Genomic DNA, 56,936 nt, shown 5'->3' with positions numbered 1-56,936 from the left:
TTGAAGGCGATCCGCGAGACGCATGCACTGAAGGCACTCGCCCACATCACCGGCGGCGGTTTTCCGGAAAACATTCCGCGTGTCCTGCCGAAGACGCTGTCGGCAGAAATCGAGCTCGGCAATATTCCCGTCCCGGCCGTCTTCTCCTGGCTGGCCAAGACCGGAGGCGTTGAGCCGAAGGAAATGCTGCGCACATTCAACTGCGGCGTGGGCATGATCGTCGTCGTTTCGGCTGAGAACGCCCAGGCGGTGACCGACGTTCTGGCGGCCGAAGGCGAAACCGTCGTGCAACTCGGCCGCATGGTCGAACGCCCCGAAGGCGGTGCAGGCGTGATCTACAAGGGTAACCTCGGCCTCTGAATTTTGGCCTCGTGAGGATTAAGACCATGAATTCGGTCAAGAGACGCGTCGCGGTCTTCATCTCCGGCGGCGGTTCCAACATGCTGTCTCTGGCCGATGCCTGCGAGGCTGCGGACTTTCCGGCCGAGATCGTCGCCGTCATCTCCGACAAGCCGACTGCCGGTGGCATCGCCAAGGCTGAAGCGCGCGGCATCAAGACCTTCGTCTTCGAGCGCAAGGCCTATGCCGACAAGGCCGAGCACGAGGCCGCGATCCTCGCCGCCCTCGACGAGATCAAGCCGGACATCATCTGCCTAGCCGGTTACATGCGCCTGATCTCCGGCGAATTCATCAGCCGTTATGAGGGCCGGATGCTCAATATCCACCCTTCGCTATTGCCGCTCTTCCCCGGCCTGCACACGCACCAGCGCGCCATCGACGCCGGCATGAAGATTGCCGGCTGCAGCGCGCATTTCGTCACCGAAGGCATGGACGAAGGACCGATCGTCGCCCAGGCCGCCGTGCCCGTCATCGCAGGCGACACCGCCGATACGCTGGCCACGCGGGTGCTGACTGTCGAACACAAGCTCTACCCACTGGCGCTGAAGCTGCTGGCCGAGGGCAAGGTGAAAATGGATGGCGGCAAGGCGATCCTGGAGGGCGTACCTGCAAAGGACGACACCAAGCTTATCTCGCCCGCGCTCTGACCGCGAAGCCAAAGACTCGACAAAGTCACTCTCAAGGCATATTTTTGTACGCAGATAACGTACAAAAAGGCCGCCGCCATGAACAAGCATGCCATAGCACGCGACTTCAAGGAAACGCCCTCGATCGATATCGAGGCCGTATCGGTTCGGCTCGGCATGTCGAGGCGTGAGCTCGCCGAGACGGCGGGACTGTCGGCCAACAGCCTGCAGCGCAAGGAACGGGCGCAGGCGCCTGCGGTCGTCGCACGTATCGGCGAAATGGCGGAAATCATTCACCGCGTCACCGATTGGGCGGGTAGCGAAAGGCAAGCACTTGCCTGGTATCGGGCCGAACCTTTGCCGGCCTTCGGCGACCGAACGGCCGAAAGCCTGGTCAAGAGCGGGAAAGCTGCCGCCTTGCGGGATTATCTCGATCATCTGGCGCTCGGCGGCTTCGCTTGAAATTCCAGGGCGTCTGTTATCGCGCCCATGATCCGCGCTGGGCCATGAGCCCGCTCTCGGGTGACGGCGCAGCCATCCGCGGCGCCCGCTTCAATCCGAAAGGCGTTCCTACGCTCTATCTTTCTACTTCCGTTGAGGGAGCGATCAGCGAAGCCAGTCAGGGCTTCGGTCACAAGATCCACCCGCTGACAATCTGCTCCTACGAGGTCGATTGCGAAGACATAGCCGATCTCACCGACGAGACCGCACGGCAAAAACTCGGCATCCCTCTGGAGACGATGGGAGCGGCCTGGGCGAGCGACCTGTCCGAAGGCAAGCGTCCTGCCTCCTGGTCGATCCATGACATGCTCAGGAAGTCGTGGGCTGGTGTCCTTGTACCCTCATTCGCATACAGGGCCGCGCCTTCGATCCGCAATCTGGTCCTCTGGAATTGGGCGGCAGACCTGCCGCACAAGGTCGACGTCATCGACCCGATGGGCAGGCTGCCGAAAAACCAGAAGTCCTGGGAGGACTGAGAGCCCCGGCCTTAAGCCGCCATCGCCCGAAGCGGATGCAGCGTGCCGTCGCTGTAGACGAAGCGGCCGTCGCGGAAGGTGGCGCGGATGCGGTGGACATCGCCGGGCTCGATGACGACGAGGTCGGCCCGCTGGCCGATCGCGATCTCGCCGCGATCGATGATGCCAGCCGAGCGGGCTGCATTCGACGTCGCCATGGCAACCGCCGCCGGCAGGCCGCCGGATACGACATCCGCCAGCTTGAACAGTGCCGGCACGAAGGCGGCCGGGTGGTAGTCGGCAGCGATGGTCGTCAGCAGGCCGGCGCGGGCAGCGTCCAGCGCGCTCAGATTGCCCGACATAGAACCGCCGCGCAGGGCGTTCGGTGCGCCCATCAGCGTCGTCAGGCCGCGGCGGATGGCTTCGTCGGCAGCGGCCATCGTCACCGGGAACTCGCTGATCGTGACGCCAAGTTCCTGCATCTCGATGACCTTCTCGATGCTGTCGTCGTCATGGGACGCCAGCGAGAGGCCGTGCTTCTGCGACAGCGCAACAATTTCCTTCAGGCGCGTCTCGATATCCGGGTTCTTGCGCATCTCGATACGCTTGCGGATCATCTCCTGCGCCGTCTCCACCGAGATCGAGCGCCGTTCGGACATACTGAGCACATAGGCTTCGATATTGTTGTACTGCCCCTGACCCGGCGTGTGGTCGGTCAGAGACACCATGTCGATCTCGCCGGCTTCGAGAAGCCGCTCCAGTGTCTCGGACGCCCCTACGTTGGTGATTTCATAGCGGGCATGGACGCGATGGTCGATCAAGAGGCCGTTGCGCAGGCGATTGAGGCCCTCGATCACCGCCGAGGTCGTCGCCAGCGAGCGCACATGGCCATAGACGCTTTCGGTCGCGAAGGACACGGCAGCGTAGGCGGTGGTCACGCCGTGGGCGGCAAGCTTCTTGTCGAGTTCATGGATGCCGAAATCGATCGGCATGTCGGCATTGGGGCGCGGCGCGATCTCGCGCTCGATCATGTCGCCATGCAGGTCGACGAAGCCCGGCATCAGCAGCCGGCCTTCACCGTCTATGACGGCACCGGCGACCGGTTCGTCACGGATTTCGGCGATGACGCCGTCCTCGATCCTGACGGATCCGTTTTCGATCACCTGGTCCGGCAGAACGAGGTTGAAATTGCCGATCCACATGATCTTCTCCTTGGCGCTTGTCTGAATTCCGAACGGAAGCCGATAGGCGGGTTTCGTGACACTCATGTGAAAGCGGCTGTGCATGCCTTCACGGTAATTACTCGCCAGTCAGTTACCCGCCGAGGCTGGCGCGATTGATCGCTGCCCATTGCAGCAGCATGATGGTCTTGGCATCGATGATTTCGCCGCTGTCGATCATCGCGATCGCATCGTCCAACGGCACTTCCATGACCACGATATCCTCATGCTCCTCGGGCAGCCCTCCGCCTTCGTTCACGCGGTCCGAAAGGTCGATCGACGCGTGGAAGAAATGCACGATCTCGGTTACCGAGCCGGGCGACATCATGGCCTTGAACAGGAAATGCGCATCCTTGATGCGGTATCCCGTCTCCTCGACCGCCTCGCGACGGATCGCCTCTTCGGGATGGTCTCCGTCGAGAAGTCCTGCGGGGACCTCGATCATGAAGGATTGCTCGCCGATCAGGTGGGCCGGCAGGCGAAGCTGTTTGACCAGCACCACGACGTCCCGCTTCGGATCGTGCAGAAGAATGCAGGCGGCAGGCGTGCGGTGAAAGATCTCACGCTTTAAACGATGCGTAGCGCCATTCCGGTCCGTATAGTCCAACTCGATTTCCGACAGGCGCGTCCAGCCCTCCGACAGCGTCTTCTCGCTGACGATCTTCACCCGGTCATTGCTGTCGGTCATGCGGCATCCGTGGAAGCGTCAGACGAAGCTTCCTTGCGAAGCCATACCTTGTTGTCATGGACGGCAGCACCACCGAAGGGCGCAACGGGATCGGCGCCGGTCAGGACATTAATGCCCTCACCGTCCAGATGCGCGTCGTTCGGCCATAGCCCCTCGGCAATCAGCACACCCGGCTTGGCGCCCGGTACCAGTTTCGCATGCAGTCGGATCTCGCCGCGGCGGTTGCCAAGGCGGACAATATCGCCATCGACAATGCCGAGCCGTTCCGCATCCGAGGGCTCGATCATAACCTCCGGACGGCCTTCCTTCTGCACCGAGCTCTTCGTCTCCGCGAAGCTCGAATTAAGGAAGCTGCGCGATGGCGACGTCGCGAGACGGAACGGATGGTCGGCATCCGCCGTCTCGATCACCGCCACATGATCCGGAAAGCGCGGCAGTTCGGCATGGGGACCGAGGGGGCCGACGCTTGCCGGCGTGCGGTCCGGCGACGGGCCGTTCACCCAGTCGGGCGAGAAGCGGAACTTGCCGTCCGGATAACCGAAGCCCTTGATGTAATGGGCGGTGTCGAAATCCGGCTGGGCATCGATCCACTTATTGGCCTTCAAGTCATCGTAGCTGCCCCAGCCGCTATCGCTCAGGATGCGGTCGATGTGGCTGCGCTCGTCGTGCCCGAAACCGGCGAAATGATCGACGCCGAGGCGCTTGGCCAGTTCCTCGATGACGAAGAGATTGGTGCGCACGGTCGATGGCGGCTCGACGAGCTTCGGCCCGAGCAGGATGTGTTGCTGGCCGCCGGCGCGGTAGAGATCGTCATGCTCGAGGAACATGGTGGCCGGCAGCACGATATCGGCGACCTTGGCGGTATCGGTCATGAACTGCTCGTGGACGGCGACAAACAGGTCGTCGCGGAGGAAACCTTCACGGACGAGGCGCTGTTCCGGCGCGATGTTCATCGGGTTGGTGTTCTGGATCAGCACGGCGGTGACCGGCCCGCGATGGCGCAGCGCTTCGGCGTCACCGGTCAGCACGCGGCCGATCTGCGACTGGTCGAGCATGCGGATCTCCGGATCCATATAGGCCGTGCCCATCAGCTCGGCCTTGTTCAGCCGGAAAATCTCGCCGTTGTTGTGGAAGGCGCCGCCGCCCTCATATTGCCAGGAGCCGAGCACGGTCGCGACGGAGAGCGCCGCATGCATCGCCGCCGTGCCGTTGCGCTGGCGGGAAAAACCGTATCCGAGACGGAAGAAGGTCTTCTTCGTCGTGCCGATGAGTTTGGCGAAGGCCTCGATCTCCTCGACCGAAAGGCCGGTGATGGCAGACGCCCATTCCGGCGTGCGGGTGGCGAGATGCGCTTCCAGCCCGGCCGGATCGTCGGCATATTTGGCCATGTAGCCGCGATCGGCATAACCGTCGCGGAACGCGATGTGCATGACGGCGCAGGCAAGCGCTGCATCGGTGCCGGGACGCAGAACGATCTTCACGTCGGCCTGTTTCATGGTCGGGTTGTCGTAGATGTCGATGACGACGATCTTGGCGCCGCGTTCCTTGCGGGCCTTCACCGCATGGGTCATCACGTTGACCTGGGTGGCGACCGCATTGGTGCCCCAGATGACAACGCAATCGGATTTCGCCATCTCACGCGGATCGGGACCACGGAGCGCGCCCGTGCCCATCACATAACCGGTCCAGGCCATGTTGGTGCAGATCGTGCCCATGAAGCCGGAATATTTCTTCGCATGCCGCAGCCGCTCGATCGAGTCGCGCTGTACCTGCCCCATCGTGCCGGCATAAAAATAGGGCCAGACGGCTTCCGATCCATGCTTGGCTTCCGCCTTGACGAAGGCGTCGGCGATCTCGTCGAGGGCCGCTTCCCAGGAGACTTCCTGCCAGCTGCCCTCACCCTTGGCACCCTTGCGGCGCTGCGGCACCATCAAACGGCCTGGATGGTAGATGCGCTCGGAATAGCGTGCGACCTTGGCGCAGATCACGCCGGCCGTATACGTATTGTCGGACGAGCCCCGGACACGGCCGATCCTGCCGTCCTCCGTCAGATCGACATCCAGCGCGCAGGCACTCGGACAGTCGTGCGGACAGACAGTATGGCCGACGGAATTGTGGCCTGATTTTACGGGGGCGGTGATCGGGGTCGCAATGTTCATGGCTTTTGTATATGCCAAGCGCAGCCCCGCAAAAAGTACGATTTGCGGCGCATCAATTTTATTCAAGCAAGACAGAAGCAGCGATGAACTACCGGCATATCTACCACGCGGGCAATTTTGCCGATGTCCTGAAACACGCCGTTCTGGCGCGGCTCGTCCGCTATGCGCAGAACAAGGACAAGGCGTTTCGCGTGCTCGACACCCATGCCGGCATCGGGCTTTATGATCTGTCATCCGAAGAAGCGCAGAAGACCGGTGAATGGGTCGACGGCATCGGCCGCCTGATGGACGCGGAACTGCCTGCAGACGTTGCGGACATCCTCGAGCCCTATCTGACGGCGATCAGGGAATTGAACCCCAAGGGCGGCATCAAACTCTATCCCGGCTCTCCGAAGCTCGCCCGCATGCTGTTCCGCCCGCAGGATCGGCTTTCGGCGATGGAACTGCACCCGGAAGACTTCAACCGGCTGCATAACCTCTTCGAGGGCGACTTCCAGGTCCGCGTCACCGAGCTGGACGGCTGGCTGGCGCTCGGCGCGCACCTGCCTCCGAAGGAAAAGCGTGGCATCGTGTTGGTCGACCCGCCCTTTGAGGAAGACGGCGAATACGATCGCTTGGTGAAGGGCCTCGCAAATGCATGGCGCCGCTTTTCCGGCGGTACGTTCTGCCTCTGGTATCCGATCAAGAAGGGCGCGCCGATCAAGGCCTTTCACGAGCAGCTTCAGGCTCTGGAAATCCCGAAAATGCTGTGTACCGAGCTTTCGGTGAAGAGCGATCGCGATACGACGGGCCTCAGTGGCACGGGCCTGATCATCGTCAATCCGCCCTTCACGTTGAAGGACGAACTGCATGCGCTGCTGCCGGTCCTGAAGATGGTTCTGGCACAGGATCGCTTCGCCTCGCAGCGCGCCTTCTGGCTCCGCGGCGAATAAAGCGTATCAGGTACCGCCCTCGCGACCTCTCTGCATGTCCGGCGGGTTTTCCCGCCGGAACTGCGACCGTTCGAAGAGCAGGATTACCACCAGGGCCATGGCGAACGGGATGAGCAGGTAGAAGAGCCGGAAAACCAGCAGCGCGGCGATGACGTCCGCCTGGTTCATATCCGGCAGGCCCATGACGAAGACGAGTTCCAGCACGCCGAGCCCGCCGGGCGCATGCGACAGCAGCGCCGCCGAGAACGAGATCAGGAATATCCCCAGCACCACCATGAAGCCCGGGTTTCCGGCTTCCGGAAGCGCGAAATAGATGATGCCGGCCGCGCCGATCAACTCGATCGGGGCGATGATGAGCTGTGGCAGCACGACCCGAGGCGCCGGATAGACAAGATTGAACGAACCAATCTTCAACGGCCGGAGCTTCATAAAGCTCGCCACGACATAAAGCCCCACCAGAGCAAGGATAATATACCCCGTCGCCGCGGACGCCTCGACAGGTATCAGATCGCCAAACCTTTCGAGCAGTTCCGGCTCGTAAACAAGCACGAGGCCAGCGAGTAGCAGCGTGCCGAGAATGAATGTGAAGGAGCAGATCGCGATCAGCACACCGATCTCGGCCGGCGTCAGGCCCTTGGTGGAATAGGCGCGATAGCGGACCACGGCACCCGAGACGACCGACGCGCCGACATTATGCGACAGCGCGTAGGTGGTAAAGGAGCAGACGGTGATGAAGAACCATTCAACCTTGCGACCGAGATGCATGAGCGCGATCCGGTCGTAACCTGCCAGCGCAGCATAGGCGAGCAGGCTCGACGCTCCGGCCATCAACCAGTGCGCCGGCGATATGGCTTGCAGGCTGTCCCAGAGATCGTCGAGAGACAGGCCACGCAATTCCTTGTAGAGAAGCCATGCTGAAAGCGCTATCGTCAGGCCGCCTACCACGGGCCACAGGTACTTCTTGAATGTCATGCAACCGCTTTGTTCTTCGCTCCTCATCCCGATCCCTGCATGCAGTGATCAGCGAGATTCCATGCTATTCCCCAAATCATTAACTCCTCAACATTTCGAACGCTTTCGTGTTCCAATCATCGGGATTCGTGATCATGACGAAGACGCTTTCCTCCGCCCGCAAACTTTTCTTTGCCGCCGCTATGACCTCACTCGCGCTCCTTGGCGCTTTGCCCGCGGAAGCGCAGCAGCGCGACCGGGATCAGGCCGGGCAGTTTGATTTCTACGTCCTGTCGCTCTCCTGGTCACCGAGCTTCTGCTCCACCCAAAAGGGCGGCCGCAACGATCAGCAATGCGGACTGGACAAGAGCTTTCGCTTCATCGTGCATGGCCTCTGGCCCCAATACGAAAAGGGCTATCCGGATTTCTGCCCGGTCTCGGAGCCGGAACGGGTGCCGCGTGCGCTCGGCGAGCCGATGTTCGACATCATGCCGTCGATGGGCCTTATCGGCCACCAATGGAAGAAGCACGGCAGCTGCAGCGGCCTTCACCAGCGGGACTATTTCGCCAAAACGCGAGCCGCCTATGACAGCCTCAAGATACCCGTCGAATTCGCCGAGGGTCGTCGCGAGCTGACGCTTTCGCCCGACGAGGTGGAAGAGAAATTCTCGCCGCCAACCCCGGCATGAGCCGCAACGGAATTTCCACAAGCTGCCGCGGGCGGCAGTTCCAGGAGGTCCGCATCTGCTACACCAAGGATCTAAAGTTCCGCGAATGCGACGAGGTAAACCGCGACAGCTGCAGCACCAGCCGCGTGACGCTGCCTCCCGCGCGCTAACAATTACAGGAAGGACGTGACATGAAAGTTCTCTACTCCCCCGCCTCGCCCTATTCGGCGAAGGTCCGCATGGCGGCCCGCCATCTCGGCATCGAGGTCGCCGAGGTAAAGACCGATACCAATGCGGCACCGGCCGAACTCGTCGACAACAACCCGCTCGGCAAGATCCCCGTCCTGATCTGCGACGGCGAGGCGCCGATCTATGACAGCGTCGCGATCATGCATTTCCTCGACCGCAAGTCGGGCGGCAAGCTCTATCCGAAGAAAGATGAGAAGCGCACCGAGGCGGAAGTGCTGGAAGCGCTGTGCGACGGCGTGATGGATTGCCTTCTGACGATCGTCTACGAGCGCCGTTCGCGCGACGAAGCCAAGGTCCACCAGCCGTGGATCGACAAGCAGTGGGCGAAGGTCGTCAAGTCGCTGGACTATCTTGAAAAGAACCTGCCGAAGACCGGCAAAAAGTTGCATGGCGGCCACTTCGCTCTGGCCGCGATGATCAGCTATCTCGACCTGCGCTTCAACGGCCAGTGGGCCGAAGGTCGTCCGGAACTCGCCTCCTGGCCTGACACGTTCGGCAAGCGTTTTTCTCACTATGCTGAAATGAAGGCAGCGGCCTGATCCAGTCGACCCGCGGCCGTTGAACGCATCGGCCGCGGGCGCCACAACCTGCAGGATACTTAGACTTTCCTCCCACCCCGGCAAGCGGCTCAATCGCTTGCTCTCGACCATTCCTCCGCTACTATGAGACGAGCGGCGGGAGGCCGTGATGGAGGAAATCAGATGACGTTTACTGCGTTGACGCGGCGTGCCGCGCTTATACTTGCCGGCTCGGCACTATCGCTTGCCACCCTTGGCCAACCCGCTTCAGCCCAGGACTTTCCCGAGCAGACGATCACGCTGGTCGTGCCGTTTGCGGCCGGTGGTTCGACCGACGTGGTTGGCCGCGTCATTGCGCAGAAGATGGGCGACATTCTCGGTCAGCAGGTCGTGGTCGAAAACGTCGCCGGTGCCGGCGGTAATCTCGGCGCCGACCGCGTCGCCCGCGCCGAACCGGACGGTTATACGATCCTGATGGGGACGGTCGCGACCCACGCGCTCAACCCGCTGATCCTCAAGCAGAAGCCCTATGACCCGGAAAAAGATTTCGCGCCGGTCTCGCTGCTCGTCGTCGTCCCCAACGTGCTGGTCGTGAACCCTAAGCTCGGGGTAAATACCGTCCAGGAGCTGATCGACCTTCTGAAGAAGGAGCCGGACAAATATTCTTACGCGTCCTCGGGCAACGGCACGCCGCTGCATCTGTCGGGCGAGCTTTTCAACAGCATGGCCGGCGTCAAGATGCAGCATGTTCCCTACAAGGGCGCCGGCCCCGCTCTCAACGACCTGATCGGCAACCAGATCTCGATCATGTTCGACAACCTCCTCCTCGTCCAGCCATATTAAGGCCGGGACGTTGAAGGCGCTCGGCGTGACGACGAAGGAACGCGCGCCGTCCTTCCCGGACGTGCCGACGGTCGCCGAGACCGTGCCGGGCTATGAGACCTATACCTGGAACGCGCTGTTTGCGCCGGCCGGCACGCCGCCGGAAGTGGTCGCCAAGCTGAACGAAGCGGCCAACACGGCGTTGAAGGACCCGGCCGTTATCGCGCGGATGAAGGATTTCAGCGCCACGATCGTCGGATCGACGCCGGAAGACCTCGGCAAGCATGTCACCGCCGAACTCGCCAAATGGGCGCCGGTGGTGAAAAGCGCCAACATCCAGATGGATTGAACGCCATATACAAAAAAGCCCGCGACGCTGACGCCGCGGGCTTCCCCAGCCTGTTAAGGCTATAAATTAGAACTTGACGCCGATACCAACCTTGACACTGTGGTCGTCATAGCCCTTCGAGAAGGAGCCAGAGTCGAGGTTGTAGTCGTCTGCACCAAAGTCGGTGTAGCGGTATTCGATACGAGCCGTGACGTTGTTGGTGACGAAGGCTTCCGCACCGGCACCGACCGTGTAGCCGACGGCCGTGTTGCTGTCGGAGGACGTAGCATCCTTCAGCTCATTGTCCTGCAGTGCGACACCAGCCGTACCATAGATCAGGAAGGGGTTGAGGTCGTAACCGACGCGGCCGCGGACAGAGCCGTTCCAGCCGGCCTTGCCTTCGAGATCCGGACCGGTCGAGTCCTTTTCGCCGTTGTAACCGACGTCGGCTTCGATACCGTAGACCATCTTGCCGCTCTGCCAGTTGTAACCGGTGTAAGCGCCACCGCCGGCCTTGTCGCCGTCATGGTCACCGCCGCCGAAGCGACCCCAGTCATAGGCGCCATAGGCACCGAGATAATAGCCCTGCCAATTGCCGACTTCCGGAGCCGGTTCTTCGACCGCGACCGGAGCCTGCGGGATCTGCTCTACGGCGTCAGCGGCGTTCGCCGCGGAAAAGGCCGTGAAGGTGGCAGCCGAGGCCATCAGAGTTGCGACGAGGATACGCATACATTTTTCTCCTTTTACTGCTGCCGGGAGGCGTCACATCAACATCGTTGGTGACAGCTTTGTTCCCTGCTGGCTGAGGAGAATTTGGATGGCAAATGAGGAATTGAAAGAGCCGAAATGTGAATTGATTGTGGCGTGCCAATGGCTAAAATTCGATGTTGCTTTGCCGCAACATGTATTTCGTTAACACTAACAAAATAATAATTCAGTCATTAACGTTTTTACATTTCTTACTTATTTCTTACCAATCCAGAATAACCAAGTCAATATCACGATCGACCTTTCAACGACTCCTGCACATCTCCCTAATTCCATTTATTGTGCAAGTTTAGAGCAAAGCGATATAGGACCTGCACTCGCTTAGCCGCAGTCAAAACAGGTATTAAAACACCCGTTTTACGGTTCACGGGGCGGTGATCATCCGAATGCTGCCGCATTTTCCCATCGTGGCCGGGTGACCACGCGAAATAAGGCATGCTTCCAAATCGACCGGCCGAACACTATCTGTGACAACAGGCGATCGGCTTCGATCTCGTAGACGGCTAGATCGGTGCTGCCGGCGACTGCACTGCGCGCGATGTGACCCGAAAATACAGACCACGGCGCCCATGCGCTGCGGCGGAGATATGGAATGAACGACAGGAAGCTGCCCGACGGCGGCGTTCTCTATGACGAGACGGAAGACGACGAGGATGACGTCCTGGCGCCGGAGACGGCCGCCGATGTCATCACCGCGTCGATCGACTGGAACGAGGCGCTGAAGAACGAGAGCGGCCTCAAGGGCGCCGACCTGATCGCCGAATTCGTGAAGCACCTGCCGAATGCGCCGGGGGTCTATCGCATGTTCAACGAGGCCGGCGACGTCATGTATGTCGGCAAGGCGCGCAGCCTGAAGAAACGCGTCGGCAATTATGCGCAGGGGCGGCTGCATTCGAACCGCCTCACCCGCATGGTGCGCGAGACGACTCATATGGAATTCGTCACGACGCGGACGGAAACCGAGGCGCTGCTGCTCGAAGCGAACCTGATCAAGCGGCTGCGTCCGCGCTTCAACGTGCTTCTGCGCGACGACAAATCGTTTCCCTATATCATGATCACCGGCGATCACCGGGCACCGGCCATCTTCAAACATCGCGGCGCGCGTGCCCGCAAGGGCGATTATTTCGGCCCGTTCGCGTCGGCGGCGGCGGTCGGCCGCACGATCAACTCGCTGCAGCGCGCCTTCCTGCTGCGTACCTGCACCGACAGCGTGTTCGAGACGCGCACCCGCCCCTGTCTCCTTTATCAGATCAAGCGCTGTTCCGGCCCCTGCACCCATGAGATCAGCGATGCCGGCTACGCGGAGCTGGTGCAGGAGGCGAAAGACTTTCTCCGGCAAGAGCCAGAAGGTGAAGTCGGCCATCGCCGGCCAGATGCAGGAAGCGTCGGAGGACCTCGATTTCGAACGGGCCGCGATCTATCGCGATCGTCTGGCAGCCCTTTCGCATGTACAGAGCCACCAGGGCATCAACCCGGCCGGCGTCGAGGAGGCGGATGTCTTCGCCATCCATCATGAAGGTGGGCTGTCCTGCATCCAGGTTTTCTTCTTCCGCACCGGCCAGAACTGGGGCAACCGCGCCTATTTCCCCAAGGCCGACCCGCAGATGTCCGGCGCCGAAATCCTCGACGCGTTTCTCGCGCAATTCTATGACGACAAGCCGGTGCCGAAACAGATCCTGTTGTCGGAGACTGTCGAGGAGCAGGAACTTTTGTCGCTCGCTCTGTCGGAAAAAGCCGGCCACAAGGTTACCATCTCCGTGCCCCAGCGCGGCGAAAAACGCGATCTCGTCGATCATGTGCTCGCCAATGCCCGTGAGGCACATGGCCGCAAACTTGCGGAAACATCCTCCCAGGCGCGACTGCTCAAGGGCTTGGCGGAAACCTTCGCCCTCCCCTATCTGCCGCGCCGGATCGAGATCTACGATAACTCGCATATCATGGGCACGAACGCGGTCGGCGGCATGGTCGTCGCCGGGCCCGAAGGTTTCGTGAAGGGCCAGTATCGCAAGTTCAACATCAAATCGACCGACATCACCCCGGGCGACGACTTCGGCATGATGAAGGAAGTGATGACCCGGCGGTTTTCGCGGCTGATCAAGGAAGAAGGCATTCCGAACCGCAGCATCTCGGCAGCGGCGACAGACGCAGACACCGAGGCGGCAAGTGACGACATCAATGATGCCGCTTTCCCCGCATGGCCGGATGTGATCCTGATCGACGGCGGCCAGGGGCAGATGACGGCCGTTCGCGCTATTCTCGACGAACTCGGTATCCGCGATGTGGTGACAGCCATCGGCGTCGCCAAGGGCGTCGATCGCGATGCCGGCCGCGAGCGTTTCTTCGCCGACGGAAAGAGCGATTTCTCGCTTCCGCCGCGCGATCCGGTTCTCTATTTCATCCAGCGCATGCGTGACGAGGCGCACCGGTTCGCCATCGGTTCGCATCGGGCACGGCGCAAGAAGGAGATGATCAAGAACCCGCTCGACGAGATCTCAGGCATCGGTCCGGGTCGCAAGCGCAAGCTCTTGCAGCATTTCGGCACCGCCAAGGCTGTCTCCCGTGCAGGCCTCAATGATCTTATGGCCGTAGAAGGCATTTCCGAGGCCGTAGCCAAGCAGGTTTACAATCATTTCCACGAGACACGCGCGAATTGAGCCACTACCCCGCATCAACTGACGCAATCGTCTGTAAAAAAGCCGCGAAACCCTGTTGACGCTTCGGCTCGGAAACATCAACTAGGGGCAAACCGTTAGCACAGGTCCGACATGGCTTCCCGCGCATACAATATCCCGAATCTTCTGACCTATGCGCGCATCGTTGCCGTGCCGGTCATCGTGCTCTGCTTCTTCGTCGAGGGAAGCTTGAAAGCTCCGATACGGCACGCTGGACAGCGTTCTGGCTGTTCGTCGCCGCTTCGATCACCGACTATCTCGATGGCTATCTGGCACGCATCTGGAACCAGACATCCAATATCGGCCGGATGCTCGATCCGATCGCCGACAAGCTGCTGGTCGCCTCCGTACTGCTGCTGATGGCGGCCGACGGCACGATTGCCGGATGGTCGCTCTGGGCCGCGATCACCATTCTTTGCCGTGAGATCCTCGTCTCGGGCCTGCGCGAATATCTGGCAGCACTGAAGGTTTCGGTGCCGGTGACGCGCGTTGCCAAGTGGAAAACGACCATCCAGATGGTGTCGATCGCCTTTCTTCTGGCCGGCCCCGCGGGCGACAAGATTATCCCCTATATCACCGAAATGGGGATCGCGCTTCTCTGGGTCGCGGCAATCCTGACTTTCTATACCGGCTACGACTATTTCCGCGCCGGGGTGAAGCATCTGGTGGACGCGGAATGAAGACCAATCTCGTCTATTTTGCCTGGGTGCGCGAACGCATCGGCAAGTCGGAGGAAGAGATCGAGCTTCCTGAGGACGTCATCACTGCTCGTGATTTGCTGAATCACCTCAAAAGCTTGGGCGAGGAATACGAGAACGCGCTTCAATATCCCGACGTGATCCGCGTGGCGATCAACCAGGAGCATGTCGAGCATTCCGAAAAGATCGCCGGCGCCCGCGAAATCGGCATCTTCCCGCCGATGACGGGTGGGTGAGGAACGGTCCGGCGGAGCCGGAGAAATCGATCCGGTGAATCGATTTCAGTGACGAACGCCCTGAGCCAGAGCGAAGGGCCGGGATACGGTGAGGCAAGTTCAGGCCAAAGCCTCGGAGAAGACTATGACCACGCCCATCATCCGCGTCCAAGCACAGGACTTCGACCTGCAGGCCGAACTCGACGCCCTAACTGCCGGTCGCACCGATATCGGCGCGATCGTGTCCTTCATCGGCCTCTGCCGTGGCGAGCAGGGCAAGCTCTCGGCACTTGAACTGGAGCATTATCCGGGCATGGCCGAGACGGAGATGCGCCGCATTACCGATCTCGCCATCGAACGCTTCTCTCTTTGGGCGCCACCGCGATCCATCGCTACGGCAAGATCGAGCCGGGCCAAAACATCGTGCTGGTCATCGCCACCGCCCCGCACCGGCAGGCCGCCTTCGACGGCGCCAACTTCATCATGGATTTCCTGAAAACCTCGGCCCCGTTCTGGAAGAAGGAACATGCGGCTGACGGCACGGTCGGAGACTGGGTGGAAGCCAAGGGCACAGACGACACTGCCCGCGACAAGTGGACTTGAGCCGGCCTACGGTATAGCCCTCTCCCGCCGACTGAGAACCAGCACCGTGACCAATGCCGAGACGAAAGCAAAATCGCGCCAGAGTATCGGCCCATAGCCGCTCCATAGAGTTTCGGCACAACCCACCGCGGCCGCGCCAAGCGCCGAACGCAGTGGATGCGAGTGACCGCCTGCGGCTGCAATCAGCACCACTTTCAACCCGAACAGCAGCCCGGCGCCAAAATCCATCGTGCCGTAATAGGATGTCGCGAGCACTCCTGAGAGTGACGCATAGAAGGCGGCCGCCATATAGGCGAGGATGAAGACGCGGCGGGCGTCTACGCCGAGCAATTCGGCCGCAGAGGGATCGTCCGCGACCGCCCGCCAGATGCGACCGGCGCGATGCCGCGACAGGATGAGATGCCCGAACGCGACTGCGCTCAGCATGATCGCCATATTGGCGAGCTGGATCACCGTCAACGTCACCGCCACGCCTTGCCCGACGGATAACGAGACGGGTTGATTGAGAAAGGGCGACAGCCAGAGCTCGCGGCTGCCGGCCGCCAGCCTTGCACCTTCCATGAGCACCAGCAAAACACCGAGCGACGCAACGATCAGCGCATTGGGAGACACTCGGACAAGCGGCAGCAAGATGCAACGGCCGACAATGGCACCGGTAGCGAGGCCGCCACCCAGCGCAAGAATCGCTCCGAGCAAAATGGCCGCCGAAAGAACCAGCCACAGGCGCTCCCAGCCAAAATGGGCGCCGAGAAGATGCAGATGCCCGGCAAAGGCGAAGATTGCGCCATAGGCAATATCGGCCCGGCGTGTCACGGCAAAAGCAATCGCATAACCGAAGGCAAGCGCGGCATAGAGCGACGCGATCGGCATGGCGTTTGCCAGTTGCTGCAGCAGATAGGCCATGCATCCTCCAGGCATCATCAATATAACTGGCTAAACGCATTTTACCAGTTATATTGGTTTTATGAGTTTCACCTGGACACAGCATCGTTTCGCCGGTGGCGCGCTGGCGCTTGATGTCGCCAATAGCGTGATCCTGCGCTTTGATCCTGTGCGTAGCGTGGACCGCTTTGCCGACCCTGAACATCTGAGAAGCTTTCCTGCCGCAGCGGCGACTTTCTCGGCCGAACGGGCGCTGTTCGGCGAGCTGTTGCCGGTCGAGCCGCTGGACCGGCCACGTTTCTTCGCCCTGCGAGAGGCGATCGATCGTTACTTCCGGGCACGCGTTCTCGGCAAGGCCCCAGATGGAAGCCTGGCGGACCTGCTTGAGGCGATTGCCGCTCTGCTGCGGCGCTCAAGCGCCGCTTCGCTTGAGGTAGCCACAGCCCACTCGGCGCTGCGCCTGCTCGATGCCGGCGCGGTCGAGCGGCTGAAAATATGCGGCCATTGCGGCTGGCTGTTCCTCGACAGAAGCAAGAACCGCAGCCGGGCGTGGTGCGACATGGCCGTCTGCGGCAATCGCGAAAAGGCAAGACGCTTCCACGACCGGCAGAAGGAACGGGCCCGAAGATGATCCGCCCCGTCCTCGCCATCGGTCTGAGCGCGATCCTGCTACTCGGCTGCCAGCGAGAGACGGAGGGAAATCTTGTCGAGCTCAGCGGGCGGATGTTCGTCTTCAACTATCGCGTCGCCACCGCCAATTATCTCATTACCCTGCGCAAGCTCGCCCCGATCCCCGAAAACAGTGTTGCGGTGGCGGAGTTCGAAAATCCGAAGGGAGGCGAGACGCTGACAGCGCGCGAAAAGATATTCGCGGTGGATGACAAGATCTCGCTCCAGAGCCCGCATCTGCAATGCGCAAGGATCACCCTTATGCCGTGACGATCCGCATTCTCGACGCGTCGGGCGAAGTCCTGCAGGAGATCCAGACCAGCATCGCCTCCGATGTCGACCAGAGCGTCCTGCCGACAAGGCCGCTCGTCATCGGACCGGGTTACGAGGCCAATCCGCAGGTCTTCGGCGCGGGAGGATCTGCGGATTACGGCGAGGCTGAACCCTGCCCGACGTAACGCCTGTCGGAAGCTTAGCCCTTGACCTGCAAATGCTGAGGTGCTGCCGCGAAAACCTCGTCGATGGCGTTGCCGATCTTCTCGATCAGTTCCTGCAGATGAGGGTTGGCCGGGTCGACGAAGTCGCCGACATAGGAAATCACGTTCTCAGTGGAGATCTGGCTCCCGCTGATGGAGCATTTCAAAAAAGCCTGATTGGCAATGACCGTGGCGCTGATCCGCTCCAGAAAGGCGTTGCGCTCAAATTCGGTCATGCCACTCAACATTTTGAATATCTCCTTGGAATCAATTAGCAACCAATGAACTTACCCAACCGCGTTTCATCAAGTCCCAATCATTTTTTTGCATCCATTTGACGCGCACAGCTCGCTTTGTACGCTTGCGGACCCAACGAAAAAGGCCGGCGCTTTCGCACCGGCCTCTTAAATTTCAGGGAATGGCAGTCGCCGATTAGCCGACGATTTCGGTTTCAGCGAACCAGTAGGCGATTTCCTGAACGGCGGTTTCCGGAGCGTCCGAACCGTGAACCGAGTTTTCGCCGATCGACAGGGCGAACTGCTTGCGGATCGTGCCTTCGTCAGCGTTTGCCGGGTTGGTGGCGCCCATGATTTCGCGGTTCTTCAGGATGGCGTTTTCGCCTTCCAGGACCTGAACGATGGTCGGGCCGGAGGTCATGCCTTCAACCAGTTCGCCGAAGAAAGGACGTTCCTTGTGAACGGCGTAGAAGCCTTCGGCTTCGCGCTTGGACATCCATACGCGCTTGGAGGCGATGATGCGCAGGCCGTTGTCTTCGAAAACCTTGGTGATGGCACCGGTCAGGTTGCGCTTGGTGGCGTCCGGCTTGATCATCGAGAAGGTGCGTTCAATCGCCATTGTCTGAATTCCTTGTTCCATTGGGAAAGTGGGCGGTATCTACCCGCCCCTTTCGCCGGAAACAAGGGGTTTGGGCAATTTCACGCCGCCGTCACACTTCGACCGACGCCATCATGCAGGTCGAGGCAGCGTTCGAACCACACGCCGACCGGGTCATCGGCAGCAAAGACCTTCGCCCCTGTGGTGATCCTCATCCATTGCAGCGCGCCGAACAGGATGTAGTCGGCAAACAGCGGCCCGTCGCCGCCAAGGAAATCCTGGTGTGCCAAGGTCTGCCGGACCGGCTCCAGCTTCGCAGCGAATGCGGAGACGGCACTATCCCGTCCCGAACGCATGTCCTCAAGCGTCTTGCCGAGAAACTTCTCGCGGGATGTCCGGAAATAGATCTGATCGGTCTCGTCCAGCATGTCGTGAATATCGGCCACTGCGATACCGGTGATCGCTGGATGAACGATACTCTGAGAAAAGCGCTCGACGAAGCGGGACAGCGCCTTGCCACCCTCGCCACCGAAGAGCGTCGGCCGGCTCGGGTAACGCTCCTCGAGATAGAGCGCGATTTCGAAACTGTCGCGGATCAGTTCGTTACCGTCCCGCAGGATCGGCACCGTCTTTGAAAACCCGTTTTCGAGCTGCGGGATCCGGGTGAAGGGCGTCGGCCGCTCCTCGAAATCCAGCCCCTTGTGCTTCAATGCCAGCACGACTTTCCAGCAGTGAGGTGAGAAAGGCCGGCTCTCGTCGGCTCCGCAGAGCGAATAGAGGATACGGGTGGTCATGGGGCTCTCCAAATCAACCAGTCGGCCGGAGATGATGATCGTGAATGCCAAAGCAATCCAGTCAGAAGATTTCATGGATTGCATCACACCTGCATATTGCGGCTTGCTGTAAACGGTCATCAAAGGGGACGACGGGGAGAGAAGCCGATGCAACACCATTTCCAGATGCTTGCCGCCTACAACAACTGGGCCAATTTGCGCATATACGACGCCTGCGCAGACCTTTCCGAAGATGAGTACAGGCAGGATCGCGGCGCCTTCTTCGGCTCGGCACACCGGACCTTGAACCACCTTCTCGTCGCAGATCGCATCTGGCTGAGGCGGATTACCGGTGTCGGCACGGCACCGATGGAGTTGAATGTCGTGCTGTTCGACAAGCTTGCGGACCTGCGCAAGGCGCGCATCGCGGAGGACCAACGCTTCGTCGACCTGACGGCATCACTGACGCCGCAGGCCTTCGACAGGATCGTGAGCTACACACCGGTTACCGTACCGACGCCAGTCACTGAACCGCTTGCCGGCATGCTGGCGCATGTCTTCAACCACCAGACGCATCATCGTGGGCAGGTGCACACCATCCTCACGTCACTCGGGAAACCATCGGTCGTGCTGGACATGATCAGTTTCCTGCGCAACGAGGGCAAGCGCTGGATGTCAACCGCCCCTTAACCCTAAGTAGCAACAACGGGCCGTATGCTGGCTTCGAACAGCTGCATTTCAGCAGATGTTAACGTAGCGCGGTGATCACTCTCAGAAAACACCCACACGCAGGGGATGAGAATGACGACGCCAGTACGCAAGCAGCAGGACAAGACATTGCAGGCCGTCAGCCAGCATATGGCCCGGCTCGATATTGCCGGCCTTCCACGCAATTACGAACTTTTCTACGAAGCGCTCGCCGGCGTCGACGTGTCTCTGTCCCGCGAGGTCGCAGCCCTGTCCGTTGCGCCGCGCCAGGGGCTGCTGGACGAGATCGGCATCCGTTACCAATTGCCGAGCTTCGTTGCCTCGGCCCTGCCGAAATCGCGGGATCATGACATCCGCCTGCTGGCCGGCCTGCGCGACAAGATGGCAACGGTGGCCGAACAGAAGAAGGGTTTTAGCAAGGTGCTGCAGGCGATCTCGCGCAGCCTGCGGGAAGACAACGGCGCTGGGCCACGCGACATCCTCGCCGAGATCGAATACCTCAGCGTCTCACTCTCCGATGCCGTCGTGGCCGAGACCGAACTGGAAGCAGCCCTACTGACCGGTGCCAACCAGCTTCTTGAGGCTGAACGCGACACGTCAGCCACCCGTGCGGTCATGCTGCGCGATCGGATGACGGGACTACCTAACCATGCGGCCTTCGTCGAGGAACTCGAAGAACTCTATTCGACCGAAGGCCATCACGACACGGCACTGCTGCTCGTGGCCGTCGCCGATATTGCTGAGCTCGCCGACAGATTTGGCGAAGCGACTGCCCAACGGATCGTCAAGAAGGCCGCGGCCGTCTTCCGCAAGACGATCAAGAAGAACGATTTCGTCGCCCGCATCGGCAAGGGCGAATTCGCTTTCCTGTTTCGCGACGTCAGCCGCGAGAGCATCAAGCCGATCGCCGACCGGCTTGCGGGCGCCATAGCCGACAACCTCGTTTTTGCCGCCTCGGACGGCTCCAACAGCGTGGCCCTGATGATCGGTGCGGCGATGAAGGCGGATGCCTTTTCACCCCAGCAGTTGCGGCTGCAGGCGGTCGCCGCGTCGGATACTGCCAAGGCCAATCCGCGCATGCGCGTCGCCATCCATGGCCAACCGGTGAAATCATAACAAAAGAAGCGCGTCTTTAGCGTCTGTCTGAAGACGCGATCTCTTGCCTTGGCGTTGCGTTTCGGCCAAAACCGCCGCCATGATCACGATATCAGACCTTTCCGCCCGTATTGCCGGACGTCTCCTCCTCGACCATGCCAGCGTGACGCTTCCCGCGGGCACGAAGGCAGGCCTTGTCGGCCGCAACGGTGCCGGCAAGTCGACGCTGTTTCGGGTGATCACCGGTGATCTCGCAGCCGAGAGCGGATCGGTATCGATCCCAAAGAACGCGCGGATCGGCCAGGTTGCGCAGGAAGCGCCGGGCACGGAAGATAGTCTGATCACCATCGTCATGGCCGCCGACAAGGAGCGTACCGCGCTTCTGGCCGAAGCCGAAACTGCGACCGATCCGAACCGCATCGCCGAAATCCAGATGCGGCTGGTCGATATCGACGCCCATTCGGCCGAAGCGCGTGCCGCCAGCATTCTCGCCGGCCTCGGCTTCAATGCCGAAGCGCAGTTGCGCCCGGCCTCATCCTTTTCCGGCGGCTGGCGCATGCGCGTGGCGCTCGCGGCGGTTCTCTTCGCCGAACCCGACCTGCTGCTGCTCGACGAACCGACCAACTATCTCGACCTCGAAGGCACGATGTGGCTGGAGGATTATGTGCGGCGCTATCCGCATACCGTCATCGTCATCAGCCACGACCGCGACATGCTGAACAACGCGGTCAATTCGATCGTTCATCTCGACCAGAAGAAGCTGACCTTCTATCGCGGCGGTTACGACCAGTTCGAGCGGCAGAAGGCCGAGGCCGATGAGCTGCAGATGAAGGCGAAGGCCAAGAGCGACGCCGCCCGCAAGCATATCCAAAGCTATATCGACCGCTTCCGCTACAAGGCCTCGAAGGCCCGCCAGGCGCAGAGCCGCATTAAGGCGCTGGAACGCATGGGCACCGTCTCCGCCGTGGTCGAGGATTACGTCCAGCCGATCACCTTCCCAACCCCGGAAAAGCAACCCGCCTCCCCGATCGTGGCGATCAGCAAGGGCGGCGTCGGCTATACGCCCGGCCAGCCGATCCTCAAAAACATAACTCTGCGGATCGACAATGACGACCGCATCGCCCTGCTCGGCTCCAACGGCAACGGCAAGTCGACCTTCGCCAAGTTGATCTCCGGCCGGCTCGGGCTTGATGGCGGCGAGATGAAACTCGCGTCGTCGCTGTCCATCGGCTTCTTCGCTCAGCACCAGCTGGACGACCTGATCCCGAACAGAATCCCCCGTTGACCATGTCCGCCGGCTCATGCCGGATGCACCGGAAGCGAAGGTGCGCGCTCGCGTGGCGCAGATGGGTCTGGCGACCGAAAAGATGGCGACCGCCGCCAAGGACTTGTCTGGTGGCGAGAAGGCACGCCTGCTGATGGGCCTTGCCGCCTTCCATGCACCGAACCTCCTCATCCTCGACGAACCGACCAACCATCTGGATATCGACAGCCGCCGGGCGCTGATCGAAGCGCTGAACGACTATGACGGCGCTGTCATCCTGATCTCCCACGACCGACACCTGATCGAGGCGACCGTCGACCGGCTTTGGCTGGTCAACGAAGGCACGGTCAAACCCTTCGATGGCGACCTGGAAGAATACCGCGACCTGATCATCGCCTCCGGCCGCAAGAAGGACGACAAGGCACAGGCGGCCGATGAGACCGCCTCCAAGGCCGACCAGCGCAAGGCGAATGCCGAAAAGCGCGCGTCGCTGGCACCGCTGAAGAAAAAGATCAACGAAATCGAGATCCTTGACCGGCAAGCTTGAGAAGCTGATTCAGGGACTTGATCAGGAACTTGCAGACCCGGTTCTCTACGAGAAGGCGCCAGCCAAGGCGGCTCAGAAAGCCAAGGAACGCGGCGAGGCGGCCGCGAAGCTGTCTGCCGCCGAAGAAGAATGGCTGATGCTGTCGGCCGAATACGAAGAGGCGATGGCGGGCTAGCTCCAAGCGCCTCCGTCATCCTCGGGCCTGTCCCGAGGATCTATCCACGTTGCAGCAAATGGGAAGTGACGGATGCTCGAGACAAGCCCGAGGATGACGATGCATCTAGTTCCTCCCGCCGGTTGCCACTGCCCTCCCCCATGCCTAGGTAGAGGCAGCCGAAGCATGAGGAGGCCGCGATGAACCTGTTTCTCGAAACCGATGAAGACCCGAACACGATCGCCTTCGTGACCGAGCAGAACGAACGCTCGGATCGCCAGTTCAGGACGCCGGAATTCGAGAAGGATCGCGACGCGCTGAAGGCGATGATCGAGCGCGAGGACCGGCTGATCATCCCGACCCGCCGCGGCAAATGGTTGTTCGATTTTCACCGCTCGCAGAACAATCCGCTCGGCCTCTGGCGCCGGCTGCCTGCCGATCAGGCACCTCGGCATGATGCGGCCTGGGAAACGGTCTTCGATTTCGACGAATTCTGTCGGCAGGAAGGCAAGCGCTGGATCTATAACGGCGCCACCACCTCGCCTTACGAGCCGACCCGCGTCATCCTGATCCTCTCCGATGGCGGCTCCGACCAGTTGCGGATGCTGGAATTCGACACCGAGACGAAGACAATCGTCGAGGGCGGTTTCGACACGCCGCCGGCGCGAGCCCATGCGGCCTGGCTCAGCCCTGATGAACTCGCCTATTTCGGTTCGGTCGACGAGTTTTCGGCCACCCGTTCCGGCTGGCCGCGCGTCGGGCGCATCCTCAAGCGCGGCGTCGATCCGAAGGACGCGCCGATCCTCTATGAAGCGGATAAGAGCGACATCTACGGCGCCGCGAGCTTCATCGATCCGCTCTTCTGGGGCGGCAAGCCGGACGAGGCCAAGATCGAGATCTTCACGGCCGGCCACGAGATCGGCAAGAGCAGCCTGCATCTCAAAGGCGCTGACGGCAGTCTCAAGCGTCTGAATATCCCGACGGAAGCAGACAACGATCTCAATCACACCCATGCGATCTGGCGCGCCAAGAGCGACGAGCGTTATCCCGTCGGAACGCTGGTCCTGCAGGACTTCCATCCTTTCGGCGCAGAGCCGCTGACCAATGCCCGCGTGCTGTTTTCGCCGAAGCCAGGCCAGTCGGTGTCGCAGTTCATGCTCATGAAAAGTTGGGCCGTCTTCATCATCAGCGACCGGATGGTGCCGAAGCTTTACCTCGTCGACCTGACCAAGCCGGACCCGGCTCCGGTGGAGATGCCTCTGCCCGAAGAGCTGCAGACAGTCAGCTTCCGTTTGTTCGACGCGGATATGACACTCGGTGAGGAAATTTTGACCATTGTCGGTCAGGGCTTTCTACTCCCCGCGACCGCCTATCGGCTCGATCTGACCAAGCATGATGTCGCACACGAGTTGGTGCCGATCGGAACCTCTCCGGCTTATTTCGATGCCGAGGGCATGCATTCGGAACAGCTGGAGGCGACGTCGGAAGACGGCACGAAGGTGCCCTACCATATCGTCCTGCCGAAGACCTGGACCAAAGGCGCGTTGCCGGTGCTGATGTATGCCTATGGCGGTTTCGGCGTGTCGCTGTCGCCTGTTTATTCCGGCGCCTACGGCCTGTGGCTCGGCCAGGGCGGCGGCTTCGTCCAGGCCTATATCCGCGGCGGCGGCGAACTCGGACCCGACTGGCACACCTCCGCCAAGGGCAAGGGTCGCCACAAGGCATTTGAGGATTTCGTCGCGGTCGCCCGCGATCTCGTCGCGCGCGGTTACACCAAGCCGGAGCGCATCGCCTGCAATGGCGGCAGCAATGGCGGGCTGCTGACAGCGGTCATGGCAACGCGTTACCCGAAAGATTTCGGCGCGGTCTGGACATCCGTGCCGGTCATCGACATGTCGCGCTTCCATCTTTTCCCGGCCGGCAAGGCCTGGATGGATGAATACGGCAATCCAGACCTTACCGAAGATCTCAACTACATGCTGACCTACTCGCCGCTTCATCAGGTGAAACCCGACAGCGAGATCACCTACCCGCCCATCTATGTCGACAGCTCGACAAACGACGACCGCGTGCATCCCTCGCATGCCCGCCGCTTCGCCAAGCGGCTGATCGATGCCGGCCATGCGCCCTATTTCCGCGAATATGGGACAGGCGGCCACGGTGGCGCCGGCGACACCGCCGAAATGGCTGCACGCCACGCGATGGGCTACAGCTTCCTGCGCCAGACGATCATGCGGGATTAGAAAATCGGAAGAAGGCGTCTTACGCCTTCTTCACCCACCGCCCCTCGGGAGACTGTTGCCAATAGGTCAGCGTGTGGCCCTCGCCTTTCAACTTCTTCCACTCCGAACGCGCACCTTCCAGCTGCTGCTGGTCGTAGCCGTCGAACATGAAAACCACTCTTTCGTAAGGATCGAGCGGCGGCGGTGCGGCGCCATCGACGATAAAGCGGACGGTCGCGCCGTTGGCATTCTCTTCGGCCGTCGTCAGCAGCACCGGCTGTGCCTCAGCCATCGGCGCAGCATCGGTGCCGTGCGGCAGAAAGCTGTCCTCGCGAAAGGTCCAGAGATGCCCGTCGAGTAAATCGCGGCGGGCCTCGTCATTGGTCTGGACGACCACTTTCCAGCCGCGTTCGACGCTCTTTTCGAGGAGCGCCGGCAGCGCATCCTCGAGCTTTGATTCGGTCAGGTGGTAGAAGAGAACTTCGGTCATCAGCTCTCGTAGTTTGCCCGGACAAGCTCGTCCAGCAGGCGCACGCCATAACCCGATGCCCAGGACTGGTTGATTTCGCTCTGGGGCGAGTTCAACGCGGTCGCGGCAATGTCGAGATGCGCCCAGGGCGTCTCGCCGACGAAGCGCTTGAGGAACTGTGCCGCGGTGATCGAACCGGCCTGACGGCCGCCGCTGTTCTTCATGTCGGCAAAACGCGAGTCGATGATCTTGTCGTATTCCTTGGCGAGCGGCATGCGCCACAGCCGTTCCGCGGTCACATCGCCGGCCGTCGTCAGCTTGCCTGCGAGCACGTCGTCGTTGGAGAACAGACCGGCATGGATGTTACCCAGTGCCACGACAACTGCGCCCGTCAGCGTTGCAAGGTCGATCATGAACTGCGGCTTGAACCGTTCCTTGGTGTAGAACAGTGCGTCGCCCAACACCAGACGACCTTCGGCGTCGGTGTTGATGATCTCGATCGTCTGACCGGACATGGAGGTGACGATATCCCCCGGACGCTGTGCATTGCCGTCCGGCATGTTCTCGACCAGTCCGATGACGCCGATCGCATTGACCTTGGCCTTGCGGGCCGCCAGCGTGTGCATGAGGCCGGTCACCGCGGCGGCACCTCCCATGTCACCCTTCATATCTTCCATGCCCGCACCCGGTTTGATGGAGATACCGCCGGTGTCGAAGACGACGCCCTTGCCGACGAAAGCGATCGGCTTGTCCTTGGCCTTGCCACCGTTCCAGTGCATGACCGCCAGCCGCGGCGGACGAACCGAGCCCTGAGCGACACCGAGCAGCGCGCCCATCCCGAGCTTCTTCATTTCCTTTTCAGTCAGAACCTCAACCTCGATGCCGAGCGACTGCAGCTCCTTTGCCTTATCGGCGAATTCGACCGGGCCGAGCACGTTCGGCGGCAGGTTGACGAGATCGCGGGCGAGATTGACGCCACCTGCAACCGCATCAGCGGTGGCAAAAGCCTTCTTGGCTGCGGCATGGTCGGCGGTGACGATGGTGACGCCGACCGCCTTCGGCTTGTCGTCGTCTTCCTTCTTCTTTGCCGACTTGTAGGTATCGAAGCTGTAGGCCCGCAGCAGCATGCCCAGCGCGAAATCCGCAACCTGCTGCGGCGTCACCTTGAGCCCCGGGACGTCCAGAAAGACAACGGCCTTCTTCATCGACTTCAGCCCGGCCGCTGCCGTTCCGCCTGCCCGCAGCCAGTCATGGGCGACAAGTGCAGCGGGATCGCCAAGACCGATGACCAGCAACCGATCGGCGGCCGAGCCATGCGGCGCCAGCACGTCCAGCGTCGTCATCGGCTTACCGCTGAACTTGGAAATTTCGGCCGCGCGCGCACCGATGCCTTGCGGGTCGGCTTCGGCAAGCCCTGAAGCAGGCTGGTCACCGGCAAGCTTGAGCTGGATCGCGAGGGCGCCTTTAAGCGGCGCGGATTTTGCGAAGGAAATGGCGAGTTCTACAGACATCGGTACTCCAAGCGAATTTCTTTGGAAAACAGGCAGGCGATCATCACGGTTTCGGCCGGGAAGGCAAGCCCAACGCGCAGCTTGCGCCATCGTCGGACAAGTCTTCTGCGGGCAAATACATTTTGAAATGTCACAACAAAAAATAAAACGCCTCTAGCCAACATATTTGTGACATGACATCTGTCGAAAACGTCGAGCCGATCGCTTAGATAGGCGCGACGGCCATCGCGGATGGCTGAGCTGCAAAGTGTCGGACGGGAATGAAGCTTCTCGAAACTTACATATTGCGCCGGATCTTCCAGATGTTTCTGGTGACGCTCGTTCCCGTGCTCACCATCATCTGGACCATCCAGGTGCTCGGGCGCATCAACCTGGTCACGGATACCGGCCAGTCGATGGGCTCGTTCATGCTGCTCGCGAGTTATATCCTGCCGACGATCATACCGGTCGTGCTGCCCTTCGCGCTCGTCATTGGCATTACCCAGACGCTGACGGCGATGAACAACGATCTCGGAACTGCCGGTCATCGATGCGGCGGGCGCCGGTCGCAGCATCATCTATCGGCCGGTGATTGCACTTTCGATCGTGCTCAGCCTCTTTTCCTTCGCGATCACCAATTTCCTCGAGCCCGAATCCCGGCTTGGCGCGCGCCAGATGGTCGCTGCCGCCTATGCCGATCTTCTCTCCTCCGTCATCGAGGAGAAGACGTTCCGCAGTATCGAGGATGGCCTCTACGTGCAGATCTCGGAGCGACATTCCGGCCGCCTGCTCAAGGGCCTTTTCGTGGTCGACTATCGGGATCCGAATTTCGACCTGATCTATTATGCCAAGGAAGGCTCGGTGGATCCGGGCGGCACGTCGCTGACGATGCGCGACGGAGAAGTGCACCGCAAATCTCCCGACGGCCGTATCTCGATCGTCAAGTTTGCCTCATATGCCTTTGATTTGTCGGCGATGACGAAGTCGGAAGGTGGCTTGCCGCTCTATTCAGCCGATCGCAGTCTCGGATTCCTGCTGAACCCCGACCCCACCGATCCGATCTATGCGAAATCGCCCGGAGCGTTCCGTTCCGAGCTGCATCGCCGCCTTTCGGACTGGCTCTTCCCGATCGCCTTCGCGCTGGTGTCGCTCGTCGTGGCGGGCAATACCCGCTCCCACCGATCAGCACGCGTACACCCGATGATCTATGCGTTGGTGCTGGCCTTCGCACTGCGATGGGCCGGGTTCTCCGTCACCAACCTGACGGAACGCAGTGCCGCCTATGTCCCGGCAGTATATCTGGTGCCGGTCGCCACCTCCGCCATCGCCATATTTATGCTGGCAACCAATAGGCAGATCCACATGCCGCGCATGTTCACCAGCGGCGTTGGCCGGTTGAACCGCATGCTGCAGCGTCGTTTCGCGCCGTCGACCGGTTCCACCGGAGGTACCGCATGATCTTCTCGACACTTTGGCGCTACTTCTTCCGCCGCTACATCGTGACAGCCTTCTGGTTCCTGCTCGGCGTCAGCGCGATCATCTTTCTCGCCGATTTCAGTGAAACGACCCGCCGTCTGTCAGGACTAGCCGAATTCAGTGTCTTCGGTGCTTTCGGGATGACCGCGCTGCGGCTGCCGTCGATTTTGCAGCAGGCCATCCCCACACTCAGCCTGTTCATCGGCATGACGGTGCTGATCGCACTCAACCGACGCTACGAACTGGTCGTGACGCGCGCGGCCGGCATCTCGGTGTGGCAGTTCGTCTCGCCCTTCGTCATCGGCGCCTTTTTGCTTGGTCTGCTTGCACTGCTGGTGATCAATCCGCTGGCCGCATGGGGACAGCGCGAATCAATTTCGATGGAAGCCAGCTGGCGTCAGGCGAGCAATCGCGCGAAGGCCAGCAAGTTCGTCCCCTGGATCCGCCAGATCAGCGGCGACGAGGACATTATTATCGGCGCGAAGAGCTATCGAGCCAATGGAACCGAGCTTATCGATGTGGTGCTTTTCCACTTCGACAAGGACGGAAACGTGACCATGCGGCAGGATGCACGCGAGGCAAAACTCGAAAATGGTTACTGGCTTCTTAACGATGTGCTGGAGAATCGCCCCGGCGAAATCCCGGTGCGCCAGCCCACGGCGCAGGTCCGTACCAACCTGAAACAGGAATACATTCAGGAAAGCCTGGAACAGCCCGAAACCGTTGCGTTCTTTGATCTTTCCCGGAAAATCGAGATCAGCCGCTCGTTCGGCATCTCAACCAAGGCGCTTGAAACTCAATTCCACTCGCTGCTGTCGCTTCCGGTACTGCTGGTGGCAATGACTCTCATTGCTGCAACAGTCTCGTTAAAATTCAGTCGCTTCGCCCAGTCCAGGTCGATGATTCTGGGTGGCATAGTTTCAGGCTTCGTGCTTTATGTCGTGAGTGTGCTTGTGAAGGCGTTTGGGAGCAGCGGAGCGATTCCTCCCTTCGTGGCGGTCTGGATACCAGTCATCGTCGCGACGGCGTTGGGCGCAACGATTCTGCTTCATCAGGAGGACGGCTAGTGGCGGTCAGTAACCGCAGGAATATAAGACGGCTTGCCGCCGCCCTGCTGACAGGTGTGTCTGCTTTTGTATGCGGCGTGACGACGGATATCGCTCACGCGCAGGGGCTTACGCCCGTCCAATCGGACGACGCGAAGATGCTGCTGCGCGCCAATGAACTCGTCTATAATCAGGACGCCCAGCAGGTCACCGCTCGCGGTGGCGTGCAGATCTATTACAACCGCTATCGGATGGTCGCGCAGCGGGTCGAATACGACCAGAAGAGCGGGCGCGTCATGGCGGTGGGCAATATTGAGCTGATCGAACCCGGCGGCACGCGCGTCTACGCTGAAGAGCTCGACGTCACAGACGATTTCGGCGAAGGCTTCCTCAATGCCCTTCGCGTCGAGACCACAGACAATACGCGTCTGGCCGCAGAGAGCGCCGAAAGGCAGCCGGGCGACCTGATGGTCTTGAACAACACCGTATACACGGCATGCCTCCCCTGCGCGCAGACGCCGGGCAAGGCGCCCTTGTGGCAGGTCAAGGCCCAGCGTGTGATCTCGCAATGGCCAGACCCATACGATTCGCCTTGAGAACGCACAGTTCGAGCTGTTCGGCATGTCGCTTGGCAGACTGCCGTTTCCGATCACGGTGCCCGACGAGACGGTCGAGCGGAAATCCGGCCTGCTGTTTCCGCGGTTCAGTGCCAGCGACAATCTCGGCTTCGGTATCAGCGTTCCCTATTACCATGTCTTTTCGCCGAGCATGGATGCGACAATCACTCCGACCTATTACAGCAACCAGGGGCTGCTGGTCGAAGGTGAAGTGCGCAACCGCTTCGATAACGGCGAGCATACGTTCCGCTTTGCGGGAATCAGCCAGCAGAATTCCGGCGCGTTCGATCCAAACACCGCCGACCGCGAGGCCGATACCCGCGTGATGGCCGCCTCACAAGGCAAGTTCGAGATCAACCCGCGCTGGACGTTCGGCTGGAACGTCATGGCTCAGAGCGACAACAACTTCTCGCGCACCTACGACCTTCAGGACGTCGATGACGAGACGTTCACCAATGAAGTCTACCTGACCGGACTTGGTTCGCGGAATTATTTCGATCTGCGCGGCTACTACTTCGATGTTCAGGACGACGCGGAAAGCAGCGTGCTGGAGCGCCAGCAGCCGATCGTCTATCCGGTCCTCGACTACAGCTATTATGCGCCCGAGCCGATTTTCGGTGGCCAACTGTCGTTGAACGCCAATCTGACGAACCTCTCACGCCGCGAGGACGACGCTTATTTCGCCGGGTCGAGCAATCGCTTCCCGGGCCTGGAAGGCAGCTACACGCGTTTCACCGCCGAGGCGGAATGGAAGCGCACGCTGACTACCGAAGGCGGCCTGCAGTTGACCCCGTTGCTTGCTCTTCGCGGCGACGGACTTCGCAGCACCTCTTCGGGAACGCCCGGCTTCTATGACGGCGATCTCGACGATGACCCGAGCGGCCGCTACATGGCGACAGCCGGCCTTGAGGCCCGCTATCCGTTCCTCATCACGGCCGGCAGCAGCAGCCATATCATCGAGCCTATCGCGCAGATCTATGCGCGGCCGGACGAACAGATGGCCGGCGGCCTGCCGAACGAGGATGCACAGAGCTTCGTCTTCGACGCGACGAGCCTCTTCGAACGCGACAAGTTCTCCGGCTACGACCGGATCGAAGGTGGCACGCGTGCCAATATCGGCATCCGCTATACCGGCTCGTTCGATAACGGCGTCGGTCTGCGCGGCATCTTCGGCCAGTCCTACCAGGTCGCCGGCGAGAACTCCTTCGCCAGTGCCGATCTCGTCAATGCAGGTGCCAATTCCGGCCTTGAGGAAGATGTTTCGGATTACGTCGCCATGGCCGCGATTGATCTTCCGCAAGGCTTCAGCCTCTCGAACAATACCCGCTTCGACAAGGACACGTTCGAGGTTCGGCGCAACGATATCGCCTTCGATTACAAGACGCCGCGTGTCAGCGGTAAGCTTGTCTACACGAAGGTGGCGGCACAGCCGGAATACGGTTCGCCGAGCTCGACCAACATCCTTGAAAAGTCGATGAGCTTCCGCATCAACGAGAACTGGTCGCTGGCAGGCAAGGCGACCTGGGATATCGACGACAACGAAGTTACCCGCCGCGGCCTCGGCATCAGCTATGCCGACGAGTGCACGATCTTCACCCTCGCCTATACTGAGAAGACGGATTCGAGCACTGACGCCAATGACTGGAGCATCGGCGCACGCCTGAGCTTCAGGACGCTCGGCGACGTCAACATCGGTTCGACGGACGATTACGACGACGAGCAGGCCTTCCGTTATCAGTAATGTGGTCGCCGTCGATGACGGTGAATTGATGGCCGTGCCGCGGCCATCTGTCATCGTTTTGCCGCACCGATTGCGCAAGCGGGCTCGCATATAGTAAAAGGCGGCCGAAAGCCGCAAACAGAGACGTAGCGCATAGGGAGTGCAACGATGTTTGGAGTGACCGGAACGCGCAGGCTGGCGATCGCCTTCACCGCACTTGCGGCATCAATCGTCGTCAACCCTGCCATCAGCTCGGCTCAGTCGACGAGCGGTGTCGCCGCCGTGGTGAACCGCACACCGATCACCACCGCCGACGTTGCTCGCCGCGCCGCCTTTTTGCGTCTGCAGAGACAGAAGTCTGACACCAAGATCGCGCGCGAGCAATTGATCGACGAGGTGCTGAAGCGGCAGGAGATTGCACGCGTCAAGATGTCGGTCAGCACCGACGACGTCGACCGCTCGTTTGCACGTTTTGCCGCGAGCAACAAGATCACGACCGCGCAACTGACCCAGATGCTGGGCCAGGCAGGCGTCACGGCAGAGCATTTCAAAAATTACATCGCCGTCCAGATGAGCTGGCCGCGTCTGATCAACGCGCGGTTTGGCAGCGGCAATAGCCGCATGTCCAGCCAGGAACTAGTCACACGCATGATGGAGCGTAAGGAAAAGCCGGTAACGACGGAGTATTTCCTGAAGCAGATCATCTTCGTGGTCCCGGCTTCCAAGCGCAACGCGATTCTCAACAAGCGCAAGTCTGAGGCAGAAGCATCCCGTTCGAAATTCCCCGGCTGCGATCAGGCCAAGCAATTCGCCGCGACCATGATGGATGTCTCCGTTCGCGACCTCGGCCGCGTTCTGGCGCCTAACCTGCCGGAGAACTGGAAGCCGCTGATCGAAAAGGCCAAGAACGGTACGACCGGAGCCTTGGTAACCGAGCGCGGCGTCGAGTTTCTTGCGATCTGCGAGCAGCGCCAGGTTTCCGACGACCTCGCCGCCGAAGCCGTATTCCGTGCCGAAGACCTCGGCAAGGCGGAAAAGAGCGGCGAAGATCCCAACAGCAAGAAGTATCTCGATGAACTGCGCTCCAAGGCGCAGATCGACCTGCGCTGATAATAGCCTATCCGGAGTTTGCATGGCATCCGATCGTCCGCTCGCATTGACCCAGGGCGATCCCGCCGGCATCGGCCCGGATATCACGCTGGCCGCATGGGCAGCCCGCGCCACGACCGGGCTCCCACCTTTCCTCTATATTGGTGATCCCGCCGTCCTGAAGGCGCGCGCAGCCCTTCTCGATCTCGACGTTCCCGTTCGCGAGGCATCGCCCGATACTGCGGCATCGATCTTCCCTGACGCGCTGCCGGTGCTGCCGATTTCCGCCGGTGCTGAAGTCGCTCCCGGTGAACCGCATGTGGCGACCGCCCATGGCACGATTTCCGCGATTGAGACGGCAGTCGAACTCTGCGTTGCCGGCCGTGCCTCCGCCGTCGTCACCAACCCGATCGCGAAATCCGTGCTCTACCAGGCGGGCTTCAAGTTTCCGGGCCACACGGAATTCCTGGCTGATCTCGCGGCCAAGGCAAAGGGGCAGACCTTCCTACCCGTCATGATGCTGGCTGGCCCCAAGCTCCGGGCGATCCCGGTTACCATCCACATTCCGGTCAAGGACATACCCGGCGCGTTGACCGAGCAGCTCATTCTCGACACCTGCCGCATCGCCCATCACGACCTCAAGACCCGTTTCGACATGGAGCAGCCGCGCATCGCTGTTGCCGGTCTTAACCCGCATGCGGGCGAAGACGGCGCGATCGGCAGTGAGGACCAGGACATCATCCATCCGGCCGTCTTCAAGCTGCGCAAGGAGGGGCTTCATGTCTTCGGCCCCCTGCCCGCCGATACGATGTTCCATGACGAGGCGCGCGCCCGTTACGACGTTGCGATCTGCATGTACCACGACCAGGCGCTTATCCCGGCCAAGGCGCTCGGCTTCGATACCTCGGTCAATGTGACACTCGGCCTGCCCTTCATCCGCACGTCGCCGGACCACGGCACCGCCTTCGGCATTGCGGGCCAGGGTATCGCCCGCGAGACGAGCCTCGTAGAGGCATTGAAGCTCGCGGCTCAGCTTGCGGCCAACACCCAGCCTATTGGCGAAACAGTCTGATGGCGACGCTCGACGGACTGCCGCCCCTTCGTGAAGTCATCCAGCGCCACGGCCTCGACGCCAGGAAGGCGCTCGGACAGAACTTTCTCTTCGACCTCAACCTCACCCAGAAGATCGCCCGCTCGGCCGGTAGCCTGGAAGGCGTGACGGTGTTCGAAGTCGGCCCCGGCCCCGGCGGCCTGACGCGCGCGATCCTGGCGCTCGGAGCGAAAAAGGTGATCGCCGTCGAGCGTGATGCCCGCGCTTTGCCCGTACTCGCCGAAGTCGCTGACTATTACCCCGGCCGCCTCGAAGTCATCGAAGGCGATGCGCTGAAGACCGATTTCGCAACCCTTGCTGCCGAGAAGGCCGAGGGCGGATCGGTGAAGATCATCGCCAACCTTCCCTACAATGTCGGCACACAATTGCTGCTCAACTGGCTGCTGCCGGAAGATGGCCAGTGGCCGCCTTTCTGGGAGAGCCTGACGCTGATGTTCCAAAAGGAAGTCGGGCTGCGCATCGTCGCCGACGAGGAAGACAACCACTATGGCCGTCTCGGCGTGCTCTGCGGCTGGCGCACCGACGCGCATATGGTGTTCGACGTGCCGCCGCAGGCTTTCACGCCACCGCCGAAGGTGACGTCCACGGTCGTCCATCTGACGCCACGCGCCAATCCCTTGCCCTGCGACGTGGACAAGCTAGAGCGCGTCACCCATGCCGCCTTCGGTCAGCGCCGCAAGATGCTGCGCCAAAGCCTCAAGCCCGTCGGTGGCGAGGCCCTCCTCAACAAGGCGGGTATCGACCCGCAGCGACGCGCCGAGACGCTTTCCGTCGAAGAATTCGTTCTGTTGGCGAACAGCCTGTAAGGCGCGTCAGGTCGGCGTGGCCTGGATGCGGTTGGCATTTGGCCGCCGCAGGTTGAAAAGATTGCCTGCCAGGATAAGTCCCGCTCCGACGGCCGTCAGGCCATCGATCGCTTCGGCGTAAAGCAGATAGCCGATCAGGGCCGAGGCCGGCACCCGCAGGTAATCCATCGGCATCACCACGGTCGCCTCCGCATAGGAGAGTGCCTTCGCCATGCAGTAATGCGCGAACGTGCCGGTAAAGGCGATGACGAAGATCCATGGCCACAGGCCGGCGGACGGCCACACCCACACCCTCAACGCCGGGACGAGCCCGATGATCGACTGGATAATCAGCATCCAGAAGATGATCTTGGTGGCGCTGTCGGTGCGCGTCAGGGCCTTTGTCATGATGAAGGATATGGCGAAGACGAAGGCCGCGCCGAGCACGATCAGGTGGCCCGGATTGAGTGGCGCGGCACCGGGCCTGACGATCAGCACGACACCGACCAGCCCGAAGGAGATCGCCACACCCTTGCGCCAGGTCAGACGCTCGCCGAGAAAAGCGGCCGCCATGATCGCGGCCCAGATCGGCGCGGTGAACTCAATGGCGATGACCTGGGCGAGCGGAATGAGGGTCAGGCCCATCAGCCAAGCAAACTGACCGATATAGTGTGCAACGTTGCGGCCGATATGGCTCGGCAGGATGCTGGTGCGCATCGCTTTTATCCCGCCTTCACGAATGACCAGCGGCAAGAGCATGAAGAAGGCGATGACGGAACGCATCTCCATCGCCTGGAATACATCGATCTCGCGGGTAACGGCCCGGCCGGAAACGGCCATCAGCAGGAGGAGCGCGATGGACACCATCATCCACACCGCCGCCCTCGTCGTTGACGGAGTTTTTTCCATGGATGTTCTCTCCTCGCCATCAATCACTTGACGAAGAGCACATTTCCTATGGGTCATTCGCCTGAAGAGAAGGCCTATAGGACGGATGCACCGCGGTCCAGCGATGAGGCTCACTCATCCCGCCCGAAAAGCATTTCTTAGCTGCACGCCTGCCTCACAGGTCAAGTAACCAAGCAATGCACCCGGAGGATATCGGGCCCGCTTCCTATCAACTTAAAGCTTCGGTTCTTCCGTCAGAAGCGTATCCACGAAGTGGAACAAGCCATGGCGGCGGTCGCGACGGACGCGTTCGGCGTTGACGATGCAGTTGACGTTGCGGAAGGCCTCGTCGAGATCGTCGTTGACGATGACATAGTCATATTCGCGCCAGTGCTCGATCTCGGAACGGGAGTTCAGGAGGCGAGTGCGGATTACCTCTTCGGAATCCTCCGCGCGGCGATGCAGGCGGGATTGCAACTCGGTCATGGTCGGCGGCAGGACGAAGATCGAGACGATGTCGGCCTTCATCTTTTCCTGCAGCTGCAGCGCGCCCTGCCAGTCGATGTCGAACAGCATGTCGCGGCCTTCGGCCATGGCAGCCTCCACCGGCTCGCGCGGCGTGCCGTAGAAATTGCCGTGCACTTCCGCCCATTCCAGAAGCTCGCCGCTGTCGCGCATGCGCTCGAATTGCGGGATGGAGATGAAGTGATAGTGCTTGCCGGCGATCTCGCTCGGGCGGCGCTGGCGCGTCGTCACGCTGATCGAGATTTCCAGGTTCTCGTCGTTCTCGAGAAGATTGCGGGCGATCGTCGACTTGCCGGCGCCGGAGGGAGACGAAAGAACCAGCATGAGGCCGCGACGGGCGATGCTGCTTTGCGTCTTGGCAGGCTGGTTCGACGGTGCCGGGCTCATCTTCTACTCCAGATTCTGGACCTGTTCGCGGAACTGGTCGATCACGACTTTCAGTTCAATGCCCGCTGCCGTTACAGCAGAGGAGTTGGATTTGGAACAGATGGTATTCGATTCCCGGTTAAATTCCTGTGCAAGGAAATCGAGCTTGCGCCCGACGGGGCCGCCCTTGTCGAGAAGTTCGCCAACGGCCGCGACATGGGCCTTCAACCGGTCGATTTCCTCGCGCAAGTCGGCGCGGGTCGCAAGCAGCGCAGCCTCCGAGTAGAGCCGGTCGCGATCAAAGCCGGATTTCTCCTGGAGCAGCTGATCAAGCTGAACGGAAAGCTTGCGGGCGATCTCGTCCGGCGAGCGCGACGGATCGGCCTCGATCACCCGCGTCAGTTCGGCGATACGTGCAAGATGGGCTTCAAGAGCCGATTTCAGCGCCGCTCCTTCCGCCTCGCGCATGCGCTTGAGGTTGGAGAGAGCCGCATCGAGGCTGGCAAGAACGGCCGCGTCACGGGCGGCGACGGCCTCCTCGTCATCCTGCTGCTCGCGGATATCTACGAGCCCGCGAATGGAGAGAAGCGTATCGAGCCTGAGCGGTGCCGGATCGATGGCATCGCCAAGCTGGGCGCGAAGCGACATAACCGCATCGAGCGCATCGCGATTGACGATCGCCTCCATCTTCGTCTCGTCCTGCGCAATCGACAGGGAAGCCTGGACATTGCCGCGCGACAGGCGTTCGCCCGCCAGTCGGCGCACATCCGCCTCAAGCCGTTCCAACCCCTGCGGCAGGCGCAGCCGGACATCGAGCCCCTTGCCGTTGACCGAGCGAAGTTCCCAGACGAAGCGGCTCCGTCCGCTGACCCCTTCGCTGCGCGCAAAACCGGTCATCGACTGCACTGTCATTAAATTCACTCCAAATGCGGGCCACCGTTCGTTGCGGCGGTGGCAATCGCGTCAGTTGCGGGCCCGTCAGTTGCCGGTCGGCTTCTCGGCATCCTCGCCGTCCGGCTGGCCGTCGACCACCTCGTTCGACTGGTTGCCTGCGGCGGCACCTGACGCACGTTCAGCCTCGATCCTGCGCCAGCGGCGGACATTGGCATTGTGCTCTTCTAGCGTCGGCGCGAAGACGTGACCACCCGTGCCGTCAGCAACGAAATAGAGGTCCTTCGTCCGCCAGGGGTTGGCGACCGCTTCAAGAGCTGCACGGCCGGGATTGGAGATCGGCGTCGGCGGAAGGCCCTTGATACGATAGGTGTTGTAAGGCGTTTCCTTCTGCAGGTCGGACCTGTAGATCGGCCTGTCGGAAGGTTTTCCTCGCCGCCAAAGATGCCGTAGACGATCGTCGGATCGGACTGCAGGCGCATGCCTTTTTCCAGACGGTTGAAGAAGACGGACGCGACATGGGCGCGCTCGTCGTCCTTGCCGGTTTCCTTTCGACGATGGAAGCGAGCACGACGAACTCTTCCTTCGTCTTGATCGGCAGGTCGGGATCGCGGCGTTCCCAGATCTGATCAACCAGCTTCTGCTGGGCAGCATGCATCTGCGAAAGAATTTCGGCGCGCTTGGTGCCGCGCGAGAACTTGTAGGTGTCCGGACGCAGGCTGCCTTCCGCCGGCAGATCGGCAGGCAGGTCGCCTTCCAGGATCGTGTCCTCGGCGAGACGCAGCGTCATCTGGCGCACGGTCAGACCTTCCGGCATGGAGATCGAATAGAGGATCGACTTGCCCGACTCCAATATGTCGGCCACATCCTTCATCGAGGCATGGGCCTTGATCTCGTATTCGCCGGCCTTGAGGCTGCGGCGGCTGTTGGAAGAGCCGGCATAGCCAAGATGGACGGCGGTCACGTAACGGAAGATGCGGCTGTCCTCGACAATACCGTTTCGCTCCAGGCTGGTGGCGATCTCGGCAATGCCGGATCCCTCGCGCACGACGAAATTGGTATTGGCTTCCAGCGGACCGGGCTTCTGATAGGTCGACAGCGCATAATAGAAGACAGCGGCGCCGACGAGCGCGACCATCACCACCATCGTCATCAGGAAGTTCAGGAAAATGACGACTTGGCTGCGGGCCTTCTTGGAGCGCCGCGGCGGATCGGGAACGCGTTCGGGTTTCAATGCTTCATTCGGCGATTTCGGAATGATCGGACCGCGGCCATTGCCGTTACCGCCATTGCCCTGGGAACCGCCCGGGGAAGCTCGCCGACATGATTGGAATTGCTCACCCGCACCCCCGTTCGAATACTAGAGCGCCGTGCAGTCGAAACCGACACACAAAACACGCGCTATTCATTAACACCCGCGCATCCCGCCTAACAGAATCGATTTGCGATTCGTATCGATGCGCCGGCAATCGTGACCTGCTGTTTGGCCAAGCAATAAGGCAAAATACAGGTCCGGAAAATCACATCGGCCGGAACGGGTGTCCGGCCGATGAAGAGAGGCTCGAATGCTTAAGCGTCGTAGCGCTTCAGCACGAGCGATGCATTGGTGCCGCCGAAGCCGAAGGAGTTCGACAGGGCAACATTGACGTCACGCTTGCGTGCCGTGTGCGGCACGAGGTCGATCGTGGTTTCGACATCGGGATTGTCGAGATTGAGCGTCGGCGGAACGATGTTGTCGCGGATCGCAAGCGTCGCGAAGATCGCCTCGACGGCACCGGCGGCGCCGAGAAGGTGACCGATCGCCGACTTGGTCGACGACATTGAAATCTTCGAGGCCGCATTGCCGACCAGGCGCTCGACGGCGCCGAGTTCGATCGTGTCGGCCATGGTCGAGGTGCCATGGGCGTTGATGTAGTCGATGTCGGAAGGCGACAGGCCGGCGCGCTTCAGCGCCATGGTCATGCAGCGCTGCGCGCCCTCGCCGTCTTCCGACGGTGCGGTGATGTGGAAGGCATCGCCGGAAAGACCGTAGCCGACGACTTCGGCATAGATCTTGGCGCCGCGGGCCTTGGCGTGTTCCAGTTCTTCCAGAACGACGATGCCGGCGCCCTCGCCCATGACGAAACCGTCGCGGTCGCGGTCGTAAGGACGCGATGCCTTTTCCGGGTTGTCGTTGTGCTGGGTCGACAGCGCCTTGCAAGCGGCAAAGCCGGCGAGACCGATGCGGCAGACCGGCGATTCGGCGCCACCGGCAACCATCACGTCGGCATCGCCGAACATGATCAGCCGGGCCGCGTCACCGATCGCATGGGCGCCGGTGGAACAAGCCGTGACGACCGCGTGGTTCGGGCCGCGCAGCTTGTGCTTGATCGAGACCTGTCCGGAAACGAGGTTGATCAGGCGACCCGGAATGAAGAAAGGCGAGATGCGGCGCGGGCCCTTGTCGCGCAGCGTATAGCCCGCTTCGACGATGCCTTCGAGACCGCCGATGCCGGAGCCGATCAGCACGCCGGTCATGATCTGGTCTTCATCCGTCTCGGGATGCCATCCGGCATCCGCCAGCGCCATGTCGGCGGCGGCAACGCCATAGAGGATGTATGGGTCGATCTTGCGCTGTTCCTTTGGCTCCATCCACTGATCGGCATTGAATGTGCCGTCAGTGCCGTCGCCGACCGGGATGCGGCAGGCGATCTTCGCCGGCAGATCCTCGACCTCGAATTCGGTGACCAGCCTTGCGCCGTTCTGCCCTGCGAGCAGACGCTGCCAGGTGATTTCCGTTCCGCATCCGAGCGGTGATACCATGCCGGTACCGGTGATAACGACACGCCTCATCGCCAAGCGCTCCACCCTGTATTTCATGTTCTCGCGCATCGCGCCCGAAACCCGTTCACGGCTTTCGGACATTTCACGACGCGGCGAATCTCAAATTGCAGAGCACGATGCCTCCAGTTCGGAGAACGACCCTGCAGGTGCTGAAACGGCCCGAACAAGCGGGCCGTCGTGAGGATCGATACCGTCAAATGCCGGCAAGCGTCCCGAATATGTCGTCGATTAGGCCTGGGCCTTTTCGATGAACTTGACGGCGTCGCCGACGGTCAGGATCGAGTCAGCAGCGTCGTCCGGAATTTCAACGCCGAACTCTTCTTCGAACGCCATGACCAGTTCGACGGTGTCGAGCGAGTCCGCACCCAGATCGTCGATGAAGCTTGCGCCTTCGACAACCTTGTCGGCATCAACGCCGAGATGGTCAATGACAATTTTCTTAACGCGTTCTGCGATATCGCTCATGTCGGTTTCCTCGACCTTTATCTTTTCCGGATGTCATCGATGACATCCACATCCTGTTAAACCTGCAACTGCACCTTTCGGGCGCCGATGCCGGCAGACCCCACCACCCTTTATCCGGTTCCGCAACTCTTGCTCACGCAATGTGACGACCTGAATTTCAGGGTGACTTTTTCACAGTCATGGCCCGCTTAACACGGTTTGACTGTTACGCAAAGCCAGAATTTGTTCCCTCCCACAGCCTAGAACCCTTGTTCTCCACTGGTTTGGCAACGAAGCCCGGCAATCAGATCATTGCCATGCCGCCATTGACGTGAAGCGTCTGTCCAGTGACGTAGCCAGCCTCGTCGGAGGCGAGATAGAGAACGGCGGCCGCGATGTCCGATCCTGCGCCCATGCGCTTCATCGGGATCGCGCCCATGATCACTTCCTTCTGCTTCTCGTTCAGCTTGCCGGTCATGGCGCTGTCGATGAAGCCCGGGGCAACGCAGTTGACCGTGACGTTGCGCGTAGCGATTTCCTGGGCCAGCGACTTGGAGAAGCCGATCATGCCGGCCTTCGACGCGCAGTAGTTGGTCTGGCCCGGATTGCCGGTGACGCCGACGATCGAGGTGATGTTGATGATCCGGCCCTGGCGGCGGCGCATCATCGGGTGGGTCAGTTCACGGGTCAGGCGGAAGACCGCCGTCAGGTTGACTTCGAGTACCGCATCCCAGTCCTCGTCGCTCATGCGGACGAACAGGCCGTCCTTGGTGATACCGGCATTGTTGACGAGAATGTCGACGCCACCGAGTTCGGCTTCGGCCTTTTCGCCGAGCGCCTTGACTTCGGCGCGGTCGGAAAGGTTTGCCGGGAAGATGTGGACGCGGTCGCCGAGCTCGGCGGCAAGCGCCTCGAGCTTTTCGACGCGGGTGCCGTGCAGGCCGACAATGGCGCCCTGCTTGTGCAGAAGCCGGGCGATCTCTTCGCCGAGACCACCGGTTGCGCCGGTGACGAGGGCCTTGCGGCCGGTCAAATCAAACATGTCAGTTCCTTCCTCTCCATGCGGGATACGCCAAAACGGGCGGGATATCCCCATGCGAAAAATCAAAAGTCAAAAGCCGTCATCTTACATCTGCAAGATGGGGCTTGTTATCCTCAGCCGATAATGGCGGCGATCGCCGCGTCGATATCGGCTGGCGTATTGACGGCTACGCCGGAGATATTCTTGTCGATGCGGCGGGCAAGACCCGTCAGCACCTTTCCGGAGCCAATTTCGTAAAGCGTGGTGATGCCATTGGCGCCGAACCACTCGACCGTCTCACGCCAGCGCACCTGTCCGGTGACCTGGGTGACGAGCAGCTGGGCAATCTCGTCGGCATCAGAAACCGGAGCGGCACGGACATTGGCGATAACCGGCACGACCGGGTTCTTCTTCTCGACCTTGGCGAGCGCATGACGCATGGCATCGGCGGCGGGCGCCATCAGGTCGGAATGGAAGGGTGCGGAGACCGGAAGCATGATGGCGCGCTTGGCGCCCTTCTCGGTCGCGAGTGCCGCTGCCTTCTCGACGGCACCCTTGGAGCCGGAGATGACCAGCTGGCCGCCGCCATTGTCGTTGGCGATCTGGCAGACGCCTTCCGCCTTGGCTTCAGCGCAGATGGCTTCTACGTCGCCATGCTCGAGGCCGATGATCGCAGCCATGGCGCCCTGCCCGACCGGAACGGCCGACTGCATGGCGTCACCGCGGATGCGCAGCAGCTTTGCCGTATCCGAAACCGAGAACGTGCCGGCTGCACAGAGCGCCGAATATTCACCAAGCGAATGACCGGCGACATAGGCGACCTTTTCTGCAAGCCTCAGACCGCGGGCTTCGAGCACCCGCATGGCGGCGATCGAGACGGCCATCAGCGCCGGCTGGGCGTTGGCGGTCAGCGTCAGGGTTTCTTCCGGGCCGTTCCACATGATGTCGGACAGCTTTTGGCCGAGCGCCTCATCGACTTCTTCGAAAACCGCGCGGGCTTCGGGATAGGCGTCAGCGAGTTCCTTGCCCATGCCGACGGCCTGGCTGCCCTGACCGGGAAATGTGAATGCGATGCTCGTCGAAGCGCTCATGGGCCTTTTCCTTCCCTGGTGGGACCTTTTCGGGGCTTGTCTTTCGCCCTCCATTCACATTCCCGCCCGGAGAGTCAAGGGAAAGCAGGGGCCGGAAACCTTCCGGCCCTCAGCGTTCTGGCCTCTATCAACCGGAAATCATCCCGATGACCTCGTTGACGCAGAGCACGATGAACAGCGCGGCCGCAATCCCGAGCAAGCCGTTCGACAGCCAGCCGCTGCGCCATTCCTTCGGCACCCGCGAGGAATTGAGCAGCCAGATCAGCGTCAGCGCCAGGAACGGCATGAAGAACGCGCCGAGCGCCCCATAGATGACGACGAGCAGGAACGGGCGACCGAACCAGAGCAGCACCATGGGCGGGATGGTCAGCCAGAACAGGTAGAAACGGAAGGCGTTGCTCTTTTCCAGATCCTGGCGTGCGCCCGTTCCGCCGCGCACGTTGCGGACGAAGTCGGCAAACAGCAGTGACACACCGTGCCAGACGCCGAGAATGGACGAGACAGAGGTTGCGAAAAAGCCGAGCAGGAACAGGACGGAGACGACCGGGCCGAAGCGTTCGCGCAGAACCTCGTCGAGATCGAGCAGTCCGCGGTCGCCGCTCGAAAGCGTGATCTGCGCCGTGTAGAGCAGTTCCGCGCCGATGATGAGCATTGCGATAACGAAGATGCCGGTGACGATATAAGCGACACGGTTGTCGAGGCGCATGATGCCCATCCAGGCAGGCGTACGCCAGCCCTTGGCATTTACCCAATAACCGTATGAAGCCATGGTGATGGTGCCGCCGACGCCGCCGATCAGGCCGAGCGTATAGAAAATCGATCCTTCGGGAAGCGACGGCACGAGCCCCGTCAGCGCCTCACCAATATTGGGCACGACCATGATCGCGACGCCGACAACGACCACGAACATGAAGGCGATCAGGATCTTCATGGCGTTTTCGAACATCTGATACTTGTTCATCGCCACGAAGGCGGCGCAGACAAGGCCCGAGATCATCGCCCAGGCCCAGAGCGGCAGAACGGGGAAGAGTGCGGCGAGCGGCAGAGCCGTGGCACTCATGGCGGTCGCGCCATACACGAAGCCCCAGATCATGATGTAGATGCCGAAATACCAGCTCGTCCACTTACCGAGCGACTTCCAACCTTCCAGCATGGTGGAGCCGGTCGCGAGGTGATAGCGGGCCGATCCCTCCGCCAGCGCAATCTTGACGATACAGCCGATGACGGCGGCCCAGAGCAGCGCATAACCGAAGCGCGAGCCCGCGATCAGGGTCGCGACCAGATCGCCTGCGCCGACGCCGGTGGCTGCGGCGACGATGCCCGGACCGATCAGCTTCCAGCGTCCGGTCGCCGGCGGATCGCCTGCATCCGGAAAGCCACGTTCGTCATATTGCACCGCATTATCGGCCATGAAGGCTCCTCCGCAAATTTATTCTCCGCCTGCACGGTATCAGTGCGCAAACTGCGCCATGCAAGGTTGAATTAGAATTTTTCCAGCGGTTTCGAGCCCTCGCGCATAAAATTTTCGCGATTTGCCAATGTTTCATCTGCAATCAAGTCTTGCGCTGCAGCAAATCCCGCATAAGGTTCCCGCCTTCTGAAGACGGGATTTTTCGTATGAAATTCAATAAACTCGGCCGGACGGATATTTCTGTTTCGGAAATCTGCCTCGGAACCATGACCTGGGGCTCGCAGAACTCGGAGGCCGAAGCTCACGCGCAGATGGACTATGCCGTCGAGCAGGGCGTCAACTTCATCGACACGGCCGAGCTTTATCCGACGACCCCCGTCAGCGCCGAGACCTATGGCCGCACGGAAGAGTATATCGGTGCGTGGTTGAAGAAGCGGGCAAAGCGCGACGACATCGTGCTTGCCAGCAAGATCGCCGGCGCCGGCCGGCCGCATATCCGCGACGGCCGTCCGATTACGCCGGAGACGATCCGCGAAGCCGTCGACGCCAGCCTGAAGCGGCTGCAGACCGACTATATCGACCTCTACCAGATCCACTGGCCGAACCGCGGCCACTATCATTTCCGCAATTCCTGGGGCTTCGACGCCACCACGCAGGACGGCCCTGCGGCTCTTCAGAGCGTGACCGAGAAGCTCGAAACGCTCGGCGAATTGGTGAAAGCCGGCAAGATCCGCGCGATCGGCCTCTCAAACGAGACCGCCTGGGGCACGATGCAATATGTGAAGATTGCCGAGGAGAAAGGACTGCCACGCGTCGCCTCGATTCAGAACGAATACAATCTTCTCTACCGGACCTTCGATCTCGACCTTGCCGAGGTCGCCCACCACGAGAGTGTCGGCCTGCTCGCCTATTCACCGCTGGCCGCCGGCCTGCTGACCGGCAAATATATCGACGGCGCCCGTCCTGAAGGCGCGCGCGGCACGATCAACAAGGACCTGGGCGGCCGATTGCAGCCACTGCAGGAACCAGCGGTGAAGGCCTATCTCGAAGTCGCTGGAAAGCATGGCCTCGACATGAGCCAGATGGCGCTCGCCTTCTGCCTTACACGCCCCTTCATGACTTCCGTCATCATCGGCGCGACGACGATGGAGCAGCTGAAGACCGACATCGGCGCCGCCGGCGTGACGCTGTCGGAAGAGGCTATGTACGATATCGCCAAGGTCTATCGGCGGTACCCGATGCCGATTTGAGCACTAAAGAATACTACCTGCAAGAGCCAATGGCTGTCTCGCCGCCGATGGAAGACAATAGCTCATCGGCCTTTCGATCCATGGCCTCAACCGTTTGAGGCCATGCAAAGTTTCGTCGGGAACCAGGAAACACGAGAAATTTCACCGTTCCCGGCGCGACCCCGCTTCCGGTCCGAGCATTCAGGTTCCGACCGCCCAGACGCTCGTAGAAAGCTATGGAAGCTTCTCCAAGGCGAGCATTGCTTCCGCCGCCCTGATCGGCAACGACGAAGGAAGTTCGCCTGCCGTTCTCGTGCCAGGCAATCCCCAAATCGCCCTTAGAGCCCGTGCCGTCCATCCGGGAAAACGCACTTCCGGGAAAAACGATATAGGGGACTTTTGTGGAGTCTACGTAGTTCGATGCAGAGTTGGCGGCAGCGCCATTCGTCAGCCACGTCTTCGCGACGAAAAAGCCCTTAGTCGGGCCGTTCGGCTGGATGTATGGGCGACTTTCGTCAGCCGGATCGGGGACAAGCACACTCCGCCACCAATTGGTCCCTGGAAATCCGGCATTGGCCGGGCAATCCAATCCTTTATGAGGATCTCGCATACAGTGCTTGCCCACATCGTCGGGATGGTAGGCATTCGGTGCGCCATCGGCATCTACGCGAGAATGTGCCGTAGAATAACAATATGCGCCGCCGGCCCTGTCTCTGAAGAGTTGCGTCCCCTTGAACTCGATCCAGGGCACAAAATCCGCAGCAGCAAAAGTCGGGCACAAAAGAACACAAGCGGTAAGCAGTTTCTTGCCAAGCCTCAAAACACCCTCCCCGGTTGCATTAAAATCACAACAGCATACCAATGGTTGCAATCAATACCCTCATACCCTCACCCCTTGCCTTTCCCGCAAAAATCCGTATAAGCCGCCCTGTTCGAAACACCCGGTCTTCTGGCTGGTGGCTGTACGGAGGGCAGATCCGCGAAAGCGGATCGCAGGAACCGCAAGCGTTCCGGCCTCCCGTGTCTCCGCTCTCGACCGTCTCGAAACAACAACTTTTCTTGCCGGCCTTTATTGGCCATCAGGAGCAGTCGTTGAGGCTTAGCCGCCGAAACCGGGTGAACAAAACAACCGCAAGAAAAGGCAAAGCTTACATGGCTCTCTACGAACACGTATTCCTTGCCCGGCAGGATATGTCCGCTCAGCAGGTTGATGCCCTCGTCGAACAGTACAAGGGTGTCCTCGAAGCTAACGGCGGCAAGGTCGGGCGCGTTGAAAACTGGGGCCTCAAGTCCCTGACGTACCGCATCAAGAAGAACCGCAAGGCTCACTACGCCCTGATGGACATCGACGCACCGGCTGCTGCCGTGCACGAGATGGAACGCCAGATGCGCATCAACGAAGACGTTCTTCGCTACATGACGATCGCCGTCGAGAAGCACGAAGAAGGCGCGTCTGCCATGATGCAGAAGCGTGACCGCGACGACCGTCCGCGTGACGACCGTGGCCCGCGCCGCGAATTCGGCGATCGTCCGCCGCGTCGCGATTTCGGCGACCGTCCTCCGCGTGACGGCGGCTTCGAGCGCGCACCGCGCCCGTCCGCTCCGCGCGAGATCGTAATCTGGGCCTCAAGGAGAAAACACAATGGCTGACGTATCCTCGTCCCCGGCACGCCGTCCGTTCCACCGCCGTCGCAAGACCTGCCCCTTCTCGGGCGCAAATGCACCGCGGATCGACTACAAGGACGTTCGTCTCCTGCAGCGCTACATTTCCGAGCGCGGCAAGATCGTTCCTTCGCGTATCACTGCAGTTTCCCAGAAGAAGCAGCGCGAACTGGCCCAGGCCATCAAGCGCGCCCGTTTCCTCGGCCTGCTGCCCTACGTCGTATCGTAATTGATACCGGACCCGCTGATTAACGTCAGCGGGTCTACTCCCTTCCGCGTTGGGCGCGGATCGGAAATGATAAAAACCCCATGTTGGGAATGAAGCGCCTGTCAAAATGATCCAGGCCCATCCCCAACTGCTTGATCTGGCAGGACAGCGAGACCGTGACGAACAAGACCTCAACAGTGCTGCCCACCGGCATTCTCGCCGGCGTCGTCGCCACCCTCCTCGTGATGGGTGCGAGTGCACAGTCGTCGCTCGCGTCCGTTCTCTATGCTGCCTCCGCGCTTCCCATTCTCGTCGCCGGCCTCGGCTGGGGCAACCGCGCGGCCATTGCCGGCGTCGTGACCGCCGCCGTTCTCGGTGCCGTCCTCGTCTCGCCGATCTTTGCCGTCACCACGGCAATCTTCACGCTGATACCGGCCGGCTGGCTGTCGCATCTCGCCAATCTGGCGCGCCCGGCTTCCGAACTCGGCGGTCCGGACGACCTGATCGCCTGGTACCCGATTTCCGATATCCTCCTGCATCTGTGCGGCCTCGTCACGCTTGCCGTCATCGCCCTCGGCGTCGCGATCGGCTACGGCCCGGAACTGACCGGCCAGATGGTCGATGCGATGACGGCTGCGTTCAGCGCGCAGGAACCGGCTTTCGCGCCGGATGCCGCAGGCCTTGCCCAGACCAAGGCGATGATGGTGCTGATGCTGCCGATGATGCAGGCCGGCATCTGGGTCCTGCTTCTGTTTTCGGCCTTCTATTTCGCCGTTCGTATCGTGTCGCGCACCGGCCGGGCGCTTCGTCCGCGCGAGGACATGCCATCGGCGCTGCGCATGAACCGCCATGCGATCTTCATCTTTCTAGCCGGCATCCTGCTCACCTTCCTGGGCGGCGTTCCGGCCATGATCGGTGCCACGATCTGCGGGGCGTTCGGCGCCGGCTTCCTGATGGCGGGATTTGCCGCCATCCATTTCCGCACACAGGGCAAGGACTGGCGCCTGCCGGCCCTCGTCCTCGCCTACCTATCGTCCATGCTTCTTCTTCCGGCCTTCGCCATCCTCGTTCTCGGACTGACCGAGACGCGGCGGACGATCGCGCTGACACCAGTGAAGAACGGGACGGATCAGAATACAGCCAATACCGAGACTTGAAGACCAGAAAGGAACTCTACCAATGCAAGTCATTCTGCTTGAACGCGTGCCGAAGCTCGGCCAGATGGGCGAAGTCGTGAAGGTTCGCGACGGTTATGCCCGTAACTTCCTGCTCCCGCAGGGCAAGGCGCTGCGCGCCAACGACGCCAACAAGAAGCGTTTCGACGCCGAGCGCGCAACGCTCGAAGCCCGTAACCTCGAGCGCAAGGGCGAAGCTGAAACCGTCGCCGAAGCACTCAACGGCAAGTCCTTCATCGTCGTCCGTTCGGCCGGCGAAACCGGTCAGCTCTACGGTTCTGTCGCTGCCCGCGACATCATCGACGTTCTGGCCGCCGAAGGCTTCAACCTTGGCCGCAACCAGGTCGACCTCAACACCCCGATCAAGGCGATCGGCCTGCACAAGGTCACCCTGCACCTGCACGCCGAAGTCGAGATCGAAGTCGAACTCAACGTTGCCCGTTCTGCCGAAGAAGCCGAGCGTCAGGCCAAGGGCGAAAGCCTCACCTCCGCTGACGCCATCTACGGCGTTGACGAAGACGCCCTGCGTCCGGAAGACTTCTTCGATCCGGATGCAGACCGCGACGGCGACGAAGAATAATCCACACCCGCAAGGGTCGGATAATAACGCCCGGTCTCATGGAGGCCGGGCGTTTTTTTGTCTCTTTTTCGCGCTATGATTCCGCTCATGCCGGACGAGTCGCGCAAGCTGCACAGTCAACCGGATTTGTCGCTTCATTACGTTTTTTGTTTCGCGTAGATGACAGCCGCTGTGGATAGCTGTGGGAATCACCGGGCGACAAAAAGCGCGGTTTCGAGGACGCCCACTTATCTCTAGAACCGGCATCTTGAATTGACGGACAGGACGGATCTGAAGACCATGAACGAAGCCGCGCGCAATATCACGTCGCTTAGCAACAAGTCTGCGGAGCCGCATTACCGCGAGGCGCCGAACAATATCGAGGCCGAACAGGCGCTGCTCGGCGCGATGCTGGTCAACAACGACGCCTATTACCGCGTCTCCGACTTCCTGAAGCCGCCCCATCTCTACGAGCCGCTGCACCGCAAGATCTACGAGGTTGCCGGCGACATCATCCGCATGGGCAAGACGGCGAACCCGATCACACTCAAGACCTTCCTGCCGGCAGACGACAAGGTGGGCGACTTGACGGTCGCGCAGTATCTGGCGCGCCTTGCCGCCGACGCCGTATCGATCATCAACGCCGAAGATTATGGCCGCGCGATCTACGATCTTGCGCTGCGCCGCGCGCTGATCACCATCGGCGAAGACGTCGTCAATATCGCCTATGACGCGCCACTCGACATGCCGCCGCAGAGCCAGATCGAGGATACCGAGCGTCGCCTGTTCGAACTGGCCGAAACCGGCCGCTATGACGGCGGCTTCCAGTCGTTCAATGATGCGGTGGCGATCGCCATCGACATGGCCGGACAGGCCTTCGAGCGTGATGGCCAGCTGTCCGGCATTTCCACCGGCATCATGTCGCTCGACGCCAAGATGGGCGGGTTGCAGCGCTCCGACTTGATCGTGCTTGCGGGACGTCCCGGCATGGGTAAGACCTCGCTTGCCACCAACATCGCCTACAATATCGCCGCAGCCTACGAGCCGGACGTCAATCCGGACGGTTCCTTCAAGGCCAAGAACGGCGGCGTCGTCGGCTTCTACTCGCTCGAAATGTCGTCCGAACAGCTCGCCACCCGTATCATCTCCGAGCAGACGGAAGTCTCCTCGTCGAAGATCCGCCGCGGTGACATTACCGAGGCCGATTTCGAAAAGCTCGTCGCCTGCTCCCAGATGATGCAGAAGGTGCCGCTCTTCATCGACCAGACCGGTGGTATCTCGATCGCCCAGCTGTCGGCCCGTGCCCGCCGCCTCAAGCGCCAGCGCGGCCTCGATTGCCTGGTGGTCGACTATATCCAGCTGATGACCGGCTCCGGCAAATCCGGTGAAAACCGCGTCCAGGAAATCACCCAGATCACCACGGGTCTCAAGGCGCTCGGCAAGGAACTGAACGTGCCGATCATCGCCCTGTCGCAGTTGTCGCGCGGCGTCGAAAGCCGCGAAGACAAGCGTCCGCAGCTCTCCGACCTTCGTGAATCCGGCTCGATCGAGCAGGACGCCGACGTCGTGCTCTTCGTGTTCCGTGAGGAATACTATGTGAAGAACATGGAGCCGCGCGATCTTTCCGATCCGAAATATCCGGAATGGGAAGCGCATATGGACAAGGTCAAGGGCACTGCCGACGTCATTATCGCCAAGCAGCGCCACGGACCGACCGGCACCGTAAAGCTCGCCTTCCAGTCGGAGTTCACCCGCTTCGCGGATCTCGCCGAGCCGAGCTTCGTGCAGTACGAAGAACCTTGACGAAGGCTCCAAAGTCTATCAGCCCTCAATAGTTTGAAGACCGTCACCGCGGCTATGACGCCGCGGTTTCTGCCGCGACTGCACTTGGCGGCTTCTCACGTGCGCTCAATCGGCGCCCGATCTTGATCAGGGGATCTTCGATCGCCGCATTCAGGACCGCAGCCACTGCGATCGACGCGAAATATGCAAGCGCGAAGATCGCCGCATAAGGCAGGGACATTCCCGCCTTCTGCATCCCCATCATGACGACATTGATGACCAGGACATGCGTCAGGTAGACGGCGAAGGTCAGCTTGCCGGCATAGGCAAGGGGCGGCCATGAGAGAAGCCCTCCCAGCTTCGACTGGCCATGCCAAAGACCGCCGACCAGAAACGCTGCGGCGAACGATGTCGCCAGGTTCCAGGCATAGTCATGAGGCGTAACCAGGCTCAACCCATAGAAGAGCACAATCGCAGCCGCCGCCGCATAGACCGTCCGGCCGCGAGCGAGAAGCGCCGTTACCACCGCATTCCGGGCCACGATGGCGAGCACTGTGCCGAACCCCAATCCGAGATAGCCCCGCAGGACATGCTCCCTTTCCGGCGCCAGGACAATCAGCGTCAGGATGACGGCTGGGAGAACCAGGAGCGGAAGGCGGATATTCCTGATGAACAGCAGCATGAAGATCGGCCAGAGAATGTAGAATTTCTCCTCGATCCCCAACGTCCAGGCATGCCCGAATATGTTGCCGGCACCTTCTCCCCGGTATTCCGAGTTGAAACTGATCAGCCACGGAAAGGCGGAAACGAAATTCTGCAGATCGGCGGACGAGCCGGACAGTTTGCCGATTACCAGCGCCGCGAGGCCATAGAGCGCGATGGTGAAAACGTAGAGCGGCACGATCCTGAACAGCCGTCGCAAGTAGAAGGAGCGCAGGCTGATCGTCCCGGTACGCTCGTATTCCTGAAGCAGGAGATAGGTGATGAGCCAGCCGCTCAGGGCAAAGAAAATATCGACCCCGATGGAGCCGTTGATATAGGCTGAGCCCCTGGCAAATGGTTTGCGATGGTCAGCAGGATGCATATAGCCCTGACGCCGTCCAATTCCGGCCTATAGTTCGTCCGCAATTCATACCTCTTAAAGTGATAATAAAATCAGCGCATGACCGAGGTGGCGAAGCCTCAAGGGCAAGTGGATTGCAATCAGTATCCGCTTTGCTGGATAAATATACGACACATTATCATATTTATATTTCACATTGCCAGCATCTCGTTCTGGCGAATGGAGTAAGAACCTGGACAGCTTCCGCAGAACTTTCGTCATCGGAAGTACGGCGCTTGCGACGGATATGATCCTTTGCCGACCGAATGCGGTGCCGGCGGCACAGGCCTCCTCCGTGGAGACACGCACAGTCGGGATCGTCATCGATGGCGACAGCATTTCCTCTGGCGGCTTTACCGCCGGCTGGCCGCCCTACCCCACGATCCTGGAGGCGCAGACTTCGGTACGCGTCGCAAATCGCGCAGGCTTCGGCCGGCCTCTGTCGCAATGTCTCTCCCAATATCCGAAGAACATCGCGCCGCTTTTTGCAGAAGGCTTTTCCTGGGTCATCATCATGGCGGGCATCAACGATCTGCTGAATGACGGCCGCAATGACAGAAGCCTCATTGCCGATATACGCACCTATTGTGCCCAAGCCCGGGCAACCGGCTTCAAGGTCGCAATAGGCAGCCTGCTTCCCGCCAAGATAGGAGCCAATAATTTCGATCCGCAGAAGGAACGATATCGCAGCTCCTACAATGCCTATCTCGCGTCGTCATGGGCGGAATTCGCGGATCGGTTCATCGATTTCTCGGATCTGATCAGCGATCCGGCTGATCCGTCGCAGCTTGGAGACGGCTTGCATCCGAACGCCCCGCAAAGGCACGCCATGGCCGATCTGGTGGCTCAGTCCTTCAGACTGGCGCCTCGCGAGATGATAGGAAACCGCGGTTCGGGCACGCCCTGAGCGACGATTTCTGCCGTGAAAGCAATGCCTCATCATCCTCAGCGATTGCGCAGACGTGACCGAATATAACCTTAAGGGTCTGTATTCTTCTCGCTAAACCTTTAGGATCGACTTAAAAATCGCCCGCCTCCTCCGCCCCTCGTGAGATGCCATGACAGATTTCCACAGCGACGACACTTTCTTCGATGAGTTCGATACGGCTCCGGTGCGGCTGACCGTCGACCTCGGCGCGCTTGCCGATAACTGGCGGGAAATGGCGAGGCGCTGCGGCTCGGTCAGTACGGCAGCCGTGGTCAAGGCGGATGCTTATGGCCTTGGGCTGGAGGACTGTGGCACCGCTCTCTACGAAGCCGGCGCGCGCGACTTTTTCGTGGCGATCGCCCAGGAAGGCGTAACGCTCAGGACCTATGCCCCGGATGCCCGCATCTATGTGCTCTCCGGCATCTGGCCCGGTCAGGAAAAGCTGTTCTTCGAACATGATCTGGTGCCAGTCATCGCCTGCGAAGAGCAGCTCGCCTTCTGGATGGCCGTGACAGCCGAGCATGGCGACCACCCCTGCGCGCTGCAGATCGACACCGGTTTCAACCGGCTTGGGTTGCCGATGGAGGATGCGATCGCCCTTGCCGATGACGTATCGCGTCCGGCAAGCTTTTCGCCCGTTCTCATCATGTCGCATCTGCATAGCGGCGACAACGCGGCCTCTCCGCTCAACCGCGCCCAGCTTGAATCTTTTCAACGGGTTGCGACGGCTTTTGAAGGGATACCGGCAAGTCTTGCGGCCTCCGGCGGCATCTTTCTCGGCCCCGAATACCATTTCGACCTGACCCGCCCCGGCATCGCCGTTTATGGCGGCGAGGCGGTAAACGGCATGAAGGCGCTGAAGCCCGTGGCCAAGGCCGAGGCACGCATCCTGCAGATTCGCGAGGCCCCATCCGGCTCCACGGTCAGCTATGGCGCAACCCACCAACTTTCGCGCAACAGCCGGCTGGCGGTCGTATCCGCTGGTTATGCCGACGGCTATCCGCGCTCGCTTTCCGGCTCCGGGGTTCCGATCCGCGCCGGCGGGACGCAAGGCGCCTACGGCTTTGTCGGCAATACCCGTGTCCCGGTGATCGGCCGCGTCACCATGGATCTGACCATATTCGACGTGACGGATGTTCCTGATGGAGATGTGCGTGTCGGCGACTATGTCGAGCTTTTCGGCCCACACATTCCAGTCGACGACGTTGCGCGCGCCGCCGGTACGATCGGCTACGAACTGCTGACCGGCCTCGGCCTGCGCTACGAGCGGCGATATATTTATCCGGACGACTGACGCCGCACCTTCCTCTTGGTGCCCTCTTGGAAGTCGAAAACCTTCATGTTAAAAGAGAACAAAAGGAGATCGAAATGACCGAGATCCATCTCAGCGACAAGCATAAGGCGTTTATCGAGGAACAGGTTAGATCCGGAACCTATGACAGTGCCGATGATGTCATTGCCGCAGGACTAGCGCGCCTTGGAAGCGAGGATGAACACCTGCAAGCGATGATCGCTGAAGCCGATGCGCAGCTGGAGCGAGGTGAGTTTGTCACTTTCCCCAGCGCGGACGCCCACGCCGACTCGATTATCGAACGGGGGATGCAGATATTAAATCGAAAGAGCTGATTTACGCCCCGCTCGCCGACGAAGACCTTCTCAACATATTCCTTTACATAGCTGCCGATGACCCGGTGGTTGCATCTCACTTCGTGCGAGACTTGACTCGCAAGATCGAGTGGATCGCGACGACCGGCTTTCAGGAAGTACTTCGCGATAACCTTTCACCGGGCTTGAAAGCCCTGCCCTACCGTAAGCGCTGCATATACTTTCGAACGACGGAAACGACAGTCCGCATTGTTCGCGTCCTGCACGGACATCAAAATCTCTCTCCAGACCTATTCAGGACCGAACAAGACTAAGTCATGGCAAAAACCAAAACCCAATTCGTGTGCCAGAACTGCGGCACGGTGCATAGCCGCTGGGCCGGCAAGTGCGATGGCTGCGGCGAGTGGAATACGATCGTCGAGGAAGACCCGATGGGCGGTATCGGCGGCGGCCCCGGCAAGGCGCCAAAGAAGGGCCGCGCCGTGGCACTCACGTCGCTGTCGGGCGAAACGGAACAGGCGCCGCGTGTCCATACCGGCATTTCCGAACTCGACCGCGCCACCGGCGGCGGCTTCGTGCGCGGCTCGGCGGTGCTGATCGGTGGCGATCCCGGCATCGGCAAGTCGACGCTTCTGATGCAGGCGGCGGCCGCCCTCTCCCGTCGCGGCCATCGCATCATCTATGTCTCAGGCGAAGAGGCCGTGGCGCAGGTGCGGCTACGTGCCCAGCGTCTGGGTGCAGCCGATTCAGATGTTCTGCTAGCCGCGGAAACCAATGTCGAGGATATCCTCGCCACCATTTCGGAAGGCAAGCGCCCGGACCTCGTCATCATCGATTCGATCCAGACGCTGTGGAGCGACACCGCCGACAGTGCCCCCGGCACCGTCACCCAGGTGCGCACCGGCGTGCAGGCAATGATCCGCTTTGCCAAGCAGACGGGCGCCGCCATGGTTCTCGTCGGCCATGTCACCAAGGAAGGCCAGATCGCCGGCCCCCGCGTCGTCGAGCACATGGTCGATGCGGTCCTCTATTTCGAAGGCGATCGCGGCCATCATTACCGCATCCTCAGGACGGTGAAGAATCGCTTCGGGCCGACCGACGAGATCGGCGTGTTCGAGATGTCCGACAAGGGATTGCGCGACGTCTCCAACCCGTCGGAACTGTTTCTGGGCGAGCGCAATGCCAAATCACCCGGCGCTGCGGTCTTTGCCGGCATGGAGGGCACGCGTCCGGTTCTGGTCGAGGTACAGGCACTTGTGGCGCCGACCTCGCTCGGCACGCCGCGCCGCGCCGTGGTCGGCTGGGATAGTTCGCGCCTCGCCATGATCCTTGCGGTGTTGGAAGCCCATTGCGGCGTGCGGCTTGGCCAGCATGACGTCTATCTCAACGTGGCCGGCGGCTACCGGATTTCAGAACCGGCGGCTGACCTTGCGATCGCGTCCGCGCTTGTCTCCTCGCTCGCCGGTGCAGCACTTCCCGCCGATCATGTGTATTTTGGCGAGATCAGCCTGTCCGGCGCGGTTCGCCCGGTATCGCAGACCGCTCAACGGCTGAAAGAGGCGGAAAAGCTCGGCTTTGCCGGGGCGCTCCTGCCGGCCAGTTCCGCCGAACTGCCAAAGGGCGGTGCCCGATGGACGGAGGTGGAAGACCTGCCCGATCTCGTTTCCCGCATTGCCGGATCGGCAAAGAAACTGGGGAAAGGCCATGAAAATGGCGGCGAAGATGATTGATCTTCCGTTAATGGCTTGGCTGATGTAAGACACTGCGCCCAATACTGAATTGCCGGGCGGCCGAATGCCGGCGTAAGCGTCGGCTGCAGGCATCAGGTGTGAACGGCAGGTTCTGGAGTAGAGTTTACATGCCCATTACGATTTTCGACGGTGTTGTCATCGGCGTCACCCTGTTTTCCGCGGTGCTCGCCATGGTCCGCGGCTTTTCCCGCGAAGTGCTGTCGATCGCCAGTTGGGCCGGTTCGGTTGCCGCCGCCTATTATCTTTATCCGCTGGTCGTCCCCTATGCGGAAAAATACACGTCCGACCATCGCATCGCGATCGCGGCATCGGCAGGCATCATATTCCTGATCGCTCTGATCATTATCTCTTTCATCACTTCGCGGATTGCCGACTTCATCATCGACAGCCGTATCGGCGCGCTGGATCGCACGCTCGGCTTCCTGTTCGGCGCGGCCCGCGGTATCCTGCTTCTCGTCATCGCCGTCGCCTTCTGGAACTGGCTTGTACCAGTCCAGGCGCAACCGGCATGGGTTACACAGGCAAAATCCAAGCCCTTCCTCGATACACTGGTCGCGCGCCTGGAAGCTGTTCTTC

At 60.9% G+C, this 56,936-nt stretch carries 51 protein-coding genes and 8 pseudogenes (2 of these 59 only partly in view); 37 read left to right on the top strand and 22 right to left on the bottom strand.

Annotation, left to right across the window (positions count from 1 at the left end):
• From purM to N7E02_RS22710, 4 genes are all read left to right on the top strand, one after another.
• Positions 1–360, top strand: the 3' end of a protein-coding gene (gene purM, locus N7E02_RS22725; RefSeq protein WP_286579856.1) for a phosphoribosylformylglycinamidine cyclo-ligase. The gene continues 714 nt to the left of window position 1, outside the view; the window shows 360 of its 1,074 coding nt (coding positions 715–1,074); its start codon lies off the left edge, out of view; it ends in the stop codon at positions 358–360.
• 26 nt (positions 361–386) lie between these two features.
• Positions 387–1,046 carry a phosphoribosylglycinamide formyltransferase gene (gene purN, locus N7E02_RS22720; protein WP_286579855.1) on the top strand — a complete coding sequence of 220 codons (660 nt, stop codon included), beginning with the start codon at positions 387–389 and terminating at the stop codon, positions 1,044–1,046.
• Between the two features lie 78 nt (positions 1,047–1,124).
• Positions 1,125–1,487, top strand: a complete 363-nt coding sequence (locus N7E02_RS22715) for an antitoxin Xre/MbcA/ParS toxin-binding domain-containing protein (protein WP_286579854.1) — start codon at positions 1,125–1,127, stop codon at positions 1,485–1,487.
• A complete protein-coding gene (locus N7E02_RS22710) occupies positions 1,484–2,002 on the top strand; it encodes an RES family NAD+ phosphorylase (protein ID WP_286579853.1) in 519 nt (172 codons plus the stop codon). Before N7E02_RS22715 ends, N7E02_RS22710 begins: the two co-directional genes overlap by 4 nt.
• A gap of 11 nt (positions 2,003–2,013) precedes the next feature.
• Here the strand turns inward: N7E02_RS22710 and N7E02_RS22705 are convergent, their stop codons facing one another.
• From N7E02_RS22705 to N7E02_RS22695, 3 genes are all read right to left on the bottom strand, one after another.
• Complete coding sequence (locus N7E02_RS22705; RefSeq protein ID WP_286579852.1) at positions 2,014–3,183, bottom strand: alpha-D-ribose 1-methylphosphonate 5-triphosphate diphosphatase; 1,170 nt, start codon at positions 3,181–3,183, stop codon at positions 2,014–2,016.
• Positions 3,184–3,295: 112 nt separating this feature from the next.
• Positions 3,296–3,889, bottom strand: coding sequence for an NUDIX domain-containing protein (locus N7E02_RS22700; protein ID WP_286579851.1), 594 nt, complete (start codon positions 3,887–3,889; stop codon positions 3,296–3,298).
• Positions 3,886–6,048, bottom strand: a complete 2,163-nt coding sequence (locus tag N7E02_RS22695; protein ID WP_286583990.1) for a molybdopterin-containing oxidoreductase family protein — start codon at positions 6,046–6,048, stop codon at positions 3,886–3,888. The genes N7E02_RS22700 and N7E02_RS22695 overlap by 4 nt, the downstream gene beginning before the upstream one ends.
• An 83-nt stretch (positions 6,049–6,131) precedes the next feature.
• Between N7E02_RS22695 and N7E02_RS22690 the strand changes: the two genes are divergently transcribed.
• Positions 6,132–6,980 carry a 23S rRNA (adenine(2030)-N(6))-methyltransferase RlmJ gene (locus tag N7E02_RS22690; protein WP_286579850.1) on the top strand — a complete coding sequence of 283 codons (849 nt, stop codon included), beginning with the start codon at positions 6,132–6,134 and terminating at the stop codon, positions 6,978–6,980.
• 6 nt (positions 6,981–6,986) lie between these two features.
• On the opposite strand, the gene N7E02_RS22685 is transcribed toward N7E02_RS22690, so the two are convergent.
• Complete coding sequence (locus N7E02_RS22685; protein ID WP_286579849.1) at positions 6,987–7,952, bottom strand: lysylphosphatidylglycerol synthase domain-containing protein; 966 nt, start codon at positions 7,950–7,952, stop codon at positions 6,987–6,989.
• Between the two features lie 134 nt (positions 7,953–8,086).
• On the opposite strand from N7E02_RS22685, the gene N7E02_RS22680 reads away from it, so the two are divergent.
• The 3 genes and pseudogenes from N7E02_RS22680 (at position 8,087) to N7E02_RS22670 (ending at position 10,537) form a co-directional block, all read left to right on the top strand.
• Positions 8,087–8,620 (top strand): ribonuclease T2 family protein, encoded by a 534-nt coding sequence (locus N7E02_RS22680; RefSeq protein WP_374730656.1) that lies wholly within the window; start codon positions 8,087–8,089, stop codon positions 8,618–8,620.
• Positions 8,621–8,790: 170 nt separating this feature from the next.
• The gene (locus tag N7E02_RS22675) at positions 8,791–9,387 is read left to right on the top strand and encodes a glutathione S-transferase family protein (RefSeq protein WP_286579848.1); all 597 of its coding nucleotides are present in this window, start codon (positions 8,791–8,793) and stop codon (positions 9,385–9,387) included.
• A 123-nt stretch (positions 9,388–9,510) separates the two neighbouring features.
• Positions 9,511–10,537: pseudogene (locus N7E02_RS22670) on the top strand (Bug family tripartite tricarboxylate transporter substrate binding protein).
• 66 nt (positions 10,538–10,603) lie between these two features.
• On the opposite strand, the gene N7E02_RS22665 reads toward N7E02_RS22670, so the two are convergent.
• On the bottom strand, positions 10,604–11,245 hold the full coding sequence (locus N7E02_RS22665; RefSeq protein ID WP_286579846.1) for an outer membrane protein: 642 nt from the start codon (positions 11,243–11,245) through the stop codon (positions 10,604–10,606).
• Positions 11,246–11,876: 631 nt separating this feature from the next.
• Between N7E02_RS22665 and uvrC the strand changes: the two are divergent.
• The 5 genes and pseudogenes from uvrC to N7E02_RS30325 all read left to right on the top strand — a co-directional run bounded on the left by uvrC (position 11,877) and on the right by N7E02_RS30325 (position 15,472).
• Positions 11,877–13,938 (top strand): annotated as a pseudogene (gene uvrC / locus N7E02_RS29905) (excinuclease ABC subunit UvrC).
• Between the two features lie 111 nt (positions 13,939–14,049).
• A pseudogene (gene pgsA / locus N7E02_RS22650) lies at positions 14,050–14,636 on the top strand (CDP-diacylglycerol--glycerol-3-phosphate 3-phosphatidyltransferase).
• Positions 14,633–14,890: a molybdopterin converting factor subunit 1 gene (moaD, locus tag N7E02_RS22645; RefSeq protein ID WP_286579844.1), complete on the top strand. Its 258-nt coding sequence runs from the start codon at positions 14,633–14,635 to the stop codon at positions 14,888–14,890. Before pgsA ends, moaD begins: the two are co-directional and overlap by 4 nt.
• A 124-nt stretch (positions 14,891–15,014) precedes the next feature.
• Positions 15,015–15,365, top strand: a complete 351-nt coding sequence (locus N7E02_RS22640; protein ID WP_510185317.1) for a molybdenum cofactor biosynthesis protein MoaE — start codon at positions 15,015–15,017, stop codon at positions 15,363–15,365.
• Positions 15,293–15,472: a molybdenum cofactor biosynthesis protein MoaE gene (locus tag N7E02_RS30325; RefSeq protein WP_510185302.1), complete on the top strand. Its 180-nt coding sequence runs from the start codon at positions 15,293–15,295 to the stop codon at positions 15,470–15,472. Before N7E02_RS22640 ends, N7E02_RS30325 begins: the two co-directional genes overlap by 73 nt.
• Before the next feature lie 6 nt (positions 15,473–15,478).
• Here N7E02_RS30325 and N7E02_RS22635 read toward each other — a convergent pair whose 3' ends face one another.
• Entirely contained in the window at positions 15,479–16,375 is an 897-nt protein-coding gene (locus tag N7E02_RS22635; RefSeq protein ID WP_286579843.1) for a branched-chain amino acid ABC transporter permease, read from the bottom strand.
• Positions 16,376–16,436: 61 nt separating this feature from the next.
• Here N7E02_RS22635 and N7E02_RS22630 point away from each other — a divergent pair, with 61 nt between their 5' ends.
• Both N7E02_RS22630 and N7E02_RS22625 read left to right on the top strand, forming a co-directional pair.
• Positions 16,437–16,985 (top strand): CGNR zinc finger domain-containing protein, encoded by a 549-nt coding sequence (locus N7E02_RS22630; protein WP_286579842.1) that lies wholly within the window; start codon positions 16,437–16,439, stop codon positions 16,983–16,985.
• A pseudogene (locus tag N7E02_RS22625) lies at positions 16,982–17,481 on the top strand (hypothetical protein). Before N7E02_RS22630 ends, N7E02_RS22625 begins: the two are co-directional and overlap by 4 nt.
• A gap of 14 nt (positions 17,482–17,495) precedes the next feature.
• Here N7E02_RS22625 and N7E02_RS22620 read toward each other — a convergent pair.
• From N7E02_RS22620 to N7E02_RS22610, 3 genes are all read right to left on the bottom strand, one after another.
• Positions 17,496–17,747 (bottom strand): hypothetical protein, encoded by a 252-nt coding sequence (locus N7E02_RS22620; protein WP_286579841.1) that lies wholly within the window; start codon positions 17,745–17,747, stop codon positions 17,496–17,498.
• Positions 17,748–17,931: 184 nt separating this feature from the next.
• The gene (ndk, locus tag N7E02_RS22615; RefSeq protein WP_018898730.1) at positions 17,932–18,354 is read right to left on the bottom strand and encodes a nucleoside-diphosphate kinase; all 423 of its coding nucleotides are present in this window, start codon (positions 18,352–18,354) and stop codon (positions 17,932–17,934) included.
• Between the two features lie 80 nt (positions 18,355–18,434).
• On the bottom strand, positions 18,435–19,127 hold the full coding sequence (locus N7E02_RS22610; protein WP_286579839.1) for a glutathione S-transferase family protein: 693 nt from the start codon (positions 19,125–19,127) through the stop codon (positions 18,435–18,437).
• 147 nt (positions 19,128–19,274) lie between these two features.
• Between N7E02_RS22610 and N7E02_RS22605 the strand changes: the two genes are divergently transcribed.
• From N7E02_RS22605 to N7E02_RS22590, 4 genes and pseudogenes are all read left to right on the top strand, one after another.
• Positions 19,275–19,796: a DinB family protein gene (locus tag N7E02_RS22605; RefSeq protein ID WP_286579838.1), complete on the top strand. Its 522-nt coding sequence runs from the start codon at positions 19,275–19,277 to the stop codon at positions 19,794–19,796.
• A 111-nt stretch (positions 19,797–19,907) separates the two neighbouring features.
• Positions 19,908–20,930: a GGDEF domain-containing protein gene (locus N7E02_RS22600; protein ID WP_286579837.1), complete on the top strand. Its 1,023-nt coding sequence runs from the start codon at positions 19,908–19,910 to the stop codon at positions 20,928–20,930.
• Between the two features lie 79 nt (positions 20,931–21,009).
• Positions 21,010–22,895, top strand: a pseudogene (locus N7E02_RS22595) (ABC-F family ATP-binding cassette domain-containing protein).
• 179 nt (positions 22,896–23,074) lie between these two features.
• Entirely contained in the window at positions 23,075–25,117 is a 2,043-nt protein-coding gene (locus N7E02_RS22590) for a prolyl oligopeptidase family serine peptidase (RefSeq protein WP_286579836.1), read from the top strand.
• A gap of 19 nt (positions 25,118–25,136) precedes the next feature.
• On the opposite strand, the gene N7E02_RS22585 is transcribed toward N7E02_RS22590, so the two are convergent.
• Positions 25,137–25,586, bottom strand: a complete 450-nt coding sequence (locus N7E02_RS22585; RefSeq protein ID WP_286579835.1) for a DNA polymerase III subunit chi — start codon at positions 25,584–25,586, stop codon at positions 25,137–25,139.
• Positions 25,586–27,076, bottom strand: coding sequence for a leucyl aminopeptidase (locus tag N7E02_RS22580; protein WP_286579834.1), 1,491 nt, complete (start codon positions 27,074–27,076; stop codon positions 25,586–25,588). Before N7E02_RS22580 ends, N7E02_RS22585 begins: the two co-directional genes overlap by 1 nt.
• 260 nt (positions 27,077–27,336) lie before the next feature.
• On the opposite strand from N7E02_RS22580, the pseudogene N7E02_RS22575 reads away from it, so the two are divergent.
• The 6 genes and pseudogenes from N7E02_RS22575 to rsmA all read left to right on the top strand — a co-directional run bounded on the left by N7E02_RS22575 (position 27,337) and on the right by rsmA (position 34,920).
• A pseudogene (locus N7E02_RS22575) lies at positions 27,337–28,513 on the top strand (LptF/LptG family permease).
• Positions 28,510–29,598: an LPS export ABC transporter permease LptG gene (gene lptG / locus N7E02_RS22570; RefSeq protein ID WP_286579833.1), complete on the top strand. Its 1,089-nt coding sequence runs from the start codon at positions 28,510–28,512 to the stop codon at positions 29,596–29,598. The pseudogene N7E02_RS22575 and the gene lptG overlap by 4 nt, the downstream one beginning before the upstream one ends.
• Positions 29,598–31,935, top strand: a pseudogene (locus tag N7E02_RS22565) (LPS-assembly protein LptD). The gene lptG and the pseudogene N7E02_RS22565 overlap by 1 nt, the downstream one beginning before the upstream one ends.
• Positions 31,936–32,091: 156 nt before the next feature.
• The gene (locus N7E02_RS22560; protein WP_374730741.1) at positions 32,092–33,024 is read left to right on the top strand and encodes a SurA N-terminal domain-containing protein; all 933 of its coding nucleotides are present in this window, start codon (positions 32,092–32,094) and stop codon (positions 33,022–33,024) included.
• 22 nt (positions 33,025–33,046) lie between these two features.
• A complete protein-coding gene (gene pdxA, locus N7E02_RS22555) occupies positions 33,047–34,075 on the top strand; it encodes a 4-hydroxythreonine-4-phosphate dehydrogenase PdxA (RefSeq protein WP_286579831.1) in 1,029 nt (342 codons plus the stop codon).
• The gene (gene rsmA, locus N7E02_RS22550; protein WP_286579829.1) at positions 34,075–34,920 is read left to right on the top strand and encodes a 16S rRNA (adenine(1518)-N(6)/adenine(1519)-N(6))-dimethyltransferase RsmA; all 846 of its coding nucleotides are present in this window, start codon (positions 34,075–34,077) and stop codon (positions 34,918–34,920) included. Before pdxA ends, rsmA begins: the two co-directional genes overlap by 1 nt.
• Positions 34,921–34,926: 6 nt before the next feature.
• On the opposite strand, the gene N7E02_RS22545 is transcribed toward rsmA, so the two are convergent.
• The 9 genes and pseudogenes from N7E02_RS22545 to N7E02_RS22505 all read right to left on the bottom strand — a co-directional run bounded on the left by N7E02_RS22545 (position 34,927) and on the right by N7E02_RS22505 (position 44,359).
• The gene (locus N7E02_RS22545; protein ID WP_286579828.1) at positions 34,927–35,808 is read right to left on the bottom strand and encodes a DMT family transporter; all 882 of its coding nucleotides are present in this window, start codon (positions 35,806–35,808) and stop codon (positions 34,927–34,929) included.
• Positions 35,809–36,021: 213 nt separating this feature from the next.
• On the bottom strand, positions 36,022–36,699 hold the full coding sequence (gmk, locus tag N7E02_RS22540; RefSeq protein WP_286579826.1) for a guanylate kinase: 678 nt from the start codon (positions 36,697–36,699) through the stop codon (positions 36,022–36,024).
• Between the two features lie 3 nt (positions 36,700–36,702).
• Positions 36,703–37,590, bottom strand: a complete 888-nt coding sequence (locus tag N7E02_RS22535) for a YicC/YloC family endoribonuclease (protein ID WP_286579825.1) — start codon at positions 37,588–37,590, stop codon at positions 36,703–36,705.
• 66 nt (positions 37,591–37,656) lie between these two features.
• A pseudogene (mltG, locus tag N7E02_RS22530) lies at positions 37,657–38,830 on the bottom strand (endolytic transglycosylase MltG).
• Between the two features lie 308 nt (positions 38,831–39,138).
• Positions 39,139–40,401 carry a beta-ketoacyl-ACP synthase II gene (gene fabF, locus N7E02_RS22525; protein ID WP_286579823.1) on the bottom strand — a complete coding sequence of 421 codons (1,263 nt, stop codon included), beginning with the start codon at positions 40,399–40,401 and terminating at the stop codon, positions 39,139–39,141.
• 219 nt (positions 40,402–40,620) lie between these two features.
• Positions 40,621–40,857 carry an acyl carrier protein gene (locus N7E02_RS22520; RefSeq protein ID WP_003502080.1) on the bottom strand — a complete coding sequence of 79 codons (237 nt, stop codon included), beginning with the start codon at positions 40,855–40,857 and terminating at the stop codon, positions 40,621–40,623.
• Positions 40,858–41,140: 283 nt separating this feature from the next.
• Complete coding sequence (fabG, locus tag N7E02_RS22515; RefSeq protein ID WP_286579822.1) at positions 41,141–41,878, bottom strand: 3-oxoacyl-[acyl-carrier-protein] reductase; 738 nt, start codon at positions 41,876–41,878, stop codon at positions 41,141–41,143.
• A gap of 113 nt (positions 41,879–41,991) precedes the next feature.
• Positions 41,992–42,948 carry an ACP S-malonyltransferase gene (gene fabD, locus N7E02_RS22510; RefSeq protein WP_286579821.1) on the bottom strand — a complete coding sequence of 319 codons (957 nt, stop codon included), beginning with the start codon at positions 42,946–42,948 and terminating at the stop codon, positions 41,992–41,994.
• Positions 42,949–43,075: 127 nt separating this feature from the next.
• Positions 43,076–44,359, bottom strand: a complete 1,284-nt coding sequence (locus N7E02_RS22505) for an Nramp family divalent metal transporter (protein WP_286579820.1) — start codon at positions 44,357–44,359, stop codon at positions 43,076–43,078.
• A 206-nt stretch (positions 44,360–44,565) separates the two neighbouring features.
• Between N7E02_RS22505 and N7E02_RS22500 the strand changes: the two genes are divergently transcribed.
• On the top strand, positions 44,566–45,609 hold the full coding sequence (locus N7E02_RS22500) for an aldo/keto reductase (protein ID WP_286579819.1): 1,044 nt from the start codon (positions 44,566–44,568) through the stop codon (positions 45,607–45,609).
• Between the two features lie 13 nt (positions 45,610–45,622).
• Here N7E02_RS22500 and N7E02_RS22495 read toward each other — a convergent pair whose 3' ends face one another.
• Entirely contained in the window at positions 45,623–46,408 is a 786-nt protein-coding gene (locus N7E02_RS22495) for a glycoside hydrolase family 75 protein (RefSeq protein WP_286579818.1), read from the bottom strand.
• A gap of 332 nt (positions 46,409–46,740) precedes the next feature.
• Between N7E02_RS22495 and rpsF the strand changes: the two genes are divergently transcribed.
• The 5 genes from rpsF to N7E02_RS22470 all read left to right on the top strand — a co-directional run bounded on the left by rpsF (position 46,741) and on the right by N7E02_RS22470 (position 50,995).
• Complete coding sequence (rpsF, locus tag N7E02_RS22490; RefSeq protein ID WP_286579817.1) at positions 46,741–47,238, top strand: 30S ribosomal protein S6; 498 nt, start codon at positions 46,741–46,743, stop codon at positions 47,236–47,238.
• Positions 47,231–47,479, top strand: a complete 249-nt coding sequence (gene rpsR / locus N7E02_RS22485) for a 30S ribosomal protein S18 (RefSeq protein ID WP_093002262.1) — start codon at positions 47,231–47,233, stop codon at positions 47,477–47,479. The genes rpsF and rpsR overlap by 8 nt, the downstream gene beginning before the upstream one ends.
• A 155-nt stretch (positions 47,480–47,634) precedes the next feature.
• A complete protein-coding gene (locus tag N7E02_RS22480) occupies positions 47,635–48,615 on the top strand; it encodes a DUF2232 domain-containing protein (RefSeq protein ID WP_286579816.1) in 981 nt (326 codons plus the stop codon).
• 22 nt (positions 48,616–48,637) lie between these two features.
• A complete protein-coding gene (gene rplI / locus N7E02_RS22475) occupies positions 48,638–49,213 on the top strand; it encodes a 50S ribosomal protein L9 (RefSeq protein ID WP_286579815.1) in 576 nt (191 codons plus the stop codon).
• A gap of 279 nt (positions 49,214–49,492) precedes the next feature.
• Positions 49,493–50,995, top strand: coding sequence for a replicative DNA helicase (locus N7E02_RS22470; protein WP_286579814.1), 1,503 nt, complete (start codon positions 49,493–49,495; stop codon positions 50,993–50,995).
• 52 nt (positions 50,996–51,047) lie between these two features.
• Here N7E02_RS22470 and N7E02_RS22465 read toward each other — a convergent pair whose 3' ends face one another.
• Positions 51,048–52,058, bottom strand: a complete 1,011-nt coding sequence (locus N7E02_RS22465) for an acyltransferase family protein (RefSeq protein WP_286579813.1) — start codon at positions 52,056–52,058, stop codon at positions 51,048–51,050.
• Between the two features lie 313 nt (positions 52,059–52,371).
• On the opposite strand from N7E02_RS22465, the gene N7E02_RS22460 reads away from it, so the two are divergent.
• The 6 genes from N7E02_RS22460 to N7E02_RS22435 all read left to right on the top strand — a co-directional run.
• The gene (locus N7E02_RS22460; protein ID WP_286579812.1) at positions 52,372–52,983 is read left to right on the top strand and encodes an SGNH/GDSL hydrolase family protein; all 612 of its coding nucleotides are present in this window, start codon (positions 52,372–52,374) and stop codon (positions 52,981–52,983) included.
• A gap of 151 nt (positions 52,984–53,134) precedes the next feature.
• Positions 53,135–54,298: an alanine racemase gene (gene alr, locus N7E02_RS22455; RefSeq protein WP_286579810.1), complete on the top strand. Its 1,164-nt coding sequence runs from the start codon at positions 53,135–53,137 to the stop codon at positions 54,296–54,298.
• Positions 54,299–54,372: 74 nt separating this feature from the next.
• A complete protein-coding gene (locus N7E02_RS22450) occupies positions 54,373–54,630 on the top strand; it encodes a type II toxin-antitoxin system ParD family antitoxin (protein WP_286579809.1) in 258 nt (85 codons plus the stop codon).
• Entirely contained in the window at positions 54,612–54,923 is a 312-nt protein-coding gene (locus N7E02_RS22445) for a type II toxin-antitoxin system RelE/ParE family toxin (RefSeq protein ID WP_353622926.1), read from the top strand. Before N7E02_RS22450 ends, N7E02_RS22445 begins: the two co-directional genes overlap by 19 nt.
• Positions 54,924–54,926: 3 nt before the next feature.
• Positions 54,927–56,339 carry a DNA repair protein RadA gene (gene radA, locus N7E02_RS22440; protein ID WP_286579807.1) on the top strand — a complete coding sequence of 471 codons (1,413 nt, stop codon included), beginning with the start codon at positions 54,927–54,929 and terminating at the stop codon, positions 56,337–56,339.
• Positions 56,340–56,467: 128 nt separating this feature from the next.
• Positions 56,468–56,936 carry the 5' portion of a CvpA family protein gene (locus N7E02_RS22435; RefSeq protein WP_286579806.1) on the top strand. Its footprint extends 131 nt past the window's final position, so 469 of the gene's 600 nt are visible here — the first part of the coding sequence; it begins with the start codon at positions 56,468–56,470; the stop codon falls past the right edge of the window.

This window comes from Terrirhizobium terrae (assembly GCF_030323265.1).
GTDB lineage: Bacteria > Pseudomonadota > Alphaproteobacteria > Rhizobiales > Rhizobiaceae > Neorhizobium.
This window is presented reverse-complemented; position numbering and strand designations above follow the sequence as displayed.

Excerpts from the sequence above, each read along its gene's own strand:
- purN (WP_286579855.1), top strand. The coding sequence starts at position 387 with ATGAATTCGGTCAAGAGACGCGTCGCGGTCTTCATCTCCGGCGGCGGT.
- N7E02_RS22715 (WP_286579854.1), top strand. The coding sequence starts at position 1,125 with ATGAACAAGCATGCCATAGCACGCGACTTCAAGGAAACGCCCTCGATC.
- N7E02_RS22705 (WP_286579852.1), bottom strand. The coding sequence starts at position 3,183 with ATGTGGATCGGCAATTTCAACCTCGTTCTGCCGGACCAGGTGATCGAA.
- N7E02_RS22700 (WP_286579851.1), bottom strand. The coding sequence starts at position 3,889 with ATGACCGACAGCAATGACCGGGTGAAGATCGTCAGCGAGAAGACGCTG.
- N7E02_RS22695 (WP_286583990.1), bottom strand. The coding sequence starts at position 6,048 with ATGAACATTGCGACCCCGATCACCGCCCCCGTAAAATCAGGCCACAAT.
- N7E02_RS22690 (WP_286579850.1), top strand. The coding sequence starts at position 6,132 with ATGAACTACCGGCATATCTACCACGCGGGCAATTTTGCCGATGTCCTG.
- N7E02_RS22685 (WP_286579849.1), bottom strand. The coding sequence starts at position 7,952 with ATGACATTCAAGAAGTACCTGTGGCCCGTGGTAGGCGGCCTGACGATA.
- N7E02_RS22680 (WP_374730656.1), top strand. The coding sequence starts at position 8,087 with ATGACGAAGACGCTTTCCTCCGCCCGCAAACTTTTCTTTGCCGCCGCT.
- N7E02_RS22675 (WP_286579848.1), top strand. The coding sequence starts at position 8,791 with ATGAAAGTTCTCTACTCCCCCGCCTCGCCCTATTCGGCGAAGGTCCGC.
- N7E02_RS22665 (WP_286579846.1), bottom strand. The coding sequence starts at position 11,245 with ATGCGTATCCTCGTCGCAACTCTGATGGCCTCGGCTGCCACCTTCACG.
- moaD (WP_286579844.1), top strand. The coding sequence starts at position 14,633 with ATGAAGACCAATCTCGTCTATTTTGCCTGGGTGCGCGAACGCATCGGC.
- N7E02_RS22640 (WP_510185317.1), top strand. The coding sequence starts at position 15,015 with ATGACCACGCCCATCATCCGCGTCCAAGCACAGGACTTCGACCTGCAG.
- N7E02_RS22635 (WP_286579843.1), bottom strand. The coding sequence starts at position 16,375 with ATGGCCTATCTGCTGCAGCAACTGGCAAACGCCATGCCGATCGCGTCG.
- N7E02_RS22630 (WP_286579842.1), top strand. The coding sequence starts at position 16,437 with ATGAGTTTCACCTGGACACAGCATCGTTTCGCCGGTGGCGCGCTGGCG.
- N7E02_RS22620 (WP_286579841.1), bottom strand. The coding sequence starts at position 17,747 with ATGTTGAGTGGCATGACCGAATTTGAGCGCAACGCCTTTCTGGAGCGG.
- ndk (WP_018898730.1), bottom strand. The coding sequence starts at position 18,354 with ATGGCGATTGAACGCACCTTCTCGATGATCAAGCCGGACGCCACCAAG.
- N7E02_RS22610 (WP_286579839.1), bottom strand. The coding sequence starts at position 19,127 with ATGACCACCCGTATCCTCTATTCGCTCTGCGGAGCCGACGAGAGCCGG.
- N7E02_RS22605 (WP_286579838.1), top strand. The coding sequence starts at position 19,275 with ATGCAACACCATTTCCAGATGCTTGCCGCCTACAACAACTGGGCCAAT.
- N7E02_RS22600 (WP_286579837.1), top strand. The coding sequence starts at position 19,908 with ATGACGACGCCAGTACGCAAGCAGCAGGACAAGACATTGCAGGCCGTC.
- N7E02_RS22590 (WP_286579836.1), top strand. The coding sequence starts at position 23,075 with ATGAACCTGTTTCTCGAAACCGATGAAGACCCGAACACGATCGCCTTC.
- N7E02_RS22585 (WP_286579835.1), bottom strand. The coding sequence starts at position 25,586 with ATGACCGAAGTTCTCTTCTACCACCTGACCGAATCAAAGCTCGAGGAT.
- N7E02_RS22580 (WP_286579834.1), bottom strand. The coding sequence starts at position 27,076 with ATGTCTGTAGAACTCGCCATTTCCTTCGCAAAATCCGCGCCGCTTAAA.
- lptG (WP_286579833.1), top strand. The coding sequence starts at position 28,510 with ATGATCTTCTCGACACTTTGGCGCTACTTCTTCCGCCGCTACATCGTG.
- pdxA (WP_286579831.1), top strand. The coding sequence starts at position 33,047 with ATGGCATCCGATCGTCCGCTCGCATTGACCCAGGGCGATCCCGCCGGC.
- rsmA (WP_286579829.1), top strand. The coding sequence starts at position 34,075 with ATGGCGACGCTCGACGGACTGCCGCCCCTTCGTGAAGTCATCCAGCGC.
- N7E02_RS22545 (WP_286579828.1), bottom strand. The coding sequence starts at position 35,808 with ATGGAAAAAACTCCGTCAACGACGAGGGCGGCGGTGTGGATGATGGTG.
- gmk (WP_286579826.1), bottom strand. The coding sequence starts at position 36,699 with ATGAGCCCGGCACCGTCGAACCAGCCTGCCAAGACGCAAAGCAGCATC.
- N7E02_RS22535 (WP_286579825.1), bottom strand. The coding sequence starts at position 37,590 with ATGACAGTGCAGTCGATGACCGGTTTTGCGCGCAGCGAAGGGGTCAGC.
- fabF (WP_286579823.1), bottom strand. The coding sequence starts at position 40,401 with ATGAGGCGTGTCGTTATCACCGGTACCGGCATGGTATCACCGCTCGGA.
- N7E02_RS22520 (WP_003502080.1), bottom strand. The coding sequence starts at position 40,857 with ATGAGCGATATCGCAGAACGCGTTAAGAAAATTGTCATTGACCATCTC.
- fabG (WP_286579822.1), bottom strand. The coding sequence starts at position 41,878 with ATGTTTGATTTGACCGGCCGCAAGGCCCTCGTCACCGGCGCAACCGGT.
- fabD (WP_286579821.1), bottom strand. The coding sequence starts at position 42,948 with ATGAGCGCTTCGACGAGCATCGCATTCACATTTCCCGGTCAGGGCAGC.
- N7E02_RS22505 (WP_286579820.1), bottom strand. The coding sequence starts at position 44,359 with ATGGCCGATAATGCGGTGCAATATGACGAACGTGGCTTTCCGGATGCA.
- N7E02_RS22500 (WP_286579819.1), top strand. The coding sequence starts at position 44,566 with ATGAAATTCAATAAACTCGGCCGGACGGATATTTCTGTTTCGGAAATC.
- rpsF (WP_286579817.1), top strand. The coding sequence starts at position 46,741 with ATGGCTCTCTACGAACACGTATTCCTTGCCCGGCAGGATATGTCCGCT.
- rpsR (WP_093002262.1), top strand. The coding sequence starts at position 47,231 with ATGGCTGACGTATCCTCGTCCCCGGCACGCCGTCCGTTCCACCGCCGT.
- rplI (WP_286579815.1), top strand. The coding sequence starts at position 48,638 with ATGCAAGTCATTCTGCTTGAACGCGTGCCGAAGCTCGGCCAGATGGGC.
- N7E02_RS22470 (WP_286579814.1), top strand. The coding sequence starts at position 49,493 with ATGAACGAAGCCGCGCGCAATATCACGTCGCTTAGCAACAAGTCTGCG.
- N7E02_RS22465 (WP_286579813.1), bottom strand. The coding sequence starts at position 52,058 with ATGCATCCTGCTGACCATCGCAAACCATTTGCCAGGGGCTCAGCCTAT.
- alr (WP_286579810.1), top strand. The coding sequence starts at position 53,135 with ATGACAGATTTCCACAGCGACGACACTTTCTTCGATGAGTTCGATACG.
- N7E02_RS22450 (WP_286579809.1), top strand. The coding sequence starts at position 54,373 with ATGACCGAGATCCATCTCAGCGACAAGCATAAGGCGTTTATCGAGGAA.
- radA (WP_286579807.1), top strand. The coding sequence starts at position 54,927 with ATGGCAAAAACCAAAACCCAATTCGTGTGCCAGAACTGCGGCACGGTG.